52 protein-coding genes and 1 pseudogene are annotated in these 55,655 nt (G+C 60.6%); 12 read left to right on the top strand and 41 right to left on the bottom strand.

Features of this window, described 5'->3' with window-relative positions; genetic code table 11:
• The 3 genes and pseudogenes from P7F28_RS20880 to P7F28_RS20870 all read left to right on the top strand — a co-directional run.
• A pseudogene (locus P7F28_RS20880) lies at positions 1 to 380 on the top strand (hypothetical protein); the annotation flags it as partial.
• Between the two features lie 111 nt (positions 381 to 491).
• On the top strand, positions 492 to 833 hold the full coding sequence (locus tag P7F28_RS20875) for an FKBP-type peptidyl-prolyl cis-trans isomerase (protein WP_277186490.1): 342 nt from the start codon (positions 492 to 494) through the stop codon (positions 831 to 833).
• 23 nt (positions 834 to 856) lie between these two features.
• On the top strand, positions 857 to 1,654 hold the full coding sequence (locus tag P7F28_RS20870) for an AraC family transcriptional regulator (protein WP_277186489.1): 798 nt from the start codon (positions 857 to 859) through the stop codon (positions 1,652 to 1,654).
• 26 nt (positions 1,655 to 1,680) lie between these two features.
• Here P7F28_RS20870 and purF read toward each other — a convergent pair whose 3' ends face one another.
• The 23 genes from purF to P7F28_RS20755 form a co-directional block, all read right to left on the bottom strand.
• On the bottom strand, positions 1,681 to 3,228 hold the full coding sequence (gene purF / locus P7F28_RS20865; RefSeq protein WP_277186488.1) for an amidophosphoribosyltransferase: 1,548 nt from the start codon (positions 3,226 to 3,228) through the stop codon (positions 1,681 to 1,683).
• A 147-nt stretch (positions 3,229 to 3,375) separates the two neighbouring features.
• On the bottom strand, positions 3,376 to 3,912 hold the full coding sequence (locus tag P7F28_RS20860) for a CvpA family protein (protein ID WP_277186487.1): 537 nt from the start codon (positions 3,910 to 3,912) through the stop codon (positions 3,376 to 3,378).
• An 18-nt stretch (positions 3,913 to 3,930) separates the two neighbouring features.
• The gene (locus tag P7F28_RS20855; RefSeq protein ID WP_277186486.1) at positions 3,931 to 4,737 is read right to left on the bottom strand and encodes an SPOR domain-containing protein; all 807 of its coding nucleotides are present in this window, start codon (positions 4,735 to 4,737) and stop codon (positions 3,931 to 3,933) included.
• Between the two features lie 43 nt (positions 4,738 to 4,780).
• Positions 4,781 to 6,091 (bottom strand): bifunctional tetrahydrofolate synthase/dihydrofolate synthase, encoded by a 1,311-nt coding sequence (folC, locus tag P7F28_RS20850; RefSeq protein WP_277186485.1) that lies wholly within the window; start codon positions 6,089 to 6,091, stop codon positions 4,781 to 4,783.
• A gap of 78 nt (positions 6,092 to 6,169) precedes the next feature.
• On the bottom strand, positions 6,170 to 7,042 hold the full coding sequence (gene accD, locus P7F28_RS20845; RefSeq protein WP_277186484.1) for an acetyl-CoA carboxylase, carboxyltransferase subunit beta: 873 nt from the start codon (positions 7,040 to 7,042) through the stop codon (positions 6,170 to 6,172).
• An 80-nt stretch (positions 7,043 to 7,122) separates the two neighbouring features.
• Positions 7,123 to 7,926, bottom strand: a complete 804-nt coding sequence (gene trpA / locus P7F28_RS20840; protein WP_277186483.1) for a tryptophan synthase subunit alpha — start codon at positions 7,924 to 7,926, stop codon at positions 7,123 to 7,125.
• Between the two features lie 61 nt (positions 7,927 to 7,987).
• Positions 7,988 to 8,815: a site-specific DNA-methyltransferase gene (locus P7F28_RS20835; protein WP_277186482.1), complete on the bottom strand. Its 828-nt coding sequence runs from the start codon at positions 8,813 to 8,815 to the stop codon at positions 7,988 to 7,990.
• Between the two features lie 10 nt (positions 8,816 to 8,825).
• Positions 8,826 to 10,019, bottom strand: coding sequence for a tryptophan synthase subunit beta (gene trpB / locus P7F28_RS20830; protein WP_277186481.1), 1,194 nt, complete (start codon positions 10,017 to 10,019; stop codon positions 8,826 to 8,828).
• A 49-nt stretch (positions 10,020 to 10,068) separates the two neighbouring features.
• On the bottom strand, positions 10,069 to 10,737 hold the full coding sequence (locus P7F28_RS20825) for a phosphoribosylanthranilate isomerase (protein WP_277186480.1): 669 nt from the start codon (positions 10,735 to 10,737) through the stop codon (positions 10,069 to 10,071).
• Positions 10,734 to 11,543: a tRNA pseudouridine(38-40) synthase TruA gene (truA, locus tag P7F28_RS20820; protein WP_277186479.1), complete on the bottom strand. Its 810-nt coding sequence runs from the start codon at positions 11,541 to 11,543 to the stop codon at positions 10,734 to 10,736. Before truA ends, P7F28_RS20825 begins: the two co-directional genes overlap by 4 nt.
• A 1-nt stretch (position 11,544) precedes the next feature.
• A complete protein-coding gene (locus P7F28_RS20815) occupies positions 11,545 to 13,437 on the bottom strand; it encodes a FimV/HubP family polar landmark protein (RefSeq protein ID WP_277186478.1) in 1,893 nt (630 codons plus the stop codon).
• Between the two features lie 146 nt (positions 13,438 to 13,583).
• A complete protein-coding gene (gene asd / locus P7F28_RS20810; RefSeq protein ID WP_277186477.1) occupies positions 13,584 to 14,705 on the bottom strand; it encodes an aspartate-semialdehyde dehydrogenase in 1,122 nt (373 codons plus the stop codon).
• Between the two features lie 81 nt (positions 14,706 to 14,786).
• On the bottom strand, positions 14,787 to 14,939 hold the full coding sequence (locus P7F28_RS20805; RefSeq protein WP_277186476.1) for a hypothetical protein: 153 nt from the start codon (positions 14,937 to 14,939) through the stop codon (positions 14,787 to 14,789).
• 146 nt (positions 14,940 to 15,085) lie between these two features.
• Positions 15,086 to 16,153: a 3-isopropylmalate dehydrogenase gene (gene leuB, locus P7F28_RS20800; RefSeq protein WP_277186475.1), complete on the bottom strand. Its 1,068-nt coding sequence runs from the start codon at positions 16,151 to 16,153 to the stop codon at positions 15,086 to 15,088.
• 15 nt (positions 16,154 to 16,168) lie between these two features.
• Complete coding sequence (gene leuD, locus P7F28_RS20795; protein WP_277186474.1) at positions 16,169 to 16,819, bottom strand: 3-isopropylmalate dehydratase small subunit; 651 nt, start codon at positions 16,817 to 16,819, stop codon at positions 16,169 to 16,171.
• A gap of 34 nt (positions 16,820 to 16,853) precedes the next feature.
• The gene (gene leuC, locus P7F28_RS20790; RefSeq protein ID WP_277186473.1) at positions 16,854 to 18,263 is read right to left on the bottom strand and encodes a 3-isopropylmalate dehydratase large subunit; all 1,410 of its coding nucleotides are present in this window, start codon (positions 18,261 to 18,263) and stop codon (positions 16,854 to 16,856) included.
• A 358-nt stretch (positions 18,264 to 18,621) separates the two neighbouring features.
• Positions 18,622 to 19,923 carry a citrate synthase gene (gene gltA / locus P7F28_RS20785; RefSeq protein ID WP_277186472.1) on the bottom strand — a complete coding sequence of 434 codons (1,302 nt, stop codon included), beginning with the start codon at positions 19,921 to 19,923 and terminating at the stop codon, positions 18,622 to 18,624.
• A 183-nt stretch (positions 19,924 to 20,106) separates the two neighbouring features.
• Complete coding sequence (locus P7F28_RS20780; protein ID WP_277186471.1) at positions 20,107 to 20,388, bottom strand: succinate dehydrogenase assembly factor 2; 282 nt, start codon at positions 20,386 to 20,388, stop codon at positions 20,107 to 20,109.
• 13 nt (positions 20,389 to 20,401) lie between these two features.
• Positions 20,402 to 21,103 (bottom strand): succinate dehydrogenase iron-sulfur subunit, encoded by a 702-nt coding sequence (locus P7F28_RS20775; protein ID WP_008348693.1) that lies wholly within the window; start codon positions 21,101 to 21,103, stop codon positions 20,402 to 20,404.
• Between the two features lie 18 nt (positions 21,104 to 21,121).
• Entirely contained in the window at positions 21,122 to 22,897 is a 1,776-nt protein-coding gene (gene sdhA, locus P7F28_RS20770) for a succinate dehydrogenase flavoprotein subunit (RefSeq protein ID WP_277186470.1), read from the bottom strand.
• Positions 22,898 to 22,902: 5 nt separating this feature from the next.
• Positions 22,903 to 23,271 carry a succinate dehydrogenase, hydrophobic membrane anchor protein gene (gene sdhD, locus P7F28_RS20765; protein WP_277186469.1) on the bottom strand — a complete coding sequence of 123 codons (369 nt, stop codon included), beginning with the start codon at positions 23,269 to 23,271 and terminating at the stop codon, positions 22,903 to 22,905.
• 4 nt (positions 23,272 to 23,275) lie between these two features.
• Positions 23,276 to 23,686: a succinate dehydrogenase, cytochrome b556 subunit gene (gene sdhC / locus P7F28_RS20760; protein ID WP_277186468.1), complete on the bottom strand. Its 411-nt coding sequence runs from the start codon at positions 23,684 to 23,686 to the stop codon at positions 23,276 to 23,278.
• Positions 23,687 to 23,851: 165 nt separating this feature from the next.
• Positions 23,852 to 24,640, bottom strand: coding sequence for a GntR family transcriptional regulator (locus P7F28_RS20755; protein WP_277186467.1), 789 nt, complete (start codon positions 24,638 to 24,640; stop codon positions 23,852 to 23,854).
• 540 nt (positions 24,641 to 25,180) lie between these two features.
• On the opposite strand from P7F28_RS20755, the gene P7F28_RS20750 reads away from it, so the two are divergent.
• The 6 genes from P7F28_RS20750 (at position 25,181) to acnA (ending at position 33,359) form a co-directional block, all read left to right on the top strand.
• The gene (locus P7F28_RS20750) at positions 25,181 to 26,167 is read left to right on the top strand and encodes a malate dehydrogenase (protein WP_277186466.1); all 987 of its coding nucleotides are present in this window, start codon (positions 25,181 to 25,183) and stop codon (positions 26,165 to 26,167) included.
• Positions 26,168 to 26,310: 143 nt separating this feature from the next.
• The gene (locus P7F28_RS20745; RefSeq protein ID WP_277186465.1) at positions 26,311 to 27,303 is read left to right on the top strand and encodes an aldolase/citrate lyase family protein; all 993 of its coding nucleotides are present in this window, start codon (positions 26,311 to 26,313) and stop codon (positions 27,301 to 27,303) included.
• A gap of 47 nt (positions 27,304 to 27,350) precedes the next feature.
• A complete protein-coding gene (gene prpC, locus P7F28_RS20740; protein WP_277186464.1) occupies positions 27,351 to 28,523 on the top strand; it encodes a 2-methylcitrate synthase in 1,173 nt (390 codons plus the stop codon).
• A gap of 90 nt (positions 28,524 to 28,613) precedes the next feature.
• Positions 28,614 to 29,144, top strand: coding sequence for a hypothetical protein (locus P7F28_RS20735; protein WP_277186463.1), 531 nt, complete (start codon positions 28,614 to 28,616; stop codon positions 29,142 to 29,144).
• Between the two features lie 32 nt (positions 29,145 to 29,176).
• Entirely contained in the window at positions 29,177 to 30,613 is a 1,437-nt protein-coding gene (locus P7F28_RS20730) for a bifunctional 2-methylcitrate dehydratase/aconitate hydratase (RefSeq protein ID WP_277186462.1), read from the top strand.
• A 40-nt stretch (positions 30,614 to 30,653) separates the two neighbouring features.
• The gene (gene acnA, locus P7F28_RS20725) at positions 30,654 to 33,359 is read left to right on the top strand and encodes an aconitate hydratase AcnA (RefSeq protein ID WP_277186461.1); all 2,706 of its coding nucleotides are present in this window, start codon (positions 30,654 to 30,656) and stop codon (positions 33,357 to 33,359) included.
• A 78-nt stretch (positions 33,360 to 33,437) separates the two neighbouring features.
• Here the strand turns inward: acnA and P7F28_RS20720 are convergent, their stop codons facing one another.
• Positions 33,438 to 33,758 (bottom strand): DUF2917 domain-containing protein, encoded by a 321-nt coding sequence (locus tag P7F28_RS20720; protein ID WP_277186460.1) that lies wholly within the window; start codon positions 33,756 to 33,758, stop codon positions 33,438 to 33,440.
• A gap of 300 nt (positions 33,759 to 34,058) precedes the next feature.
• On the opposite strand from P7F28_RS20720, the gene P7F28_RS20715 reads away from it, so the two are divergent.
• The gene (locus tag P7F28_RS20715) at positions 34,059 to 35,486 is read left to right on the top strand and encodes a PLP-dependent aminotransferase family protein (RefSeq protein WP_277186459.1); all 1,428 of its coding nucleotides are present in this window, start codon (positions 34,059 to 34,061) and stop codon (positions 35,484 to 35,486) included.
• Here P7F28_RS20715 and P7F28_RS33885 read toward each other — a convergent pair.
• The 13 genes from P7F28_RS33885 to P7F28_RS20650 form a co-directional block, all read right to left on the bottom strand.
• Positions 35,470 to 36,291, bottom strand: coding sequence for a DUF1932 domain-containing protein (locus P7F28_RS33885; RefSeq protein ID WP_277186458.1), 822 nt, complete (start codon positions 36,289 to 36,291; stop codon positions 35,470 to 35,472). The genes P7F28_RS20715 and P7F28_RS33885 overlap by 17 nt on opposite strands.
• Positions 36,292 to 36,332: 41 nt before the next feature.
• Positions 36,333 to 36,563 carry a hypothetical protein gene (locus tag P7F28_RS20705; RefSeq protein WP_277186457.1) on the bottom strand — a complete coding sequence of 77 codons (231 nt, stop codon included), beginning with the start codon at positions 36,561 to 36,563 and terminating at the stop codon, positions 36,333 to 36,335.
• Between the two features lie 189 nt (positions 36,564 to 36,752).
• Positions 36,753 to 38,333: an FAD-dependent monooxygenase gene (locus P7F28_RS20700; RefSeq protein ID WP_277186456.1), complete on the bottom strand. Its 1,581-nt coding sequence runs from the start codon at positions 38,331 to 38,333 to the stop codon at positions 36,753 to 36,755.
• Positions 38,334 to 38,471: 138 nt separating this feature from the next.
• Positions 38,472 to 39,380 (bottom strand): LysR substrate-binding domain-containing protein, encoded by a 909-nt coding sequence (locus P7F28_RS20695; RefSeq protein ID WP_277186455.1) that lies wholly within the window; start codon positions 39,378 to 39,380, stop codon positions 38,472 to 38,474.
• 78 nt (positions 39,381 to 39,458) lie between these two features.
• Positions 39,459 to 40,712, bottom strand: a complete 1,254-nt coding sequence (locus P7F28_RS20690) for a cytosine permease (RefSeq protein WP_277186454.1) — start codon at positions 40,710 to 40,712, stop codon at positions 39,459 to 39,461.
• A 28-nt stretch (positions 40,713 to 40,740) separates the two neighbouring features.
• On the bottom strand, positions 40,741 to 41,133 hold the full coding sequence (locus P7F28_RS20685; RefSeq protein WP_277186453.1) for a glutamyl-tRNA amidotransferase: 393 nt from the start codon (positions 41,131 to 41,133) through the stop codon (positions 40,741 to 40,743).
• 14 nt (positions 41,134 to 41,147) lie between these two features.
• On the bottom strand, positions 41,148 to 42,113 hold the full coding sequence (gene arcC, locus P7F28_RS20680) for a carbamate kinase (protein ID WP_277186452.1): 966 nt from the start codon (positions 42,111 to 42,113) through the stop codon (positions 41,148 to 41,150).
• The gene (locus P7F28_RS20675; protein ID WP_277186451.1) at positions 42,110 to 43,537 is read right to left on the bottom strand and encodes a DUF1116 domain-containing protein; all 1,428 of its coding nucleotides are present in this window, start codon (positions 43,535 to 43,537) and stop codon (positions 42,110 to 42,112) included. The genes arcC and P7F28_RS20675 overlap by 4 nt, the downstream gene beginning before the upstream one ends.
• Before the next feature lie 12 nt (positions 43,538 to 43,549).
• Positions 43,550 to 45,100, bottom strand: coding sequence for an acyl-CoA synthetase FdrA (gene fdrA / locus P7F28_RS20670; protein WP_277186450.1), 1,551 nt, complete (start codon positions 45,098 to 45,100; stop codon positions 43,550 to 43,552).
• 146 nt (positions 45,101 to 45,246) lie between these two features.
• Positions 45,247 to 45,912 carry a cysteine hydrolase family protein gene (locus P7F28_RS20665; RefSeq protein ID WP_277186449.1) on the bottom strand — a complete coding sequence of 222 codons (666 nt, stop codon included), beginning with the start codon at positions 45,910 to 45,912 and terminating at the stop codon, positions 45,247 to 45,249.
• Between the two features lie 332 nt (positions 45,913 to 46,244).
• A complete protein-coding gene (locus tag P7F28_RS20660) occupies positions 46,245 to 46,853 on the bottom strand; it encodes a hypothetical protein (protein WP_277186448.1) in 609 nt (202 codons plus the stop codon).
• A 32-nt stretch (positions 46,854 to 46,885) separates the two neighbouring features.
• Entirely contained in the window at positions 46,886 to 47,638 is a 753-nt protein-coding gene (locus P7F28_RS20655; RefSeq protein WP_277186447.1) for a molybdopterin-dependent oxidoreductase, read from the bottom strand.
• Position 47,639: 1 nt separating this feature from the next.
• Positions 47,640 to 48,224 carry a cytochrome b/b6 domain-containing protein gene (locus P7F28_RS20650; RefSeq protein WP_277186446.1) on the bottom strand — a complete coding sequence of 195 codons (585 nt, stop codon included), beginning with the start codon at positions 48,222 to 48,224 and terminating at the stop codon, positions 47,640 to 47,642.
• 122 nt (positions 48,225 to 48,346) lie between these two features.
• On the opposite strand from P7F28_RS20650, the gene P7F28_RS20645 reads away from it, so the two are divergent.
• Complete coding sequence (locus P7F28_RS20645; RefSeq protein ID WP_277186445.1) at positions 48,347 to 49,018, top strand: heavy metal response regulator transcription factor; 672 nt, start codon at positions 48,347 to 48,349, stop codon at positions 49,016 to 49,018.
• On the top strand, positions 49,015 to 50,475 hold the full coding sequence (locus P7F28_RS20640) for a heavy metal sensor histidine kinase (protein ID WP_277186444.1): 1,461 nt from the start codon (positions 49,015 to 49,017) through the stop codon (positions 50,473 to 50,475). Before P7F28_RS20645 ends, P7F28_RS20640 begins: the two co-directional genes overlap by 4 nt.
• Here the strand turns inward: P7F28_RS20640 and P7F28_RS20635 are convergent.
• From P7F28_RS20635 to otnI, 4 genes are all read right to left on the bottom strand, one after another.
• The gene (locus tag P7F28_RS20635) at positions 50,441 to 52,234 is read right to left on the bottom strand and encodes an FAD-dependent oxidoreductase (protein ID WP_277186443.1); all 1,794 of its coding nucleotides are present in this window, start codon (positions 52,232 to 52,234) and stop codon (positions 50,441 to 50,443) included. The genes P7F28_RS20640 and P7F28_RS20635 overlap by 35 nt on opposite strands.
• On the bottom strand, positions 52,231 to 53,310 hold the full coding sequence (locus tag P7F28_RS20630; protein WP_370467369.1) for a DedA family protein/thiosulfate sulfurtransferase GlpE: 1,080 nt from the start codon (positions 53,308 to 53,310) through the stop codon (positions 52,231 to 52,233). The genes P7F28_RS20635 and P7F28_RS20630 overlap by 4 nt, the downstream gene beginning before the upstream one ends.
• 317 nt (positions 53,311 to 53,627) lie before the next feature.
• Positions 53,628 to 54,593 carry a D-erythronate dehydrogenase gene (gene denD / locus P7F28_RS20625; protein ID WP_277186441.1) on the bottom strand — a complete coding sequence of 322 codons (966 nt, stop codon included), beginning with the start codon at positions 54,591 to 54,593 and terminating at the stop codon, positions 53,628 to 53,630.
• Positions 54,594 to 54,616: 23 nt separating this feature from the next.
• Positions 54,617 to 55,405 (bottom strand): 2-oxo-tetronate isomerase, encoded by a 789-nt coding sequence (gene otnI, locus P7F28_RS20620; protein ID WP_277186491.1) that lies wholly within the window; start codon positions 55,403 to 55,405, stop codon positions 54,617 to 54,619.
• Between the last annotated feature and the right edge of the window lie 250 nt (positions 55,406 to 55,655).

The raw sequence follows: 55,655 nt of genomic DNA, 5'->3' as shown, positions 1-55,655 counted from the left end.
TGGTGAATACGGGCGTGGTCGGGCTGGTTTTCATCAGCGGCGTGATGCTCTATCCCGCCTTCAAACTCGACTGGGATGCGCGCGGCATGGCCTTGCGCCAATGCTGCTTCGCCGTCTGGGCGATGATGATGATTTCCGTGCCCGAGTTCGGCTATCTCGCGCCGTGGACCTATGTGGTGATTGCCTACGTGCGGGTGCGGGCGCTGAAGGAAGCGCGATATACCGCACCCGAGCGCGTTTCCGACGAGCGCATCGAACCGAACTATATCGGCACTGAATTCGGATCGAGCGCGCCCTCGCTCAATACGCGCAAACGCCCTGCCATCGGTGCGCCATTCACGGGTAATCGCATTCAGGGCCCGGGCGGGCGTCATCTCTGAGCACGCACGGCATCGCCTCCTATCAAGCTCCGTTCTACAATGATGGTTTCGACCACCGGCCTGTGAAGCACGGTTTGCTTGCTTCGCGAGCCGGACAAACAAGGAGCAACCATGGCGATTGTCACGACCGATTCCGGCCTCAAGTACGAAGACATCACCGAAGGCAGCGGCGCTGAAGCCGTCGCCGGCAAGACGGTCAGCGTGCACTACACGGGCTGGCTCACCGACGGCCAGAAATTCGATTCGAGCAAGGACCGCAACGATCCGTTCGCCTTCGTGCTGGGCGGCGGCATGGTCATCAAGGGCTGGGACGAAGGCGTGCAAGGCATGAAGGTCGGCGGCGTACGCAAGCTGACCATTCCGCCGCAACTCGGCTACGGCGCGCGCGGCGCAGGCGGCGTGATTCCGCCGAACGCCACGCTCGTGTTCGAAGTGGAACTGCTGGACGTTTAAGCGCGTTCATTGCGTTTCAGTCGATGAGCGGTTTGATCCATCGCCCTTCCGTCTCGCTGCGCCGCTACCAGGCGGTGCAGGCGACGGACCTGCACGACTTCCATCAGATCGTGCTCGGCTTCGACGGCGCGATGGGCATGGCGGTGGACGGCCGCGAATCGAGTATCGACCGGCATCGCGCGTGGATCATTCCGGCGGGTGCAAGTCACGAGTATTGGGCTGAAGGTGAGAACCGGCAGCTCGTGCTCGATCTTCCGGCTTCATCGGTAGCGGTGCCGAAGCGGTTCTTCGAGCAGGCGCGCACGGTAGAACTTGATACGCAGATGACGCAACTCGTTGCGGATATCGCGATGCGTGCTCACATCGAAGACACCGCGTTGCCGGGGCGTTTCTCGTGGCAATCGGCCACGCGTCTGTGCAGCATTCTGATGGCCGATGCCGACCACGATCACGCGCTCGATCTTATGCGCGGGCTGGACTTCGCGCGTATCGACCGATGGCTGCGCGCGCATCTTTCCGAGCCGCTGCGTATCGCCGATCTCGCCGTGCATTGCGGCTTCGGCATGCGGCGGTTTCATCAGCTATTCAACGAGGCGTTCGGTGAGACGCCGCATCGCTATTTGCATCGCTTGCGGCTGGATATGTCGCTTGCGCTGCTTGCCGATCCGCGTGCGTCGTTATCGGATATCGCGCTGGATGTGGGCTTCGCGGATCAAAGCGCGTTCACGCATGCGTTCTCGAAGCGGTTCGGGGTATCGCCGGGACAGTGGCGCAATGGCATTGGCGTGGGCATGAAAAAGCCCGCTGAGCTTCGAGGCTGAGCGGGCTTTCTTGAAGCGATAAGGCGTTATTCGACCGACAGTTGCAAATGCAATTGCGAACGCGTCATGCCGCCTTCCAGCGCTTCACTCGCCGCATCGCGATCCGACTGCGATTGCGGCGCAAGACGCGCGGTCTCGATGCGATCGAGATAATCCGTCGTCACATCGCCGGTGATGTAGTTGCCGTCGAAGCACGATGCTTCGAACTCCTTCAGTTCCGGATTGATATCGCGAATGGCGTTTTTCAGGTCTTCGACATCCTGATAGACCAGATAATCCGCGCCGATCATGCGCGCGACTTCCTCGTCGCTGCGGCCATGCGCCACCAGTTCGCCACGCGTCGGCATATCGATGCCGTACACGTTCGGGAACTTCACCGGCGGCGCAGCGGAGGCGAAGATCACCTTGTTCGCGCCTGCATCGCGTGCCATCTGCACGATTTCATGCGATGTCGTGCCGCGCACGATGGAGTCATCGACGATCAGCACGTTTTTGCCCTTGAATTCGATCGCCATGGCGTTGAGCTTCTGGCGCACCGACTTCTTGCGCACCGCCTGGCCCGGCATGATAAACGTACGGCCTACGTAACGATTCTTGAAGAAGCCTTCGCGATATTCCACGCCCAGCTTTGCGGCTACTTGCATGGCGGCAGGACGCGAGGAATCGGGAATCGGCATCACCACGTCGATCTTCACGTCGGGCAACACGCGCTTGATCTTCTCGGCGAGATAGTCGCCCATGCGCAGACGCGCGTTGTAAACCGGCACGCCATCCAGACACGAATCCGGACGCGCGAGATACACGAGTTCGAAAATGCACGGATTCAGCGCGGGCTTTTCAGCGCACTGATGGCTGTGCAGATTGCCGTCGTTATCGATGAAGATAGCTTCGCCCGGCTCCACGTCACGCACGAATTCAAAGCCAATCCCTTCGATCGCCACCGACTCCGACGCCACGATCCATTCCACGCCCGTCGATGTTTCCAGCTTGCCGAGCACGAGCGGGCGAATGCCGAACGGATCGCGGAACGCGACCAGGCCGTGGCCCGAGATCAGCGAGACGATCGCATACGAACCCTTCACCCGGCGATGCACGCCCGACACTGCCTTCCACAGCGCGGCGTTATCGAGTTCGAGGCCGGAGCTGGCGAGCTGCAGTTCATGCGCGAAAACGTTGAGCAGGACTTCGGTATCGGACGCCGTATTCACATGACGACGATCGATGCGAAACATCTCGTCCTTCAACTGCATCCAGTTCGTCAGATTGCCGTTGTGCGCAAGGATGATGCCGAACGGCGCGTTCACGTAGAACGGCTGCGCTTCCTCTTCGCTCGATGCGGAACCTGCCGTCGGATAACGCACCTGACCGATGCCCACGTTGCCCGGCAGGCTGCGCATGTTGCGCGTGCGGAACACGTCGCGCACCATGCCGTTAGCTTTGTGCATGTGGAAGTTATTGCCATTCGCCGTAGCGATGCCCGCCGCATCCTGTCCGCGATGTTGCAGCAGAAGCAGGCTGTCATAGATCAGCTGATTGACGGGACTTTGGGAAACTACACCTACGATGCCGCACATGGCATGGTCCTTCAAAGAGTCGAAACGGGGGGCAAGGCGTTGCCGGCTTCGATGCGCCTTTCTCAAAATTCGGCCGCAAGCGGGCCGCCATTCCGTAGCGCCTAGCCGTGGCGCGTTCCTCGCGCTCCTCTCGTCGCCCGCTTATCGTTATTGTGCGGCGTTTCGCGGCGGGTCGCTCGGGACCTCGGGCGCAACATGCACATACGCGGCGAGCGCATCGGGGAGCAGGGGTTTCAAATCGCGAACGCCCTGCTCGACGGTTGGCCGTAGCAGTGCATCACGCCAAAATTCCTTTTGCGGCAATTCCGTCAGACCAGCCAAAGCGACGAGAATCACTACCAATATAGCGCCTCTCACGAGGCCAAACAGCAGACCGAGCGAGCGATCCAGACCGCGCAGACCGGTCACTTCGGTGACCCGCGTCAGCAGCGCCGACAGCACGCTCGACAGCAGCAACACCGCGCCGACCACCAGCATGAACGCCACCAGCCATTGCGTCAGCGCGCCGCCCGGCCACGTGGACGGGATATACGGTGCGACAAAGCCGACGAAACGCCCGCCGATCAGAATCGCCACCACCCAGCCGACCAGGCCGAACGCTTCGGCGACCAGCCCACGCCACATGCCGCGCAAGGCAGACAGGCCGATGACCGCCATCACGGCATAGTCGAACGCGGTGAACATCTATTACGCTCGTTCCGCTTAGTTCGTCGATCGCGTGCCGCCGCCGAGACCGGCCTGCCGCACTTTCACCAGCGCCGCCTGCGCCGCCGCGCGATCCGCAAACGGACCCGCGCGCAACAGCGACTTGGTCGATCCGTCCGCCAGCTTGCGATGTTCGAGATATGCGGGCACACCCGCGCCTTTCAACTTGTTCACCCAGTTCTGAGCGGCGGTTTCGTCGTCGAATTGACCGATTTGCAGGACGAAGCGGCTGCCAGCGGGGGCTGAGGCAGACGCGTTGGCTTGTGCTTGTTCAGTTGGCTGTGGCTTGGCGGCGGGTTTTGCCGGGGCTTCCGGTTTCGGTTCCGGTTTCGCGGCTTCCGGCTTGGCTTGCGCAACGGGCGCTTGAGCCTGTGCCTGCGGCTGAGCCTGAGTCACGCTGCCCGACGCAGCCGGAGCAGCCGATGCCGCCGGCGCGTCATGCGCCACGCCCGCTTGTGTATCGGCGTCGTTTGGCTCGCGCGCTTGCTTGGCAGCAGGCGCGGGGCGATTCGGGATATCGATGGAAATGTCATCGGTGACGGGCTTCGGACGCGAATCCAGCACCATCGGCAAGACGATGACGGCGGCCAGCACCAGCGCGATGGCGCCAACCAGTCTGCGGCGCGCACGCTGCTTTTCGGGCAGCGTGGGATCGAGCATCATCGCGTCGGCGTCGGTGCGCTCGCGGCTCTCCGTCCTGCGGGTGCGGCGTTCCGTGCGGACGGTATGGCGCGACCCGCGCGAGGAATCGGAGTAAGCGTCGCGACCGGAGTCGTCTTTCTTGCCGAACGAGAAAAGTCCCATGTATGGCTTGGTGCGTGAAACGCGGAGAGTTGAGCGCCGCGTCTCAGTGATGCTGCGATTTCCGGTAAGCCATGACACCAGCTACCGTATAGAAACTGCCAAAGACCAAAATTCTATCATTTTCAGAGGCGCGACTTAACGCATCTCGAAATGCTTCGGCGGGTGTGGCAAATTGTGAAACGCTGCTGTCGGCGGTGTCGTTGACACCGGCCTCGCGTAAAACCGCCTCCAGTTGCGCAGCCGATGCGGCGCGCGGCGTGGGCAGCGCAGTCACGTTCCAGTGATCCACCTCGCTTTTCAACTGCCGCACGACGCCGTCGATATCCTTATCGCTCATCGCGCCGAACACCGCGTAAGTGTACGGAAAATAGCCCATGTTGCCGAGATTTTGCGTCAAAACGGCGGCAGCGTGCGGGTTATGCGCAACATCAAGAATGATTTGCGGCTTGCCCGGCAGCACCTGGAAGCGCCCGGCCAGTTCGACATTCGCTAAACCAAGCCGGATATCCTGCGCCGACACCGGCAGCCGATCGCGCACCGATTCCAGCGCAGCCAGCGCCGCTGACGTATTGATAAGCTGATTCGCCCCGCGCAAGGCCGGATACGCCAGCGCCGAACGACGCTGCTCGCGCCCGATATAGCTCCATTGCTGGCGCTCGTTGCCCGGCTGCGCTTCGTAACGGAAATCGCGGCCGACCAGCCACAAATCCGCGCCAATCGCTTCCGCGTGGTCGATCAGCGTCTGCGGCGGCGAGGGATCGCCACAGATGGCGGGCTTCCCCGCGCGGAAAATGCCGGCTTTCTCGAAACCGATCTTCTCGCGCGTATCGCCCAGATAATCCGTATGGTCGATGTCGATGCTGGTGATCACCGCGCAGTCCGTATCGACGATATTGACGGCGTCCAGCCGCCCGCCGAGGCCGACTTCGAGCACCACCGCATCCAGCTTCCGCGATGCAAACAGGTGCAGGATCGCGAGCGTCGTGAACTCGAAATACGTCAGCGAGACCGGTTCGGGCAGACTAACGCGCGCTTTCTCCACCGCTTCGAAATGTTCGAGCAGATCGGCATCCGTCGCGTCCGCGCCATCGATCCGCGCGCGCTCGTTGAAATCGAGCAAATGCGGCGACGTGTGGCAGCCAACGCGATAACCCGCTTTCAGCAAAATGGTTTCGAGAATCGCGCAGGTCGAGCCTTTGCCGTTCGTGCCGCCGACTGTGATCACCGGGCAATCGAAATGCAGGCCGAGCGCATCCTTTACTTTGCCGATGCGCGTCAGACCCATATCGATACCGACCGGATGCGCCGCTTCCAGATGAGCGAGCCACGCGTCGAGTGTGGGGAAAGTGTTCATTTTCGAGATGCTCAAAACGAAAGCGCCGCGCGGAACCTCGCGGGGTTCACGCGCGGCGCGGCACTGCATAGAGGCCGATCAGGCGACGGCGTCAGCCGGTTGCCGTGTCATCAGCGCCATCAGCTGGGCGATTTCTGCGCGCAGGTTGCGTCGGTCGGTGATCATATCGACCGCGCCTTTCGTCAGCAGGAATTCCGCGCGCTGGAAACCTTCCGGCAGCTTTTCACGCACCGTCTGCTCGATCACACGCGGACCCGCGAAGCCGATCAGCGCCTTCGGTTCGGCGATCACGACATCGCCCAGAAACGCAAAGGAAGCCGACACGCCGCCCATGGTCGGATCGGTCAATACGGAAATGAACGGGAGCTTGGCGTCGGCCAACTTGGTCAGAAGCGCGGTGGTTTTTGCCATTTGCATCAGCGAAAGCAGGCTTTCCTGCATACGCGCGCCGCCCGATGCCGTGAAGCAGATAAACGGCACGTTCTGCTCGAGCGCGTTGCGTGCGCCGCGCGCAAAACGCTCACCAACGACCGAGCCCATCGAACCGCCCATGAACGAGAACTCGAAGCACGCGACCACGCACGGAATGGTGTGGATCGCGCCGCCCATCACGACCATGGCGTCGGTTTCGCCGGTATCGTCCATCGCTTCCTTGATGCGGTCCGGGTACTTGCGGCTGTCCTTGAATTTCAGCGCATCGACCGGAACGACTTCCTGGCCGATTTCATAGCGGCCTTCCGGATCGAGCAGACGATCCAGACGCTCGCGCGCGCCGATCCGCATGTGATGGCTGCACTTCGGGCAAACGTGCAGATTCGCCTCGACGTCGTTGCGATAGAGCACGGCTTCGCACGACGGACACTTCACCCACAGCCCCTCGGGAATGCCCTTGCGGCTTTTGGGATCGGTTTGTTTGATCTTGGGCGGCAACAATTTGTCGAGCCAGCTCATCGAATTTCCTTCAGTGATCGGGTTGCCGCGCGCTTTTATTTCGATATTTCTTCGATAAGCACGCGGCGACGAGTTGTACTTTACTTGCCGGCGTCCAGCGCCTGACGGATCTCGGCGATGAAGCTCGTCAGCGACGCAGCGGCGGTGGCCGGCGGCGCATCTTCCAGCAATTGCACGAGCCGGCTGCCGATAACGACGGCGTCCGCGACATCGGCCACGGCACGGGCGGTTTGCGCGTCCCGAATGCCGAAACCGACGCCGACCGGCAGCGGTACATGCGACTTGATGGCCGGGATTTTACTCGCGATGCTAGAAACGTCCAGATTTGCCGCGCCGGTCACGCCTTTAAGCGAGACGTAGTAGACATATCCGCTGGCGATTTTGCCGACTGCCGCGATGCGATCGGCGGTGGACGTGGGCGCGAGCAGGAAGATCGGATCGATATCGGCGGCGCGCATGGCCTGACCGAAGCTTTCGGCTTCTTCGGGCGGGTAATCGACCACCAGCACGCCATCCACGCCCGCTTCCTTCGCGGCTTTCGCGAAGGCGTCCGCGCCCATGCGTTCGATCGGATTGGCGTAGCCCATCAGCACGACGGGGGTTTTATCGTCGGTTTCGCGGAATTTGGCGACATCGGCGAGCACGCTTTTCAGCGATACACCGCGAGCCAGCGCGCGTTCCGATGAGCGTTGGATCACGGGACCGTCGGCCATCGGATCGGAAAACGGCACGCCGAGTTCGATCACATCTGCACCGCCTTTGGCCAGCGCGTGCATGAATTCGACGGTTTGCTCCGGATTCGGGTCGCCTGCCGTGATAAACGGAATCAGCCCTTTTTTGCCCTGCGCGGACAGCGCTTCAAATACGTTCTTGATACGGGACATGAGAATTCTCTTCGTTAGCGCCGACGCGATCGTGTACGCATCTGACGCGATCAGCGACGATTCAGACGGCTTCTACAATCCAAGGCGCGTGCATGGGGCGAACTTCCGCGATCCGCCGATGCGCGATTTCGCAATATTCGGCGTTGATCTCGTGGCCGGTGAATTCGCGCCCATGACGCGCACATGCCACCGCCGTCGTGCCGCTGCCCATGAAAGGATCGAGCACACGACCGCCAGGCGGGCAACTCGCCAGCACCATGCGCTCGACAATTTCCAAAGGCTTTTGCGTCGGATGATCGACCCGTTCCGCGTGCTGCCGATGCAACCGCGACACCGACCACACATCTTTCGGGTTGTAGCCCATCTCCAGCCACTTGCTGCCTTCGAAAATCTTGCGCGAGCGCGCCTTCTTCGTCACTGCGTCATAGGGAATGCGCACCGGATCGAGATCGAAGTAGTAATCCTTCGATACTGCGAAATAGCCGATGTTGTCGTGCACTGACGAATATTTCCGCGTCGTTCCGCCCATGCTCGGCACGCGCCGGTCCCAGACGATCTCATTGATCATCATCATCCGGCGCTTCAGGAACACGAACAGCTCGGGCGAGTATTGCCACGTGCAGAAGATATACAGCGAGCCGCTTTTCTTGAGCTTCGGGATCGCCAGATCCAGCCAGCGGTACGTCCACTCCAGAAACGCGTCGCCCGACAGCATGTCCGAGTCGTTCCCGTAGTTTTTGCCCAATCCATAAGGCGGATCGGCGACGATCAGATCGATCGACGCATCGGGAATGTTCGCGGCATCGGTCAGGAAATCGCGGTTGCGGATATCGCTGCCAGCGCTCTGGAGAGCGCCGACAGACAACGGCTCGTCGATGACGGTGCGCATCTTTTATTGTTTAGAACTGGATGCCGGAGCGTTCAGCGACAGTGTGCATATCCTTGTCGCCTCGGCCCGAAAGATTGACGAGCAGCACCTTGTCACGCGGCAGCGTCTTGGCGAGCTTCGCGCCATACGCCAGTGCGTGACTCGATTCGAGCGCCGGAATAATGCCTTCGATACGGCAGCAGTCGTGGAACGCCTTAAGCGCTTCCTCATCCGTGATGCCGACGTACTCCGCGCGACCCGCGTCCTTCAACCACGCGTGCTCCGGACCGACACCCGGATAGTCCAGCCCCGCCGAAACCGAATGCGTCTCGATGATCTGCCCGTTATCGTCCTGAAGCAGATACGTGCGGTTGCCGTGGAGCACGCCCGGACTACCGCCCATCAACGATGCCGCGTGACGGCCGGTTTCGATACCATCGCCCGCTGCTTCCACGCCGATCAGCCGAATACCTTTATCCTCTATATACGGATAAAAGATGCCCATCGCATTCGATCCACCGCCAACACACGCGATCACCGCATCCGGCTGACGACCGGTCATTTCAGGCATTTGCACGCGGCATTCGTCGCCAATCACGCGCTGGAAGTCGCGCACCATCATCGGATAAGGATGCGGGCCGGCCACCGTACCGATGATGTAGAACGTGTTTTCCACGTTCGTGACCCAGTCGCGCATGGCTTCGTTGAGCGCGTCCTTCAGCGTCTTCGAGCCGGATTCGACCGGCACGACCGTCGCGCCAAGCAGCTTCATGCGATAAACGTTCGCCGCCTGCCGCTTCACGTCCTCCGAACCCATATAGACGACGCATTCCATGCCGAAACGCGCCGCGATCGTCGCCGTTGCCACGCCGTGCTGGCCCGCGCCGGTTTCCGCGATCACGCGCGGCTTACCCATCTTGCGTGCGAGCAGCGCCTGGCCGATCACATTGTTGACCTTGTGCGCGCCGGTGTGATTCAGGTCTTCACGCTTCAGATAAAGCTGCGCGCCGCCGAGCATTTCGCTCCAGCGCTTGGCGTGATAAATAGGCGACGGACGGCCGACGTAATGCTTCAGCTCGTAGTCGTATTCGGCTTGAAACTCGGGGTCCTGGCGAGCCGTATCGTAGGCAATACGGAGTTCGTCAAGTGCATGGATCAGCGTTTCGGAGACGAACACGCCGCCATATTGGCCGAAATGGCCTCTTTCGTCGGGTAAATTGTACATTGCGTCACTCTCTCGGTCTGCGCGGACAGACAAGGCGTCCGCGCCAGATTCATTCCGCGTCCGCGGCGCGCACTGCGCGCACGAACGCCGCCATTCGGGCGTGATCCTTCACGCCCTTGACGCCCGGCACTTCGATGCCGCTGGAGACATCGACCGCGTACGGGCGCACGCGCCGGATGGCTTCACTGACGTTTTGCGTGTTTAACCCACCACTCAAAACGGCCCGATGCCCGAGATCTGTTGGGATAAGTGACCAATCGAATACCTTTCCACCGCCGCCGAAGCCCTCGACGAGTGCATCAAGCAAAATGCCGTGCGCGGCTGCATAGTTAAGTGATGATTCTAGCAAATCACTTGCTGTTGCATCAGGCCCAACACGCACCGCGCGCCAATAGGGCAAACCCGAAATACGGCTGAGTTCGGCGCATTGTTCGGGCGTTTCGTCGCCGTGGAACTGCAAAAGCGAAAGCGGCACGTTCGATGTGACTTCCTCGATCCACTCAGGCGTCGCGTTCACGAACAGCCCGACCGCCGTGACCAGCGGCGGCACGTGACGCGCCAATTCGACCGCCTGCGACACGCTCACCGAGCGCGGACTCGGCGGATAGAACACGAAACCGACGGCATCCGCACCGAGCGCGACGGCGTGCTGCACGTCCTCCGCGCGCGACAGGCCACACAGCTTGATTCGGGTGCGATGGAGATCTTGATCGTTCATGAGGTTGAGGAATCGGCCCAGACGGCGCTCCACGGCATGCTGGCGACATGCGCGGGCGGCACCGCGAAGTGTTCAGGGTAGCCCACTTCCGCCAGATACAGACCGTCGGGCATAAAGGTCGGCGCGGCGGCGCGACGGTCGCGGGCGGCGAGCACATCGGCCATCCACGATGCCGGGTGACGGCCTCGCCCGATGGCGACGAAGCATCCCATCAGATTGCGCACCATATGATGCAGAAACGCGTTGGCGCGGAAACGGAAGTGGACGAAGTCGCCCTGCTGGCGGACATCGACCTGATAGACGTGTTTGACGGGCGTTTTCGACTGGCAATCGGCGGCGCGGAACGAGGAAAAGTCGTGTTCACCGAGCAAACACGCTGCCGAATCGCGCATGGCGGCGACGTCCAACGGCGTGTGCACCCAGCCCGCGCGTTTCGACAACATGGGTGAACGCACCGGATTGACGTACAGCACGTAATAGTAAGTGCGCTCGAAGGCGGCGAAACGCGCGTGGAAGTCGTCGGGCATCGGCTTGGCCCACTGCACGGCGACCGTTTCGGGCAAGAACGCGTTGGTGCCGCGTACCCAGGAGAAGTCGGTGCGGTCGAGGTCGGTATCGAAATGGACGACTTGGCCCAGGCCATGCACGCCCGTGTCCGTGCGCCCCGCGACCACCGTTTGCAAGCGCGTCTGCGCGAATTCCGCAAGCGCGCGTTCCAGCTCGTCCTGCACCGTCTTGCCGTGCGGCTGGGATTGCCAGCCGCAAAACGCCGAACCGTCGTACTGAATGCCTAACGCGATGCGCATATCAGGAATGCGGGGCCAGCGTCGAAAGCAGCGTGGCGGCGCGCTGGCGCGTAGCCGGATCGTTCGATGCAATCACTTCCTGAAGCAGCGTGCGCGCGCCCGGAAGATCGCCCAGTTCGATGTATTCGCCCGCCAGTTCCAGCTTGTTGCGCGCGATGGCGGCCAGTTGCGAGTGGGTCATCGGCGGAAGCGGTTCGGTGTGGCTGCGCGGCAGACGGGAATCGAAGTCGAGGCTCAGCGGCGCGAATTGCGTAGCGCCAAGTCCGGCGACGGCACCCGCGCCCGCCGTGCCTGCTTCGATCTGCGGCGCCACCGATTCATTGCCGACATACGGTGAACGCGGCGCTTCATCGTCGATGGATGGCGCGCGTTCCAGCGGGGCCTTCGCCACCGGTTGCGCATCGGCAAGCGTCGGCGCAGCCGATTCCGCGCCGTGGTTCGATGTCACCTGACCGTTCGGCAGATTCAGCGTCAACTCCATGCGCGGCGGCAGGCCGAATTCGAGCGAATCGAGCGCCTGAATGGCTTCCTGCGGAAACTTGGGCATCGGGAAACGATGCGCGGGCGACGCTTCATCCTCGGCATCCGGCTCACGCGAAGCCTGCTGCTCAGCCGCCTGCGCCTGACGCAGTTCCGCCTCACGCGCGATGATCTCGCGCGCCGCCGCTTCACGTGCTTCTTCAGCGTGTTTTTCCTCTTCGACTGCTTGCTTGGCTTCGGCATCGAGCAATTGCCGTTCGCGCGCGTGCAGATCGCGGGCAAGGGCTTCGCGCGCGGCACGCTCGCGTTCGCGGTTTTCGCGCTCCTCGGCTTCCTGCGCGGCGGCCTGGCGAGCGGCGGCTTCGCGCTCTTCGGTTTCCCACTTGCGTGCTTCGCGTTCGGCGGAATCGTCCCTGGTTGGCGCTTCGTGCGGCGGCGGCACGAAGGCCGCGTGCGGCGCAGCAGGCGTCGCCGGTACGAACGGCGTGGCTTCGGGCGCTTTCGGCGTGTCTTCTTCCGTCGGCGTCGCGAAGCTTTGGGCGGCATCGTAGCTTTCCATGCTTCCGGCGACGGCGTTCAACTCGGAATCATCATTGCGCGGGACGGACTTGGTTTCGAGGATCGCGGCTTCGTCTGACTGCGACTCGCGTTGCTTCTGCTGACGCACCGCTTCGTTGCGGGCGGCGGCGGCGGCTTGAGCTTCTTCGAGGGTGGCGAAGGTTCGCGGGGCGTGCGCATCGTCGTCTGCAGTGGCGGCCCGACGCGCTTTTGCCCGCGCTTTCTTGCCGCTGCTTCGCTTCCACAGAAACGCCAGCACGATCAACACGAGCGCAACGACGCCGATCAATGCGGGATTCATCCCGCCAGCGGCGCGAGGTTCGGGCACAGGAGTCGGCGCAGCGGGCGCTTCGACGGCAGTCGAAGCAGGTTCAACCGTGGGCGCGGACGCCGGTTCAGGCTGCACACTCGACGCTGCCGTTTCGCCCGTCGATGCCGGTAACGCCGCCTGCGCAGGTTCGGAAGCAAGCGTGGGTGCAGTGTCCGGTGTAGAAGCAGCAGCAGGAGCAGCCGCCTCGACCGCCGACGCGCCGCCCGCATCCATCGACGGTACGTTCAATACCGCACCTAATTTGAGCTTGTTGATATCGTGGCCACCGAACGCATTCGGATTGGCATCGAATAATGCGCGGGCCATCTTCGCGCGCACGTCCTTGTCTTTCGAACCGGTCAATTCACCGGCGACGTCGTTGAGCGACTGTCCCGGTTTCACCGCATAGGTCTGCGCCGTAGCAGCGCTGGCCTGGGCAAATACATCGCCCGGGATCGCCCAACACATCGCGCATAACGCAACACTCGACGCGACCAGCACCGCGCGCGATGACGAGAGGAAGGACCGGACGGGTCGTTGAATCATTGAAGCTCCAAAGGCGCAACGAAAATTGATACGAAGGCGGCGACCGATTCTATCGATTCAGCCGGAAACGTGGCCGCAAACAAAAAAGCGCCGCAGGAAGCGCGGCGCTTTCGCTCTGGCACCCGCTTCCAGGCGCGTAGTTTACTTTACTTGTCGAGCAGAATGCGAAGCATACGGCGCAACGGCTCAGCCGCGCCCCACAACAATTGGTCACCGACCGTAAAGGCCGACAGATATTCACCGCCCATTGCCAGCTTGCGCAGACGGCCGACCGGCACCGACAGCGTGCCCGTGACCTTGGCAGGCGAAAGATCGCGCATGGACGCTTCGCGCTCGTTCGGCACGACTTTCACCCAATCGTTGCCCGAAGCGAGGATGCTGTTCACTTCGTCCAGCGGCACATCGCGGGTCAGCTTGATGGTCAGCGCCTGCGAGTGGCAGCGCATTGCGCCAATGCGTACGCACAGACCGTCCACCGGCACCGAACCCGGCTGGCCCATCGCGGGCTTACCGAGAATCTTGTTGGTTTCCGCGCCGCCCTTCCACTCTTCCTTCGACATCCCGTTGCCGAGATCCTTGTCGATCCACGGAATCAGCGAGCCGGCCAGCGGCACGCCGAAATGTTCGGTCGGCATGGCGTCGCTGTTCATGGTGGAGAGCACCTTGCGGTCGATGTCCAGGATGGCCGACGACGGGTTCGCCAGATCGCTCTCCACGGCTGCGTTCAGCGCGCCCATCTGCGACAGCAGTTCACGCATGTTCTGCGCGCCCGCGCCCGATGCGGCCTGATACGTCATGGCCGTGATCCAATCGACGAGACCTTCGCGGAACAGGCCGCCCAGCGCCATCAGCATCAGACTGACCGTGCAGTTGCCGCCGATGAAATCGCGCCCGCCCTTGACCAGCGAATCCTTGATGACGTTCAGATTGACCGGATCGAGAATGATGACCGCGTCGTCCTTCATGCGCAGCGCCGAGGCCGCGTCGATCCAGTAGCCCTTCCAACCCGCCGCGCGCAGCTTCGGATACACCTCGTTGGTGTAATCGCCGCCCTGACACGTGATGATGGCGTCGCACTTTTTCAGGTCGTCAATGCTTGTCGCATCTTTGAGCTTTGTCTCGTTTTTGGCGAACGACGGCGCGTTGCCGCCCGCATTGCTGGTGCTGAAAAACATCGGTTCGATCAGATCGAAATCGCCTTCCTGCTGCATGCGCTGCATCAGGACGCTGCCGACCATGCCGCGCCAACCAACGAGACCTACGTTCATGACTCACCCTTCAAATGGACGCTTCCCCGCATCTTTACCCGGCGTGGCCGCGCGGGGAAGACGCTCGGACACGAGGGACGATCAGCGAATCGTGATCGCTTTGATGGAGATTTTCGTAATGCGCGTCGTAATCGTGGCGATTGCCACGATTTGCGTGCCGATGGCGAGTTCCGACGAGCGGGCTTTTGAGCCGCCGCTGATGGAATCCAAAGAGAATTGAGAGTTCTTCGCCATGATTTTTGCAGTCTACACGAAACTTCGGGATTTTCGTCAGCCCGATAAGGCGAACGTATGAATTTCGTGCAGATCTTGCGGGAACATCGGTAAAAACGGTTGATCGGCCGCGAATTGTTGCGTGCGGCCGATCATCTTTCGCGCGATTACAGCGCCTTCAGCACCGCGTCGCCCATTTCCTTCGTGCCGACGATCTTGCCGTCCGGCGTCGCGATATCGCCCGTGCGATAACCCTGCTCCAGCACCTTCTTCACCGCGCTTTCAATGCGATCCGCCTGCTCGGTCTTGCCGAGCGAGTAACGCAGCATCATCGCGGCGGAGAGGATGGTCGCAAGCGGATTGGCCACGCCCTTGCCGGCGATATCCGGCGCGGAGCCGTGCGACGGCTCATACAAACCCTTGTTGGCTTTATCGAGCGAAGCCGAAGGCAACATGCCGATGGAACCGGTCAGCATCGCGGCTTCGTCCGAGAGAATGTCGCCGAACATGTTGCCGGTCACGACCACGTCGAACGCCTTGGGCGCTTTGACGAGCTGCATCGCCGCGTTATCCACGTACATATGCGATAGTTCGACGTCCGCATATTCCTTCGATACGTCGATCATCACATCGCGCCAGAACTGCGACGTTTCCAGCACGTTCGCTTTGTCCACGCTGGTCAGCTTTTTCTGACGCTTCTGCGCCGCCTGAAACGCCACATGCGCGATACGGCGCACTTCGGGCTCCGAATAACGCATGGTGTCGAAGCCTTCCTGCGCGCCCTCGAACAGACCGTCGGGCGAAGGACGCACGCCGCGCGGCTGGCCGAAGTAGATATCGCCATTCAATTCGCGCACGATCAGGATATCCAGCCCCGACACGATCTCCGCCTTGAGCGACGATGCGCCCGTCAGTTGCGGATAGCAGATCGCGGGACGGAAGTTGGCGAACAATTGCAAATGCTTGCGCAAACCCAAAATGGCCTGCTCGGGACGCAGCGCGCGTTCGAGCTTGTCGTACTTCCAGTCGCCTACTGCGCCGAACAGAATGGCATCGGCTTCCTTCGCCAGCTTGAGCGTCGATTCCGGCAGCGGATGGCCTTGCGCTTCGTAACCGGCGCCGCCGACCGGCGCTTCTTCCAGCTCGAACTTTTCGCCGAGCGCGTTCAGCACCTTGACCGCTTCGGCCGTGATTTCCGGACCGATCCCGTCGCCGGGGAGGACTGCAATTTTCATCTGGATTCCTTTCTTTTATCCGATCACGCGATTGTTCAACCACGGCTGCTTCGTCAGACGTTCCGCTTCGAACTGCTTGATTTTGTCGGCGTGACGCAGCGTGAGGCCGATATCGTCGAAACCGTTAAGCAGACAGTACTTGCGGAAACCGGGCACATCGAACGGATATTCGGTGCCGTCGCCGGTGCGCACGACTTGCGCTTCGAGATCGATCGTCAGCTTGAAGCCGACGAACGCGTTGGTCTCGTTGATGAGCTTATCGACTTGCTGTTCCGTCAGCACGACCGGCAGCAGACCGTTCTTGAAGCAGTTGTTATAGAAAATGTCCGCGAAACTCGGCGCGATGATCGCGCGAAAGCCGTATTGATCCAGCGCCCACGGCGCATGCTCACGCGAACTGCCGCAACCGAAATTCTTGCGCGTCAACAGAATCGATGCGCCCTGATAACGCGGCTGATTCAGCACGAAATCCGGATTCAGCGGGCGCTTGCTGTTGTCCTGACCGGGCTGGCCGACATCGAGATAACGCCATTCGTCGAACGCGTTGGGGCCGAAACCGGTGCGTTTGATTGACTTCAGAAACTGCTTCGGGATGATCGCGTCCGTATCCACATTTTCGCGATCGAGCGGCACGACGAGGCCGCTATGTACAGTGAACTTTTCCATGATATTCCTCAGTATTCCGAACGCTCAGTGTCGATCAGGCGAGCTTGCGCACATCGACGAAATGGCCTTCGATGGCCGCAGCCGCAGCCATCGCCGGACTGACGAGGTGCGTGCGGCCGCCCGCGCCCTGACGCCCTTCGAAATTGCGATTCGACGTCGAAGCGCAGCGCTCGCCCGGATCGAGACGATCGGCGTTCATCGCGAGGCACATGGAGCAGCCCGGCTCGCGCCACTCGAAACCGGCATCGGTAAAGACCTTGTCGAGGCCTTCGCGTTCGGCCTGCGCCTTCACCAGACCCGAACCCGGCACGACCATCGCCAGCTTGATATTCGATGCCACGCGCTTGCCCAGCGACTTCACCACATACGCCGCCGCCCGCAAGTCTTCGATACGCGCATTCGTACACGAGCCGATAAAAATCTTGTCCGGCTTGATGGACTCGATCGGCGCGTTCGGTTGCAGCGCCATGTACTTGAGCGCGCGCTCGATCGCATCGCGCTTGACTGGGTCCTTCTCTTTATCGGGATCGGGCACGCGGCCATCGATCGACGTGACCATTTCCGGCGACGTGCCCCACGTGACTTGCGGCACGATTTCAGCCGCATTCAGTTCGACCACGCGATCGAACTGCGCGCCATCGTCCGATTTGAACTGACGCCAGTACTCGACCGCCTGATTCCACTCGACGCCCTGCGGCGAATACGGGCGATCCTTCAGGTAATTGATGGTGGTGTCATCGACCGCGACCATGCCGGCGCGCGCACCCGCTTCGATCGCCATATTGCAGACGGTCATGCGGCCTTCCATGGTCAGAGCGCGGATGGTCGAGCCGCCGAATTCCATCGCGTAACCCGTGCCGCCCGCCGTCCCGATCTTGCCGATGATCGCCAGCACGATGTCCTTCGCCGTGCAGCCACGCGGCAACTGCCCTTCGACCTTGATGAGCATGTTCTTGCTCTTCTTCTGCAAGAGCGTTTGCGTGGCGAGCACGTGCTCCACTTCCGACGTACCGATGCCATGCGCCAGCGCGCCGAACGCACCATGCGTGGACGTATGCGAGTCGCCGCAGACGATGGTCATACCCGGCAGCGTTGCGCCCTGCTCCGGCCCGATGATATGCACGATGCCCTGACGCAGATCGTTCATCTTGAACTGCGTGATGCCGAAGCTATCGCAATTGGCGTCGAGCGTATCGACTTGCAGCTTCGAGACAGGGTCCGCGATGCCATGCGAGCGGTCGGTCGTTGGCACGTTATGGTCCGACACAGCCAGATTCGCGCTGATGCGCCACACCGGGCGATCCGCCATCTTCAGGCCTTCGAACGCCTGCGGGCTGGTCACTTCATGCAGCAGGTGACGGTCGATATAGAGGATCGAGGTGCCGTCCTCTTCGGTGTGGATGACATGTGTGTTCCACAGCTTGTCGTAGAGAGTCTGGGACATGATGAGCGCTTTCGTAGTGACTGCGGGGGAATGTTCGTTTTACGGCTTGTGGGTTGATTATGCCACCTTAAGTTTGCGCGCGGGTACTAGGATGATGGAAAAACCTAGTAAAAACATGGGGTTATGGTGGTGGTTGCAGTACCTGAATGAGGAGTACCAGCTTCGACAGCATTTTGCAATCTACCGCCTGAGCTTTTTTATTAGACGCACTCGAAGGCTGTTTGGCAAATCCGGACAGGACCGGAACCCTGAATCGATCGGCTTATTGGTCTTGGTTGCTTGATTCAGAGGCCAACAACGAAAAAAGCCCCGGCAATCAACCCGCCGGGGCTTTCCACACCTAACCTGCTAAAAAACCTTACCGCTTAGCCACCGGCTTCGCCTCACGCGGCGACTGACCGATGAACAACTGACGCGGACGGCCAATCTTCTGTTCAGGATCGGCAATCATCTCGTTCCACTGAGCGATCCAGCCCACCGTACGCGCCATCGCGAAGATACACGTGAACATCGACGTCGGGATGCCCAGCGCGCGCTGCACGATGCCCGAGTAGAAATCGACGTTCGGGTACAGCTTGCGCGACACGAAGTATTCGTCTTCCAGCGCGATCTTTTCCAGTTCCATCGCGAGCTTGAAGAGCGGGTCGTCGTGCAGGCCGAGTTCGTTCAGCACTTCGTAGCACGTTTCGCGCATCAGCTTGGCGCGCGGGTCGTAGTTCTTGTAGACGCGGTGACCGAAGCCCATCAGCTTCACGCCCGAGTTCTTGTCCTTAACTTGCTTGATGAACTCAGGAATATTGTCGACCGAGCCGATTTCTTCCAGCATGTTCAGCGCGGCTTCGTTCGCGCCGCCGTGCGCCGGGCCCCACAGACACGCGATACCAGCCGCGATACAGGCAAACGGATTCGCACCCGACGAACCCGCCAGACGTACCGTGGACGTCGAAGCGTTCTGCTCGTGGTCCGCGTGCAAAATCAGAATACGGTCGAGCGCGCGCACCAGCACGTCGTTGACCTTGTACTCTTCGCACGGGTTCGAGAACATCATGTACATGAAGTTCGCGCTGTACGACAGTTCATTCTTCGGATAAACGAACGGCTGACCGATGCTGAACTTGTACGCCATGGCCACCAGCGTCGGCAGCTTGGCGATCATGCGGATGGCCGACACTTCGCGGTGACGCGGGTCGTTGATATTCAGCGAGTCGTGATAGAACGCCGACAGCGCGCCGACTGCTGCCGTCAGCACGGCCATCGGGTGCGCGTCGCGACGGAAGCCGCGGAAGAAGAAGTGCATCTGTTCGTGCACCATCGTGTGACGCGTGACCGTATCGACGAATTCCTTGGTCTGCGCTTCGTTCGGCAGTTCGCCTTTCAGCAGCAGATAGCAGGTTTCGAGGAAGTCGGCGTTCACAGCCAACTGCTCGATCGGGTAACCGCGATACAGCAGTTCGCCCTTGTCACCGTCGATATAGGTGATCGCGGAGTTACACGAGGCCGTCGACATGAAGCCCGGGTCATACGTGAACTTGCCGGTCTGACCGTACAACTTGCGGATGTCGATCACGTCCGGGCCCATCGTGCCCTTGTAGATCGGCATTTCGACGCTCGGCGAATTGTCGCTGAACGATAGCGTGGCTTTAACATCTGACGGGGTCATAGCACATCCTCAATCGAAGTATGGATACAGGTTTTCGATAATTTGCTCGACGGCAAGCTGCGCGGCAAAAACGTGTCCTGTCGGCCGGCGGTCTCGATCCGGCCTTGTTGTAGCGGCCGGTCCGTCGTGGAAAACCCGGGCGGATCGGCCTATTTTGCAAAACTCCGCGTGATCCTGCAGAACTCACACGTTGCGCAGCATTTGCAGCAGGCGATGCACGTCCGGCGTGGCGAGATCGCCTTCCGGCTCGGTGCGCGCGAGCAGCAGGTCCATCAGTTCGTTGTCGCTCAGTTCCAGCAGACGGGTCAGGGCTGCCACGTCCGCGTCACTGAGGTCTTGCTCGTATCGGCTGAAAAAACGCTCGAAAATCAGATCGTTTTCCAGCAGGCCGCGCCGTGCGCGCCAGCGAAGGCGCGCGCGGCGAAGCGGGTCGGACTGATGCGAGTCGTGATTGGTGTCGCCCATTGCAGCGTCCATCTCAGACAGCGCGGCGAACCATCAATTCCTTGATCTTGCCGATCGCCTTGGTCGGGTTGAGGCCCTTCGGGCACACGTCGACGCAATTCATGATCGTATGGCAACGGAACAGACGATACGGGTCTTCCAGATTGTCCAGACGCTCGCCGGTCGCCTCATCGCGGCTGTCCGCGATAAAACGATAGGCTTGCAGCAGGCCCGCCGGACCGACGAACTTGTCCGGATTCCACCAGAAGCTCGGGCACGACGTCGAGCAGCTCGCGCACAGAATGCACTCGTACAAGCCGTCGAGTTCGTCACGTTCCACCGGCGACTGAAGACGTTCCTTCTCCGGCGGCGGCGTTTCGTTGATCAGGTACGGCTTGATCGAGTGATACTGGTTGAAGAACTGCGTCATATCGACGATCAGATCGCGCACGACCGGCAGACCCGGCAGCGGACGCAGCACAATCTTGTTCGGCAGCTCGTTCAGGTTCGTCAGGCACGCGAGGCCGTTCTTGCCATTGATGTTCATCGCGTCCGAACCGCATACGCCTTCGCGGCACGAGCGACGGAACGACAGCGTTTCATCGACTTCCTTCAGCTTGACGAGCGCGTCGAGCAGCATGCGTTCATGCGTCAGGTCGAGTTCGTACGACTGCATGCGGGGCGCTGCGTCCTTGTCCGGGTCGTAGCGATAGACTTCGAAGATTCTCTTTGCCATTTCGATATTCCTTGTGCCTTAGAAGGTACGCGCCTTCGGCGGCACCGATTCAACCGTCAGCGGCTTCATTTGCACCGGCTTGTAGTCGAGGCGATCGCCTTCGCTGAACCACAGCGTATGGCGCATCCATTCCGCGTCGTTGCGGTCCGGGAAGTCGCTCTGCGCATGCGCGCCGCGGCTTTCCTTGCGCGCTTCGGCCGACACCATGGTCGCGCGGGCGACTTCGGTAAGGTTGGCCAGTTCCAGCGCTTCCACCTTGGCGGTGTTGAACACCTTCGACTTGTCCTTCAGATGCACGTGCTTGGCGCGCTCAGCCAGTTCCGCGATCTTGCCGACGCCCTCTTCCAGCAGCTTCGACGTACGGAACACGCCGGCGTGTGCCTGCATGGCCGCGCGGATGTCATTGGCGACGTTCTGCGTGTATTCGCCCGACGTGGATTTCTCCAGCACCGCGAGACGTTCCAGCGCGAAGTCGGCGGCATCGGCCGGCAGCGGCTTGTGCTCTTTCAGTTCCTTCGCATGCTTGATGATGTGGTTGCCGGCCGCACGGCCGAACACCACGAGGTCGAGCAGCGAGTTCGTGCCGAGACGGTTTGCACCGTGCACCGACACGCACGAGCATTCGCCTACGGCATAGAAACCGTTGACCGGATCGTTGTAACCCTTCGCCGTGCCGACCACCTGGCCGTGCATGTTCGTCGGGATACCGCCCATCTGATAGTGGATGGTCGGCACGACCGGAATCGGCTCTTTAATACAGTCCACATTGGCGAACTTCAGCGCGATTTCGCGGATCGACGGCAGACGCTTCATGATCGTCTCCGCGCCGATGTGCGACAGGTCCAGCAAAACGTGATCCTTGTTCGGACCCACGCCGCGGCCTTCCTTGATTTCCTGGTCCATCGAACGCGAAACGAAGTCGCGCGGCGCAAGGTCCTTCAGCGTCGGCGCATAGCGCTCCATGAAGCGGTCGCCGTTGGAGTTACGCAGAATGCCGCCTTCGCCGCGCACGCCTTCGGTAATCAGCACGCCCGCGCCGGCCACGCCGGTCGGGTGGAACTGCCAGAACTCCATGTCCTGCAGCGCAATGCCCGAGCGCGCCGCCATGCCCAGACCATCGCCCGTGTTGATGAACGCATTCGTCGATGCCGCGAAGATCCGGCCCGCGCCGCCCGTGGCGAACAGCGTGGTCTTGCCTTCGAGGATATAGACGTCGCCGGTTTCCATTTCCAGCGCGGTCACGCCGAGCACATCGCCGTCGGCGTCGCGGATCAGATCCAGCGCCATCCATTCGACGAAGAAGTGCGTCTTGGCGGCGACGTTCTGCTGATACAGCGTGTGCAAGAGCGCGTGGCCGGTACGGTCGGCGGCAGCGCAGGCGCGCTGAACCGGCTTCTCACCGTAGTTGGCCGTGTGGCCGCCGAACGGACGCTGATAAATGGTGCCGTCAGGATTACGGTCGAACGGCATGCCCATGTGTTCGAGTTCGTAGACGGCGTTCGGCGCTTCACGGCACATGAATTCGATCGCGTCCTGGTCGCCGAGCCAGTCGGAACCCTTGATCGTGTCGTAGAAGTGATAGTGCCAGTTGTCTTCACTCATATTGCCGAGCGATGCGCCGATACCGCCTTGCGCCGCGACCGTGTGCGAACGCGTCGGGAACACCTTCGACAGCACCGCGACGGACAGGCCCGCACGCGCGAGCTGCAGCGATGCGCGCATGCCCGATCCGCCAGCGCCGACGATAACCACGTCGAAACGGCGACGCGGCAGGGAAGTCTTGATTGCAGCCATGTTCTTTAAACTCTCCAGAGAATCTGTGCAGCGTAGCCGGCGCATCCGACGAGCCAGAGGATGGTCAATACCTGAAGCAGCAGGCGAACGCCCATCGGCTTCACGTAGTCCATCCAGATGTCGCGAATGCCGACCCACGCGTGATAGAAGAGCGAGAGCAGGGCGACAAAGGTGGCGAGCTTCATCCACTGGGTCGCGAAGATGCCCGCCCAGCCTTCGTAGGAGAAGTTGTGCGCGGCGAAGAACCAGAACAGAAGCACGAGCGTGTACACGGCCATCACGACAGCGGTGATGCGCTGGCCGAGCCAGTCTTTCAGGCCGTAGTGCGCGCCGACAACATGACGCTTCGGGCCGACTTTATTGTGGGTTGCCATGTTTTTAGAACACTCCGAAAAGCTTGAGGGCCATCGCGAGCGTCAGCAACAGCGAGACGACCAGCACGATGAGAGCGGTCTGCTTGCCGCCTTCCTTGTTCACTGCGACGTGCGTATCGAGCAAAAGGAAACGGATGCCCGCGCAGAAGTGATGCAGATACGCCCACGACAGCACGAGCGTAATGATCTTGACGATGGGGTTGGCCAGGAAGCCTTTGAATGCGTCGAAACTAATTTCCGACGTGAGACTCTGATCGAGCAGATACAGAATGAACGGCAGCGAGACGAACAGCAGCAAGCCGCTGATGCGATGCAGGATGGAGACCTTCCCTGCTAGCGGCAAGCGATACTTCGCGAGTTGACCGATCCCGATGTTCCGGTACTCGGGCCTTGGTTTTTTTACGGCTTCAGCCATGCTAGACCCCAACTTGTTATTACACTAATCCGCGATTTTAGCGCCTTTTTATTTCGCGCTGCAGCGAAAAGCCGCAGAACACTCTATTGTTTCTTTCGCGAAAATGGCGTACGTGCGTGCGAAGTGGCTCATCCAGCCTTTGTTCGCGCCGCGATCATGATTCGTTCAACTCAAGTCATTCTGATAGTAGTAGCCGGTGGTCACATACCAGCCCCGCCGCACTTCCACCGGACGATCGCCGTACGTGTACGACACACGCTCCACCGAAAGCAATGGAAAGCCTTGCGCGACATCAAGCGATTGCGCAACGCTTTCGTCCGCTGCGACCGCGCGAATCTTTTCTGTCGCGCGGATCATGCGTGTGCCGAACTCGGTTTCGAACATCGCGTAGAGCGGGCCTTTGTAATCGCCCAATCTTTCTGCCGTGAGTCCGCGAAATACCGCGCCGGGCAACCAGATTTCGTCGAGCACCGTGGTCACGCCATCAAACTGCAATAAACGCTTGATAAGAACGACGGGGTCGGCAGGTTTGAGATCGAGTTGCCGCGCGATTTCGGCGGGCGCGCGCAGCCGCTTGCATTCGAGCAGCTTGCTGATGTGCGGATGGGCGTCGCCGTCGTCGGGCAACAGGCGCAGGAAACGGAACTGCACGCGGTCTTCGCTGTGCGTGGCGACGAAGGTGCCTTTGCCCTGACGGCGCACGAGCAGATTGTCGGCCGCGAGTTCGTCGATGGCCTTGCGCACCGTGCCCTGACTCACCTTGTAGCGCGCGGCCAGTTCGACCTCGCTCGGAATGATTTCGCCGGGCTTCCATTCGCCGGATTCGAGGCCCTGCGTGATGAGCGCCTTGATCTGCTGATACAGCGGGCTGAACGTCGGCGACGGCGCGCCCGCGGACTCAGCCGCAGGGGCGCTGCCGTTGGGTGTCGTCGTGCTCGCCGGGTTGGAATTCATGCCGCGCATTTCAACACAAAGGCCTGTCGTGGTCCAGAGTTTTCCCGAAGATTCCTATGTCTTATATAAGACATAAGATAGTATTGACTTTGACTCGGAGCGCTCCTACACTCGCTGTCGAGCAAGGGTTTGCGGGTCATCGCACGACCGGCCGGAGCGTTCCGCACAGCGGTTTTTTGCGCGTGAACGTGGTTATCGGCGGGAAGCGCGGTCAGCCGCCAGGCACGCCCTTTCGCTCTCGCCTTACGCCGATCGGCCATTCGATTCGCGCGCCGCTGCCTGCAAACCGTCTCGCAACGTCAAGCGTAGTCTCGATCTCGAATGAGCGCTTGCCGTCAGACCCGAGCGAATCACGCGTTCCTCTGGCGTTCTCGTTAAACTCCCCGCTCAAAGAAAAAATCCCTGGCATGACGGCGAATGCGCCTGTCACGAGTGCTCGCGCAGGCGGCATCACCGGCATGTCATCAACAACGCTTTGGCGTATCGCGCATAAAATGGCGTTTTCCCTAGCGTTCCACGCACCGTCCAGGAGAGTTATCAATGGCTAAGTCCGCAAAGCGCGTTGCCGTCACCGGCGCCGCAGGTCAAATCGGCTACTCGCTGCTGTTCCGTATCGCCAACGGCGATCTGCTCGGCAAAGACCAGCCCGTGATTCTTCAACTGCTCGACCTGCCGCAAGCGCAAGGCGCCGTGAAGGGCGTCGTGATGGAACTGGAAGACTGCGCGTTCCCGCTGCTGGCCGGCGTGGTCGTCACCGACGATCCCAAGGTCGCGTTCAAAGATGCCGACGTCGCGCTGCTGGTCGGTGCCCGTCCGCGTTCGAAGGGCATGGAGCGCAAGGATCTGCTGTCGGCCAACGCCGAAATCTTCACGGTGCAAGGCAAGGCACTGAACGATGTCGCCAGCCGCGACGTCAAGGTGCTGGTGGTCGGCAACCCGGCCAACACCAACGCGTATATCGCGATGAAGCCGGCGCCGGATCTGCCGAAGAAGAACTTCACCGCCATGCTGCGTCTGGACCACAACCGCGCGCTGTCGCAACTGGCAGCCAAGTCGGGCAAGCCGGTCGCATCGATCGAAAAGCTGGCGGTGTGGGGCAACCACTCGCCGACCATGTACCCGGACTTCCGTTTCGCGACCGCCGAAGGTCAGGACCTGACCAAGCTGATCAGCGACGACGAATGGAACCGCAACACGTTCATCCCGACCGTCGGCAAGCGCGGCGCGGCGATCATCGAAGCGCGTGGCTTGTCGTCGGCGGCATCGGCTGCTAACGCGGCGATCGATCACGTGCGTGACTGGGTGCTCGGCACCAACGGCAAGTGGGTCACCATGGGCATTCCGTCGGACGGCTCGTATGGCATTCCGGAAGACATCATCTACGGCGTGCCGGTCACGTGCGAAAACGGCGAGTACAAGCGCGTCGAAGGCCTGGAAATCGACGCGTTCTCGCGTGAAAAGATGGATGGCACGCTGAACGAACTGCTCGAAGAACGCGACGGCGTTTCGCATCTGCTGGGCAAGTAAGTATCGGTATCGAGGAAGGCCTGCGGGCTTTCCTTCGGCGCGATTGCCTTGATCGCGCCTGATTCGAACGCGCTTGAAAGAATCGAGCGCGTTCGAATCATCGAGCAAGATTCCATTCCCCAAAATCGGACCCGACGCCGACGATGCGCGCTCTCACTCCCGCCGAAGTGCTGTTTGACGGCGAACCGCAGCCTGCCGTGCTTCCGCCCTGCGATCACTACGCCGGCAGCGAGAAGCTGATCCGCAAATCGCTCGCGCTACAGGCGCAACTCGGCCCTGTGTTCGATATCACGCTGGATTGCGAAGACGGCGCGCAAGTGGGCCGCGAAGTCGAGCATGCGGAGATGGTGGCATCGTTCGTGGGGGGTGAAGAGGACCGCTTCGGGCGCGTGGGCGTGCGTATTCACGACTTTCATCATCGCGCGTGGCGTGACGACGTGCGCATCATCTTTCGTGCAGCGAAGAAAGCGCCTGCTTTTGTGATGCTGCCGAAAATCCGCAGCGTGTTCGAAGCGGCCGAAATGGTCGAGTTCATCGAGGCATCGCGCGCTGAATTCGGTATCGCGCAACCGGTTCCCTGCCATGTGCTGATCGAAACGCACGGCGCACTGGCCGAAGCGTTCGAACTTGCGGCGCTGCCCGGCGTCGAATCGTTGAGCTTCGGTTTGATGGACTTCGTGTCCGCGCATAACGGCGCGATTCCCGATTCCGCCATGCGCTCGCCCGGCCAGTTCGATCACCCGCTGGTGTGTCGCGCGAAGCTGGAGATCGCGGCAGCGTGTCACGCGCACGGCAAGGTTCCATCGCATAACGTATCGACGGAAGTGCGCGACATGAGCGTCGTCTCGAACGATGCCGCGCGTGCCCGCAACGAGTTCGGCTTCACGCGTATGTGGAGCATTCACCCCGAGCAAGTGAAGCCGATCGTCGAAGCCTTTTCGCCGCGCGACGATGAAATCGTTCTCGCGGCAGAGATCTTGCTGGCCGCACAACACGCGCAATGGGGACCCACGCGCCATGGCGATACATTGCACGACCGCGCAAGCTATCGCTATTACTGGTCGGTGCTGCGCCGTGCGCAGGCCACGGGCCACGCGATGCCGGAGGACTGCGCGCCGCTGTTCGCTTCACACTAGGTTAAGTAACGCCGCATCAACGAGCACTGTTCAGGAGACTCGAAAGAATGAGCGATACCGCATCGAAGGAAGCACCCGCCGCCGGCGGATTCAAGCCGAAGAAATCCGTCGCGCTGTCGGGCGTCACGGCGGGCAATACCGCGTTGTGCACGGTCGGCAAAACGGGCAACGACCTGCACTACCGCGGCTACGACATTCTCGATGTCGCGACCTCCTCCGAGTTCGAGGAAATCGCTTATCTGCTGGTGCACGGGAAGCTACCGAATGCGGCCGAACTGAAGGCTTATAAAGCGAAGCTGAAGGCGCTGCGCGGTCTGCCCGCAAACCTGAAAGCGGCATTGGAATGGATTCCCGCCTCCGCGCATCCGATGGACGTCATGCGCACCGGCGTCTCCGTGCTCGGCACGCTGCTGCCCGAGAAGGACGATCACAACGTCGCGGGCGCGAAGGACATTGCCGACCGCCTCATGGCATCGCTCGGTTCGATGCTGCTCTACTGGTTCCACTACTCGCATAACGGCAAGCGTATCGAAGTGGAAACGGATGACGATTCCATCGGTGGACACTTTCTGCATCTGCTGCACGGCGTCGAGCCATCCAAAGCATGGGTCGATGCGATGCACGTATCGCTCAATCTGTATGCCGAGCACGAATTCAACGCTTCGACCTTTACGGCACGCGTGATCGCGGGCACGGGTTCGGACATGTATTCGTCGATTACCGGCGCAATCGGCGCATTGCGGGGTCCGAAGCATGGCGGTGCCAACGAAGTCGCATTCGATATTCAATCGCGCTATCTCAACGCCGATGAAGCCGAAGCGGATATCAAGCGCCGCGTCGAGAACAAGGAAGTGGTGATCGGCTTCGGTCACCCCGTCTACACCATCTCCGATCCGCGCAACAAGGTCATCAAGGAAGTCGCCAGGAAGCTCTCGAAGGAAGCCGGCAACACACAGCTCTTCGATATCGCCGAACGTCTCGAATCGGTAATGTGGGATGCGAAGAAAATGTTCCCGAACCTCGACTGGTTCAGCGCCGTTTCGTATCACATGATGGGCGTGCCCACGGCCATGTTCACGCCGCTGTTCGTGATCTCGCGCACGTCGGGCTGGAGCGCGCACATCATCGAACAACGGATCGACAACAAGATCATTCGACCGAGTGCGAACTACACCGGACCGGAAAATCTGAAGTTCCTTCCGATAAATAAGCGAAAATAGTGAGCTGCGCGATCGGATGCTCCCTTTCGGAGTATTCCATTCCGCGCGGTAATCGCCATTCAACCCCAAGTTTTCGAAAAGGTTTCATCGATGAACAAACTTCTGATCGCAGCAATCGTCGGTACGCTGGCCACCACCAGCGTGTTTGTCAGCGCCGACGCATCCGCCGCGACAACCGCAGCATCCGGCACGGCGGCGACGGCCAAGGCCAAGCGTCCCGCACCCGCGCGCCGTATCGTCAAGCGCTCGTCCAAGGCGGAAGCCGCCGCGGCAGCGAAGACCGATCCGATTCCGGAAGGCGCAGTCAAGTGGAGTTGCAAGGACGGCACGGCTTTCTATCTGAAAGGTGACATGAAGCGTGACGCCATCGTGACGGTGAACTGGGCCAAGAAGGACTACAAGCTGCCGCGTCAGGACACGACGACCGGCGCGGATCGTTTCCACGACTCCGCATCGGGCATGGATCTGGTCGTGATCCCGAGCAAGGCCATGCTGTTCTCCGACAAGGACGAATCGCGTCTCGCCGACGAGTGCATGACGGCGGAAATGGCGGCCGGTGCGAATGCGCCGACGCAAGCCGAAGCACTCAAGCAGAACCCGTTGATCAAGACTGCCCCGTAAGTCAAACAAGCGGCGTTCCACAGGAATCCTCGATGTCCGCACCGATCTCGACTGTCCGGCCTGACCCGGACACGGTACTCGCCAACATAGTTGACTATGTTCGCGAGTACCACGTTGACAGCACGCTTGCGCTGGAGACCGCGCGCAACTGCCTGATCGACACGCTCGGTTGCGGACTCGAAGCGCTCTCTTATCCCGCCTGCACCAAGCTTTTGGGACCAATCGTGCTCGGCACGATCGTCCCCAATGGCGCGAAAGTGCCGGGCACCCAATTTCAACTCGACCCGGTTCAGGCCGCCTTCAATATCGGCGCGATGATCCGCTGGCTCGACTTCAACGACACGTGGCTCGCGGCCGAATGGGGTCATCCGTCGGATAACCTCGGCGGCATTCTCGCCACCGCTGATTGGCTTTCGCGCAACGGCAAGCCGCTCAGCATGAAAGACGTTTTGATCGCGATGATCAAGGCGCACGAAATTCAGGGCTGCATTGCGCTGGAGAATTCGTTCAACAAGGTCGGACTCGATCACGTTCTGCTCGTCAAGCTCGCATCGACTGCGGTTGTCGGGGAGATGATCGGTTTATCGCGCGATGAACTCATCAATGCCGTTTCGCTTGCAATGGTCGATGGCCACGCGCTGCGCACCTATCGGCATGCGCCGAATACCGGTTCGCGCAAATCGTGGGCCGCTGGCGATGCCACCTCGCGCGCCGTGCGTCTCGCGCTGATCGCGAAGACTGGCGAGATGGGTTATCCATCTGTTCTGACCGCTAAAACATGGGGTTTTTACGACGTGCTCTTCAAAGGCAAGCCGTTCGAGTTTCAGCGTCCGTACGGCTCGTATGTGATGGAGAACGTGCTCTTCAAGATATCGTTCCCCGCCGAGTTTCATGCGCAGACCGCTGCCGAAGCGGCCATGATTCTGCATGCGCAATTGCAGCAGTCTGGCAAGCGTATTGAAGATATCGGCAGGATCACCGTTCGTACGCACGAAGCGGCGATTCGCATCATCGATAAGAGCGGGCCGTTGAGCAATCCGGCTGACCGCGATCACTGCATTCAGTACATGATCGCCGTGCCGCTGATCTTCGGCCGTCTCACCGCCGCGGATTACGAAGATGCCATCGCGCAGGATCCGCGCATCGACGCATTGCGCGCGAAAATGACATGCGTGGAAGACCCGCAATTCACCAAGGATTATCACGACCCGGACAAGCGTTCGATCGCCAACGCGCTCACCATCGAATTCACCGATGGCACGCAGCTCGATGAAGTCGCGGTCGAATATCCGATCGGTCACAAACGCCGCCGCGCGGACGGCATTCCGCTGCTCGTCGAGAAGTTCAGAATCAATCTCGCGCGCAGATTCCCGCAGAAGCAACAACAGGCGATCCTCACGGTGTCGCTGGATCAGGCAAAGCTCGAAGCAATGCCGGTCAATGAATACGTTGATTTGTATGTGATTTAGTCTCAGTCGATCATGTCCGTCTAGCGCAAGGAAAATAACCATGACCCACAATCTTCACAACACGCTCAAGGAATTCGACGCCGGCTCCGGTAAAGGCAAGTACTACTCGCTGCCGCAACTGGGTGACGCGCTCAAGGTCAAGATTCAACGTCTGCCGGTCTCGATTCGTCTGGTGCTCGAATCGGTGCTGCGCAACTACGACGGCAAGAAGATTTCGGAGGAGCACATCGAGCAACTGGCGAACTGGAAGCCGAACGCCGCCCGTGTCGATGAAATTCCGTTCGTGGTCGCGCGCGTCGTGTTGCAGGATTTCACCGGCGTGCCGCTGCTCGCCGATATCGCCGCAATGCGTGGCGTCGCGCAGCGTTCGGGCAAGGATCCGAAGGCCATCGAGCCGCTGGTGCCGGTGGACCTCGTGGTCGATCACTCGGTGCAGATCGATCATTTCCGCGAGCCGAACGCGCTCGATCTGAACATGAAGCTGGAATTCCAGCGCAATAACGAGCGCTACCAGTTCATGAAGTGGGGCATGCAGGCCTTCGATACGTTCAAGGTCGTGCCGCCGGGCATCGGGATCGTGCATCAGGTGAATCTGGAATATCTCGCGCGCGGCGTGCACAAGAAGGACGGCGTCTACTATCCGGACACGCTCGTCGGCACCGACTCGCATACCACGATGATCAACGGTATCGGCGTGGTGGGCTGGGGCGTGGGCGGGATCGAAGCGGAAGCGGGCATGCTCGGCCAGCCGGTGTATTTCCTGACGCCGGATGTCGTGGGCGTCGAACTGAAGGGCAAGCTGCGCGAAGGCTGCACGGCCACCGATCTGGTCCTGACCATCACCGAAATGCTGCGTAAAGAGAAGGTCGTCGGCAAGTTCGTCGAGTTCTTCGGCGAAGGCACCGCGTCGATCGGCGTGCCGGACCGCGCGACCATCGGCAATATGGCGCCGGAGTATGGCGCGACCATGGGCTTCTTCCCGGTCGATGAAAAGACCATCGAATATTTCGAAGGCACGGGCCGCACCAAGGCCGAAATCGCCGCGTTCGAAAAGTATTTCAAAGCGCAGAAGCTGTGGGGCGTGCCGAAGGCCGGCGATATCGATTACTCGAAGACGCTGACGCTCGATCTTTCGACGGTTGCGCCGTCGCTGGCGGGCCCGAAGCGTCCGCAGGATCGGATTGAAATCGGCAATGTGAAGAGCACGTTCGTCGATCTGTTCTCGAAGCCGGTCGGCGAAAACGGCTTCAACAAGAAGGCCGCCGATCTGGACGCCGACTACAAAACCGCCGATGGCGTCGATGTAAAGAACGGCGATGTGCTGATCGCAGCGATTACGTCGTGCACGAACACGTCGAATCCGAGCGTGCTGCTGGCGGCGGGTCTGCTGGCGAAGAAGGCCGTCGAAGCGGGGCTGACGGTCGCGCCGCATATCAAGACGTCGCTGGCGCCGGGATCGCGCATCGTCACGGAGTATCTGACGAAGACCGACTTGCTCAAGTATCTCGACAAGCTCGGCTTCACGCTCGCCGCGTACGGCTGCACGACGTGTATCGGCAATGCAGGCGATCTGACGCCTGAGTTGAACGACGCCATCGTGAAAAACGATATCGTCGCGGCGGCGGTGCTCTCAGGCAACCGTAACTTCGAAGCGCGTATTCACCCGAATATCCGCGCGAACTTCCTGGCTTCGCCGCCGCTGGTCGTGGCGTACGCCATCGCTGGCAATATCACGCGCGATCTGATGACCGAGCCGGTCGGCAAGGGCACGGGCGGTCGCGATATCTATCTCGGCGACATCTGGCCGACCAGCGACGAAGTCCACGCGCTGCTCAAGTACGCGCTCGACGCCAAGGCGTTCCAGTCGAACTACTCGCAGCTCACCAAGGACGGCGATCTGTGGAGCAAGATTGCGGGCGAAAGCGGTCAAGTCTACGACTGGCCGAAATCGACCTACATCGCCGAACCGCCGTTCTTCGGCCATGATTTTTCGATGCAACCGGCCGACTCGATTCCTGCCGTCAAGGGCGCGCGCGCGCTCGGCATTTTCGGCGACTCGGTGACTACCGACCACATCAGCCCGGCGGGTTCGATCAAGGAAACATCGCCGGCGGGCGTGTGGCTGAAGGCGAACGGCGTGCAGAAGGCCGACTTCAACAGCTACGGCTCGCGTCGCGGAAACCATGACGTGATGATGCGCGGCACCTTCGCCAACGTGCGGATCAAGAACCTGATGATCCCGGCCAAGGAAGACGGCACGCGCGTGGAAGGCGGTTTGACGATTCATCAGCCGAGCGGCGAACAACTCTCCATCTACGATGCCGCGATGAAGTACATCGACGCCGGCACGCAGACGGTGATTTTCGCGGGCGAAGAGTACGGCACGGGTTCGTCGCGCGACTGGGCGGCGAAGGGCACGCAATTGCTCGGCGTGAAGGCGGTCGTGGCGCGCAGCTTCGAGCGGATTCACCGTTCGAATCTGGTCGGCATGGGCGTGCTGCCGCTGCAGTTCAAGGGCACGGACAGCGTTCAGACGCTGAATATCACGGGCGAAGAAACGTACGACATCGAAGGTCTCGGCGACGACTTCAAGCCGCAGCAGGAAGTCACGCTGGTGATCCACCGCAAGGACGGCAAGGAAGATCGCGTGCAAGTGCTGCTGCGTATCGATACGCCGATTGAAGTCGATTACTACAAGCACGGCGGGATTTTGCCGTTCGTGCTGCGTTCGCTGCTCGCGGCTTAAACTATACTTTTGCAGGTGACCGCGCTCGAAAGAGCGCGGGAACATTGGACCCGGCGCTTGCCGGGTTTTTTTTCGCCTTTAGGTTCTATATGTCGCGACGTGTGTGTTCGTCGTGCGGCGCGCGAACCAGCCGCGCAGCATATCGCTGAAAGTGCGCGCGTACGTCGTCGATGTAGACGCCAGCGAGAATCGGATCGCGTCCTGCGCGCCGCTGACCCAGATCGTCGTGAACGGCTGCAGTTCGACGGACGCGCCCGCGTCCAGCCAATGATCGTCGGCTTCGCCTTCGATGGTCAGCCAGATTTGCCCGCGCAAAACGTGCAGCGTTTGCGGACGGTCGATCACCCAGCGCGTGGCTGCGTCTTGCCGGTCGAGTTCGAAAGTACGGATTTCACGCATGATGCCGCTCCTTTGGGTTCGGAAGGCTGCGCACATGAAAATCGGGGAAATCGGGAAAGACGCAGCCGTTGAGTCTATTATTCGGCCATTTCCGAACAGCTTGAATGAACAGTTCTGCACAGTTGCATCGGAACTGTTCAGTGAAAAAGTGTGAACAGTTCGGTTGTGTGAGCACGACCCAAAACACCTAAACTAGCCATTCGGCCTAGCTTGACGGCACTTTTCGGATGCGTTCGAATACGCTTATGAACAGCAGTTCGCAACTGTTCACCGCAAACGACTGAACACTTTCGCCCCAAAATGAACGCCCTTCCCCTCACGATCGATGGCGCCACCGGCGTGCCGCTGACCGAGCAACTCGTCGATCAGATCGAAACAATGATCCGCTCGCGCCGCGTGCTCGCGGGCGCGAAGCTGCCGTCCATCCGCCAGTTGGCGGCCGAGCAGCGTATCAGCCGATTCCCGGTGATCGAGGCGTACGACCGGCTTGCATCGCGCGGACTGATTCAGCCGAAGCACGGTTCCGGGTTTTACGTGGCAAATCACGTCGAAGAACGCGAAGGCGGTTCGGGCAATTGCAATCCGCGTCTGGCCGAAGAGGAATCGAACCAGATTCTTCAGCAATTCAACTATCCCGGCGAGACGCTGAAGTTGTCGAGCGGATTCGTGCCCGAATTCTGGCGCGATGTGGACGGCCTGACGCAAGCGATCCGCCAGGCATCGCGCATGGATGTGTCGAGCGTGATCGATTACGCGATTCCGCACGGCGATACCAACCTGCGCCAGCAAGTGCTGATGCGTCTGAACGCGCTCGGTATCGGCGCGGATTTGCCGAACGTGATGCTGACCACCGGCGCGAGTCAGGCGCTCGACCTTGTGGTGCGCTACATGCTCAAACCGGGCGATACCGTTTTCGTCGAAGATCCTGGCTACTACAATTTATTCGGATTGCTGAAGTTACAGGGCGTGCGGCTGGTCGGCGTGCCGCGTCTGGCAAACGGACCGGATATCGATGTGGCCGAAGAACTGCTGAAGCAGCACAAGCCGAAGCTGTTCTTCATCAACACCGTGTTCCAGAACCCGACCGCGACGACCGTTGCGCCGCAGATCGCGTTCAAGCTGCTGCAACTGGCGACGCAACACGGCTTCACCTTGGTCGAAGACGACATCTACGCCGACTTTCAAGCCGTGCCGACGCAACGTCTCGCATCGCTCGATCAACTCGATCGCGTGATCTATGTCGGTGGTTTGTCGAAGACGCTGTCGTCGTCGCTGCGGATCGGTTATCTCGCGGCAAATCGCGAATTAGTGAAGCATCTCGTCGATGTGAAAGTGCTCACGAGTCTTGGCGGCACGCGTTTCGCCGAAGCGGTCGCGGCGAGTCTGCTGGAGCGCGGGACGTATCGAAAGTATCTGGAACGGCTGCGCAAGCGCGTGCGCGATTCATTGTCGAGCGCGGTGCAAACGCTGGAAGAACACGGCTGGGACGTGTTCGATGAACCCAGCGGCGGCAACTTTGTTTGGGCGAAAGTGCCGGGCATCGACGATTCGAACGTGCTGGTCGATGAAGCGCTGAAGCTCGGCGTAACGCTTGCGCCCGGCAGTTACTATCGGCCGAATGGCGAGACGTCTCCGTGGGTGCGTATCAATTCGGCTTATGCAGGCGACAAGCGCGCCAAGCGTTTCTTTGAGCATATGAGCGAAAAATCGCTTAGTCTTCCTTCTTAAAAAATTTTTCAAGCACGCCGGTCGCATCCTTATCCTTCGATAGCCGATCATAAAGGCCCGCCGCGCCTTCATAAATGCGATGCTCCACGAAATCCGCGCCGATGAAAGCCGCGATCTCTTCCATCTCCGCGACCCATCGATACGCCTTCGGCGGCATGCGCGGCACATTGCCCGATAGCCATTTCAGCAACTCGGGCTGACTCTCCGACAACTCATCGAACAGCGCCTTGCCTGCGCCGTTGCGCATCGCGGCGAGCGACATGGCGGAGCCGAGCGCGGTCAGTCCTTTGGTGATACCCGCATACGACATCTTCAGCGCCGATGCCGCGCCGAGCGGACCATCGAGCACGCGCACGACGAGACCGGCATAGTTGAGTTGCGCGGTTTGCGCGGCGTGCGGTCCCGACATGTAGAACTTCGGCGATGTCGGTGCGCCGATGATCGCGCCATCGACGAACGGTGCGCCGGTTGATGCGAGCACGTTGGCAATCACGGCAACGGTGTCGGGGCTGATCGCGTTGCAATCGATATAGACGGGCTTTTTAGCGGACTGGCTCAGCACATCGACAAGACGTTCAGCAGATTCGACAGCCACGCCAGGCGGTACGATCGACAGCAGGAAATCACACGCGACGAGTCGATCGATACTCGCATCCTCCATCCCCGCTTCCCGCGCACGCGATGCACTCGCGGCGCTGCGTCCTTCGAGCGTCGTCAGCACGCGCGCGCCCGATTGCGTAAGATAACGCCCGATCGCCGATCCCATTGCGCCCGCGCCCAAAATTGCAATCGTTGGCTTCGTCACCTGCGGCTCCCTTGAATGAACGAATGAAGCCTCAGAATAGGCTATTCGGTCTCGTCGTGTTCGACCACGCGCGGACTACGCAGCGCGTCGAGCCGGCGCAACATGTCTTGTCCTTTTGGCGTCAGCAAGGGCATCGGATGGCCGGTCGGCAAGCGGCCGATTTCGACAAGTTCTTCCTGTTGCAAGCGCGCGGCAAGCTGCCCGAAGGCTTCGACCTGATGCGGCGAACGTTGGACCAGCAACAGCGTGGCGATTTCATGAGGACTCAGCATGCGATGCTCCCGGCGTGAAGGTCTGAGAGCATCGTAGAGAGCGAAGCTGGCAAACAGGCTACAAGCGGCTACGAGATTTTTTCCAAGCGTTACGGTGTTACATCCGTTATACGCGATCAAGCCCGACAGCACGCGGTTGCACGAAGTCCGACACGCCCGCCATGTAACAACGCGATGTCAACCGATCGCTTACATCGCGCCGGGCGCGATCACCATCGCAAGATAACGCTCCAGCGCGGTGATATCCGCGTCGGTGCCGCGAAGCGCGATCACCTGATCGGGGCGGATCAGCACCCATCCTGCATCGTCGAAACCATAGCGATGGCGCGCGGCGTGATCCATATCGAGCGATGACCCCAGCGTCACCGTCGCGACGGCGTCTTCGTAAGGCGCGACGCATTCGACCGCGCGCGACACGACGCCATCGCCGAAAGCGAGCAGCGTATGACGCTCGCTCAGCAACGGCCACAAGCTGTGTTCCTCGCCCGAGCGATCGGTCCAGCGGATATCGAGCGCACGCGTGCCCGTATGGCCGCGCGACGGATGACGCGACGTCTCGCCCAATGCGACCAGCGGACCATCGTGATACGTGATGTCGGTTTCCGACATTTCCGTGCGCAAACGCGCCTGCAAGGCAGGCATATGATCGATCAGGCGCACGGCGGCATCGCGTACTACGCGTGCGACGGGATGAGGCGCCATGCCAACATGCAGCATGCGCGTCGCATTGGCGATGACATCGCGCGCCACCGGCCGGCGCTCCGCTTCATAGCTGTCGAGCAGCGTCGCCTGATGGCCGCGCCCTTGCAGCACATACGCGAGCTTCCAGCCGAGATTGGCGGCATCCTGAATGCCGGTGTTCATGCCTTGGCCGCCTGCGGGACTGTGGATATGCGCGGCATCGCCCGCAAGAAACACGCGCGCAGAGCCACGAAAACGGGCCGCCAGCCGTTCGTTGATGCGAAAGGTAGACAACCATCCCGGCTCCGACAAACGGCCTCCAGGCGGGCCGTGACGCGTCATTTGCTCCTGAAGTTGATCGAGCGTCGGCGGATCGTCGTTCTGCTCGTGTGCTTTATCGACATGACGGCGGCTAATCACGCGCCACACGCCGTCTTCGAACGGAAACAGCGCGACCGTGCCGCCGTCGTGCCACCAGATATGGATGCTGTGCGCATCGAGTTCCGCGCCGTCGATATGCACGTCGCCGAGCCAGTAGCCTTCGTGCTCGGTATCGCCTTCGAATTCGATGCCGAGCGCATGACGCACCGCGCTTTTCGCACCGTCCGCGCCGATCACCCACGCCGCGTTCGTGGTCTCGATACGGCCATCGGCGTGACGTAGCGTGACATCGACCGTATCCGCTTGTTCGACGAGACCGGTGAGTTCCACGCCGCGCTGCACGACGCCGCCCATCTGCGTGTAACGCGCCGCGAGAATGCCTTCCGTTTGCGATTGCGGCAGCAAAATAGGCTGCGGATGCGCGCTGTCGATGCCGTCTTCCATCGAAATGCGTGCGAGGCGTTCGGTTCCATCGCCAAAGACCACGGCCTTCAGCGGCACGCTCGCATTCGCGAATTCCGCGCCGACACCGAGTCCGCTCAGCACTTCGAGACTCGCGGGCCACACGGCCAGCGCCTTCGACAGATTCGCAGTTTCCGGCAACTTGTCGATCACACGCGCTGCAATGCCATGACGCCGCAAGGTGAGCGCGAGCGTGAGACCTGTCGGTCCCGCACCAACAATCAGAACGGAAAGTGAACGATCCATGATGCTTTCCTTTTCGCACGATGTCGGCGGGAAAACGGATCGAATTGCGTGCAGCCGACTTAACTAGTCTGCGGGTCGCGCGTCATGCCTGCAAGCGAAACTTTCGGCGGCGGCGCATGTAATCGGTTGAACAAAGCATCAGGGCGCGTCGCCACACAGCGCCGCGCGCATCTCGGGCCTCGACAAATATTCGATGCACCACGCGCGCACCTTTCCCGTACCCTCCGCGCGATGCGCGATGAATAGCGGCGTGGCGTGCTTGCGCTCCTGAATCTGCTTGCTGACGAGTGGCAAATGCGCGTACGTGGCGCGCACATGCGACGGCACGCAGCCGATCGTCACATTGCGCACGATCAAGCCGACCGCCATCGGAAAATCGGGAACGAAGACCGGCTTCTGACCTTCGAGCAGCCACGCGTGACGAGCATCGAATTCGACCGAGGTATCGCGAATGCAGACGGCAGGATATTTCCGCAATTCCGCGCTTTGCAGAGTATGTCTTACCGATGCCAACGGATGGCTCGCGCCCACCAAAAAATCCCACGGCATCGAACCGATCGGCACACTGACGATGCCTTCGTTTCGCGGCACGAAATGCGGCGCGCCAATGACGATATCCGCCTTGTCGGCATAGAGCGCATCCCAGCAGCCGTTATAGACCTCTTCGCGAATGGTGACGCGCGTAGTGGGAAATACGGCTTCGAGATCGGCGACGAATTGCACGAGCGGTTCGCGCGGCACGATGTTGTTCACCGCGATCGTCAATTCAAGCTCGATCCCGCCCTGAACGATCCCCAGATTATGTTTGAGCGCCTGAAGATCATCGAGAATCGCCTTGCTGTGCGCGATGAAATATTCGCCCGCTTCGGTGAGCCGGATATAGCAGCCCTTGCGTTCGAACAGCTTCGCGCCGAACGATTCCTCGAGCTTCTTCACCGTATAACTGATCGCAGACGGCACTTTGTTCAGGCGTTCCGCCGCCGCCGTGATGCTTTGATACTGCGCGACCATTCGGACAATCCGAATGCTTTCATCCGAGGTGAACATCAAACAAAAATCCTGCATGCGTGAACGCGCAGCATGCAGGATCAAAGCGATACAGCCAAGCGACGCAATGTCACTGCGTCATTGGGTCACTGAACCGCGCGCCATCGTCAAACGGCTCAAAATCATGTAGCCGATGCAGGCGACGAGAATCGAATCGAGCGAAGGAATGGACGTCAGCGTGAACATGCCGCGCACGGTGGCAAAGCCCGTGAGCGAACCGGCGATCCATGCGACGAACGTCATCAGCTTGATTTGCGGTTCACGCATCAGCACAGCGGCGTCATATCCGTGACGGCGATACATCGCGAAATCTGCGATATAGATGCCCGCGACCGGCGGCGTCGCAATGCCCAGAAACAGCAGGAACGGAATGAACCACGACATGATGTCCATGCTGCCGACGATCGTTGCAAGCACGCCGAGCGCAATCGTGATCTGCCACTTCGGAAAGCGCGTAAAGAGCGTCGATACCACGAGCGTGCCCTGAAACATGTTGCCCGCGTTGCCGGTGACGGTCGCAAAGATCAGCAGAATGGCGGCAGGCAGCGTCGCGCCGAACACGGCCATCGCGGCGAGCAGCGAGCCTTTGCCAGTGATCACGCTCGGCGTCGCGCCAGCCCAGTACAGCAGCGGATACGCGATCAGAAACGCCAGCAGCGCGCCGCCCACGGCATGCATGCGGTTATGCGTGAAACTGCCGAAATCGGGCAGCGTTGCGACCAGCACGATGATCGTGCCGACCACCGTGGATACTGCGACGCCCATCGGCATATTGCTCACGCTATCGATGGCGGGCGCGTTGCCGGTCATCGCCACATGCACGTTGTAGCCGAGAATCAGCACGATCACCGGCACCGCGAACTGCGCCACCTTGCCAAGCACTTCAAACCCGAACGCCGTCGATGCCACGAACACCACGCAGCCGATGGCAATCAGCACCGGCACGGGCACATTCATGCCGCGTTGCGCGAGCAGATCATGCACGGAATGGCCGAACATGCTGGCCGTCACCGCGATCCATCCGAACAGACTCACCGCCAGCAACACGTTGATGGCAATCGCGCCCTTCTCGCCGAACGGATATTTCACGATGCCGTACGTCGGCAGCCGCGCTTTCTCGCCCACGGAAATCGTGATCGACGCGATGACCGCAAGAATCAGACTGCCGAGCGCGACCACTTTGACGAGCACATCGTTGCTCAACTGATTGCCCAGACTCGACGACGACAACAGCACCGGCGTCACCGCAATGCCCAGCAGAATCATCGCGATCCGATAAGCCGGCGCGGTGTTGAGCTTTTCGTCCGCGCGGCTTTGATTGGTATTACTCATGACATGTCCTTCTATTTCGAGCCTTGAATCACGGCGTAAAGTGATGACCGGTGTATTCGCGCCAGCCGCCCTTGTCGGTGATTTCCGTTTGTCCTTCGAGCAGCCACGGCTCCGCAAGCACGCCGAGCACTTCGCTGCCATCCGCGAGCACGACCTTGCCGATGGAAAGTCCCGCAGGTTCCGAGAGCAGCAGGCCGCCGAGCCCCGCCATCGGCAGACGCCACACTTCCAGCGAAACGCTCACGCCGCCGCTCTTCACGCGGATCATTCCCGGATGCCGGTCGCCGATGCTCCAGATTCGATAGCACGCATCCGTGCGGTCTTCGCGCACAAACGTGCCGCCCGCCGCGAGCATGTTGTGATTGAGTCCAAGCCCGCGCATCAGCGTGCCGTTCACGGCGAGCAAAGTGGTGTCGTTCATGTTTTCTCCTGGATTCATGGCGTAATCCATGTGCCGGTTTTACGTTCGAGTGCGCGACGGATCGCAGCGGGACTGGTGATAAGACCTTCGCCTGCGCGTCCGTTCGGTCCTGTGTGCGTGACGAAACGCAGAATGGCTTCGACCTTCGGCTGCATGCTGCCCGCCCCGAATTGCCCTTGTTCAATGAGCTTTTTCGCTTCGGCCACGCTCAGCGTGTCGAGCCAGCGTTGCTCAGGTGTGCCGAAGTTGACCGCGACTTGTTCGACGCCCGTAGGAATCAGCAGCAGATCCGCTTCGAGTTGCTGCGCAAGCAGCGCGGAAGCCAGGTCTTTATCGATCACCGCCTCGACGCCGGCGAGTCCGCGCTCGCTGCGAATCACCGGAATGCCGCCGCCACCGCACGCGATCACCACACAGCCTTGGTCGAGCAAGGACGCAATCACATCGCGCTCGACGATTTCGAGCGGTTCCGGCGACGGCACCGTGCGACGCCAGCCGCGCCCCGCATCTTCCATCAGCGTCCAGCCGAGTTCCTTCTGACGCTTCTTTGCCGTGGCTTCATCGAAGAACGCGCCGACGGGTTTGGTAGGATGACTGAATGCCTGATCGTCTGCGCTTACGAGCGTTTGCGTAACGATCGCCACCACGCGTCGATCGATACCTCGCTTGTGCAACTCATTGCTCAGCGCTTTCTGGAACATATAGCCGATTGCGCCCTGCGTATCGCCAACGGCGTAATCGAGCGGAACGGGCGCGACTTCCTGCGCGGCGATTTCCGAGCGTCGCAGAATAAAGCCGACTTGTGGCCCGTTGCCGTGCGTAAGCACGACATTCCAGCCCGCCTCGATCATCTCCGCGATGTTGTGCGCGCTCTCGATCACCGCTTCGTATTGATGCGGAATACTAAGGTGTTGTTCATCGCGGATCAGCGCATTGCCGCCAACCGCCACCACCGCCAAAGGTTTCTTGTGCGTCGTCATGATGTTTGTCCCGTATGCTGTCTCACCGTCGATGCCAGCGCGCGAATGGCATCGACAAAGCATTCCATCGGTGCCGTGGTGATGCCCGCGCCGATCTGTCCGACGCCGGCGCGTTTATGCGCGATACCCGTGTTGATCACCGGCAGAATTCGCCGGTCCGCGACCATGCGCGCATCGATGCCCGCTGCCGTGGGCGCGAAGTCGAGCGCGGGCAGCGTGAAAGCGGGATTGCCGCCAAGCGTGATTGCCTGCATGCGGCGGCTGTTGGCGCTCGCATCGGCAGGCGTGCCGCCGACGAACTTGACGATTGCGGGCGATGAAGCCATCGCAAAACCGCCCACGCCGGCCGTTTCGGTGATCGCGCTGTCGCCAAGATCGGCGGCGGCATCGTCCACGCCGTAGCCGGGGAAAAACAGCCCTTCGACAGGATTCGCGCGCGCCTGGAACCACTGATCGCCGGTGCCCGAAAGACGGATGCCGAAGTTCACGCCGTTGCGCGCCATCACGCTGACCATCGAGCTGAAGGGCACATTGGCGGCGGCGTCCATCATGGCCTTGCACGCGGCCATCGAAATATTGAGGAAAAAGTGATCGTTGCCGATAATCGCCGCGCTCACGTCGCGAATCTGCGCGAGCGGCAAATCGACTTCGAGCAGGGCGGGCATGATGCGCTTGATAAACAAGCCCGTCGCCGCGCTGTTGCGGTTATGGACTTCATCGCCCATATGCAGCGCTTGCGCCATCAGCGGCTTCAGATCGATCTCGCCCGATACGCGCAACGCCGCCTTCAGCGCAGGCGCGAGCGTGGGCTTCATCCAGCGCAGACGCGTCAGCACTTCTTCGCTGTTCGCGCCGAAGCGCAGCACCTTGCCCAGCCCTTCGTTGAAGTTGCAATACGTGCGATGTCCGTTGCTCTTATTCTGGATGACGAACAAAGGCATCGACGGACTGATGATGCCGGCCATCGGACCGACGGCGTTGTAGTGATGGCACGGTTCGAGATCGATCTTGCCATCGAGCACGAGGCGCTCCGCTGACGCATGATCCGCAGCCCAGCCTTCGAGCATCACCGCGCCGATGATCGCGCCCTGCACCGGTCCGCACATATTCGCCCAAGCGATCGGCGGGCCGGAGTGAAGGATCAGCTTGCGCTCGTTCATCGCGCTGATGGCGTCGGATGCAGTGACGATATCGCACAGTACGGGTTGTGCTTCGAGATAGCGCGCGAAGGCCGTTTCGTTGGCCTGCTCGACCAGCGGATGACGCATCAGATACGCGAGATCGAGTCCTGCTTCGAGATCGCCGAGTGCGGGCGGCTGCCAGCTTACGTGTTCGACTTCACCGCCCGCGCGACGCAGGTTATCGGCGAAACTGACCAGTCCGCAGTTCACCACCTTGAGTGGCTGACCAAACAATGTGTTCATTCTGTCGCTCCGTTATTTTTTCGCCTGCATCTGCGCGATACGGCTCGCCCACAGCGCCGCCTGCGCATTGCAGCCCGCGATCAGGACGCCTGACTTTTTAAGCGTGTCGATCTGGCGACTGCGTGTTTGCGGATCGGCTTCGGTGCCGCAGACATGTGCGATCAACACCGGCAGCTCGGACGTCGCTTTTCGCGCTTCGTCGATAACCGCGATCAGCCCTTGCGCGGGTTCATCGGCGGCGCCGTAGCCGAGCACGAGATCGAACAGCACGACCGCCGTCGATGGATCGAGCATCTCGGCGCGGATGCGTTCATCGCGCAAGGTCGGATCGATCATCGGATGCGGACGACCGCGTGTGAAATCGTCATCGCCCAAATCGACGATGGTGTGTTGCGTGCTCTTCCAGATATCATCGAGCTTGCTGTTGCCCTTGACCGGCGTGTTCGAGCTCGCGGTCAGACCTTCGCGCTGGCAAAGCAACTGGCTCTCGTAGCAGAACGTGCCGCCCGCAAACACGCCGCGAATGAACTTGCGGCGCGCATTGAGCTTTTGCGCGTGCTGCGCGAGCGTGGCTTCGTCCTGCGCTTCGACGCGCGCGACGGTATCCGGCAACTCGGTCTTGTTCAGCAAGGCGACGGCGAATTGCGCGGCATCCGCGAGCGTGTGCGCGGGCGTGACGCCGGGCACGCGCATCTCTTCTTCCGGTGCGCCGAGGAAATTCACGACAACCGGCTTGCCCGCCTTCTGCGCGCGTTCGAGCACGCGTTCGGCCACCGAGCGCGCGGGCGGCTTGGAGATCAGCACGATCACATGCGTGTCGGGGTCTTCGGCGAGCGCATCGAGTGCGAACAGCATCGAAATGCCGCCGATGTCTTCGTGCAAGTCATGTCCGCCCGTGCCGAGCGCCTGCGAAATCCCCGCGCCCAATTGGTCGATACGGCACGTCACTTCCTGCAAGCCCGTCCCCGACGCACCGACCACGCCGATTCCACCGCGCTTCACCACGTTCGCGAAACCAAGCGGCATGCCGTTGACGATCGCCGTGCCGCAATCCGGGCCCATCACGATCAATCGCTTCTCGCGCGCGAGCGTCTTGATGGCCTTTTCGTGCGCCATGCTGACGTTGTCGGAGAACAGCATCACGTTCATGCCGAGTTGCAGCGCCTTGATGGCTTCGGCGGCGGCGTAATCGCCCGGTACGGAGATCAGCGCGAGATTGGAATCCTGCACGTCGTCGCAGGCCATGGCGAGGCTGTTGACGGGCGGCGCTTCAGCCGTTTGTCCCGACGACTTTTCCGGACGCGCGCTCAGCCGTTCGCGCGCGACGCGCAGCGCTTCTTCGCACGCTTCATCCGATCCGCGCACGGCGATCAGCAAATCGTTCGGGCCGGCGTCGGCGCATTCGCCCAAACCCGCATCCACGAGTTGGGCGAGATTATTCGGCGTGCCCATCACAACCGACGCCTGTTCGACGCCCGGCAATTTGCTGATATGCGCGGATATCTGCATCAGGGAAACCGAATCCTGATACATGTTTTTGAAATTTTCGATTTTGGTGGCCATTGCGCCTCTCCATTTCCCTGCACGATAAAATCGATGCAGGGATTAATTACAATCGCGGGATAATCGCGCCGAGCGGCAAACTCATTCGATTTTTCTGAATATGCGCTAATGCCATACGGAATGAAAAACCCGCGATCTCATCGAATTCAGACGCGCAAGCCTTCGATGACCGAAGCCGAATTGCTGACCCAGCCGAAAATCGCGCCTTGCGCCTTGATCATTTCAAGCGCCGCCTTCTGGAACGCCGGGAAATACGAGCCGACGCAATCTTCCGGCACGATGCACTCGAAGCCGCGATCATTCGCCTCGCGCACGGTGGTGGTCACACAAACTTCCGTCGTCACGCCGCACACGATCAGCGTCTTGATGCCCGCGTTCTTGAGGATCAGATGCAGGTCGGTTTCATAGAACGCGCCCTTACCCGGCTTGTCGATCACCGGCTCGCCGGCCACCGGATACAACTCGGGAATCAGATCGTGGCCCTTCTCGCCGCGCACCAGAATGCGGCCCATCGGCCCGTTTTCGCCGATGAACGTCTTGCCGCCGCGTGTGAGCTTGGCGGGCGGGCAATCGGTCAGATCGGCGCGATGGCCTTCGCGCGTGTGAATGACCAACATGTGCGCGCGGCGTGCGGCATCCAGCAAGCGCTTGCACGGTTCGATCGCCGTGCGCACGAACGACACATCGTTGCCGAGCGCTTCGCCGAATCCGCCCGGTTCGACGAAATCGCGCTGCATGTCGATCATCACGAGCGCCGTGGTGCGGGGATCGAACGGCAGGTCGAAGGGTTCGGCACGAAATTGGTGTTGCATCACGGTACTCCCTGAATCGTTGAAAAAAATCCGAGCGAAAATAATCGATCGACACGCGCAATGTTTTAAAAACGGTAATGGCGTGAAAATCGTTTTTCGATCGCTGAAAATCTCAATCGATTATAGGTTTCGGCTTTTGAAAGACAATGAAATGATTTATCGCGGAGAATCGAATTTCTCGATGCTCAATGATCCCGCGCCGCGCGCATCAATTGCGGCGCGGTTTGAATCACATTTTTGCAACTGGGGCGGATTGTCGCGAAAGCGTAGGCCAAATGAAAAACGCCCGCCGGAAATATTTCGCGGCGGGCGTTTTTCTTGAGCGATGCAACTTACATCGGCGGCTTCACGCCATCCTTTTCCACCACCACGCGTTGCGCCGCGTAGTCCGAGCCGTTCGGCGTCGCGACCACGAACACTTGCTTGCCGGCCTTCAGATCGTCGCGCGTGGCGGGCGCGAAGGTCACCACGGGCACGTTTTCCGGCACCGTCACCGAATTGTTGCCGCCCTTGTACGAGAGCTTCAGATCGCGGCCGCTGGTGCCTTGCACGACCTGATCGACATTGGCGTTGGTCATGGAACTCTTCGGGCCGAGATCCCACGCGTAGTGGCCTTCGCCGGTGCCGCGCGCGGCCTCGGGGAACACCAGCACTTCGGTCGCGGTGAGCTTGCCGTCGGTGCCGGTCGTCGCGGCCGTGCCGACGAACGAACCCGGCTTGATGTCCTGCAACTTGATGTTCTTGAGCGCGGCCACCGGCGTGTCCGCCTTGAGCGTGACCTTCACGGTATCGCCGCTCTTGCGATGCACGGTCAGCGTATCGCCGGTGAGCGAAACGATATCGCCGCGAATGCGCGCGGGCTTGGGTGCATCGGCGGCAAAGGCAGTGGAGGCGAGCGAGAGCGCCACGAGGCTAAGACCGAGTTTGGTACGGATAGACATGTAATCTCCTGCGAGTGAATGAATCAAAGGCTTCAGGAACCGCCGAACCAGTTGTAGCCCTGGTTCTCCCAATAGCCGCCGGGATAATCGTTCGTCACGGTGATCGCGACGATGTGCTTCGGGTTCTTGTAGCCGAGCTTGGTCGGCATGCGCAGCTTCATCGGGAAGCCGTACTTGGGCGGCAAAATTTGGCCGTCGTAAGTAAGCGTGAGCAGCGTCTGCGCGTGCAGCGCGGTCGGCATGTCGATGCTGGTCGAGTAGTTGTCGGCGCAGTGGAACGCCACGTATTTCGCGGTGGTATCGGCGCCGGCGAGCGCGAGGAAACGCGCGAATCGCACGCCGCCCCATTTGCCGATCGCACTCCATCCTTCGATACAGATATGCCGCGTAACCTGGCTTTCCTGCGGCATGGCGTGGAGTTCGTCGAGCGTCCAGACGCGTTTGCCTTTGACAAGGCCGCCCACTTCCAGCTTGTAGGCCGATGCATCGACTTCGGGCACGTCGTCGATGTCGTAGAACGCGTTGAACGGGAACGGGCGCGTGATCATCGACTCGGGATACGTCGGCGCGAGCTTGTTCGGATCGAACAGCAAGGCTTGCGCGTCGTCGTTGAAGGACGAGATCTTGCGCAGCATCGCGTTGACGGATTTGTCGTCGGTGATGTTGCAGCCGGAGAGCATGGCGAGACCGCCGAGCGTGAGAATGCGCTGTCCGAACAAGCGTCGCGCGGGCGACTTCAGTTCCTTTGCGGCGTCCTTGATGATGAGGTCTGCATCGAGTTTCATGTTAGCGGCCCCGGATCATCAGGACGAGCGAACGCGGCACGAGCGCGACCATCGCGACATGCACGACGAAGAACGCCACCAGAAAACTCATGCCGAAGAAATGGACCACGCGTGCGTTGTCGTAACCGCCCATCAGCGTGCGCAGCAGCGGAAACTGCACCGACTTCCATACGACCAGACCCGACAGAATCAACACGACGATATCCACGATCACCGCGAGATACGCAAATTTCTGCACCGCGTTGTAATGCGTGAGATCGGCATGACCGAGCTTGCCGCGCAATGCGGCGAAGGCATCGTGGAAAATGCTTTTTATGCTGAGCGGGAACATGCGTTTTTGCAGGCGTCCGGTCGCGACATTCATCACCAGATAGACGATGAAATTGGCGACCAGCAGCCACATGGCTGCGAAGTGCCATTGCAGCGCGCCGCCGAGCCATCCGCCGAGTGCGATCGACGTAGGAATGGTGAACGACTTGAACACCGGCGATGCGTCGTAAATCTGCCAGCCGCTCGTCACCATGATGACGATAGCCAGCGCATTCAGCCAATGCGTGATGCGTAGCCATAAAGGTTGCACTTGCATGACATGCCTCGTGAAGAATTGAGAGGCATGGTAGCGACGCCGCTCTGATCGATCGATGACCTCTCCATGACTTTTTTGTCATGATCGGCGAGACACGTGCGCACTCTGATTAGAATGACGCCATGACAATTCTCGTTATCGAAGACGATCGCAAGACCGGCGACTACCTGAAAAAAGGGCTCACGGAGTCCGGTTATCAGGTGGAACTCGTACGCAATGGCACGGACGGTCTGCATCAGGCGCTCGCGAACCATTACGAACTGATCGTGCTCGATGTGATGCTGCCTGGCATCGACGGATGGCAGGTGATGGCCGCGTTGCGCGCGAAACGTGACTTGCCTGTCATTTTTCTCACTGCGCGCGATCATGTGACGGACCGCATCCACGGGCTGGAACTCGGCGCGGATGACTATCTCGTCAAGCCGTTTTCGTTCACCGAACTTGTGCTGCGAATTCGTACGTTGCTCCGACGCGGCGTGATGCGCGAATCGGATACGTTTCAGGTCGCCGATCTGCATGTCGATGTACTTCGCCGCAAGGTGACGCGGCAAGGTATCGATATCGTGCTGACCAACAAGGAATTCGCGCTTTTGCACCTGTTTTGCAGGCGTCAGGGTGAAGCGCTGTCACGCACGATGATCGCGTCCGAAGTGTGGGACATGAACTTCGACAGCGACACCAATGTGGTCGATGTCGCCATCAAACGGCTGCGCGCGAAGATCGACAATCCGTTCGAACTGAAGCTGATTCATACGGTGCGCAGCATCGGCTATTCGTTTGGGGAAGACGCATGAGCCGTCACTTGCACCGGCCCGCGCGTTCGTTGGCGGTGCGGATTGCGCTTTCGTTTGCGGTGATCGTGTTCGTGGTCGTCGGCATGGTCGGCGCGGCGCTGTATCACGCAACGACGATTGCGCTGTCCACGCGTGCGGATTATCAGTTGATCGGGCGTGTCGAACATTTTCGTTCGCTGTTGCACGATCTTTATACGATCAAGGAAATCGAAGCGCGGCCGCGTTTGTTCGAAACCATGCTCGGCGATAGTCAGGATGTCATACTATTTCGCCGCGCAGGCACCGCACCGTTTATCGATGTGAATCCGGAGAATATGCCGCTGCCTGCGCTGAAGATCGTGCCGGTCGATCAGCACGTCACGCTCGATGCACTCGACGAAGGCACGCGCAGCGACGGCGTGCGCACGCGTTGGGTCGGTGCGCAGGCGCGGATCGGTGACAGTGGCGAAGTCGTCGAAATTATCGCGGCGCATGTGATGACACAGGAAGCGCGCGTGCTGGCGGCGTATCGGCTGCGGGTTTATATCAACGTGATCGTGGCGGCTTTGGCGGCTTTGGCGCTGGCGTATTGGGTGACGAGTCGCGGGCTGCTGCCGCTGAAGCTGATGGCGGAAAAAGCCGCGGAAATCGCGCCGAATCGTATGTCCGCGCGTCTGGATGTGGCCCATGCGCCTGCGGAATTGCAGAGTCTCGCTGCATCGTTCAATGCGATGCTGGATCGGCTGGAAAATGGCTATGAACGCTTGCTTCAGTTTTCCGCCGATCTCGCGCATGAGTTGCGTACGCCCATCGGCGTGTTGATCGGTGAGACGCAGGTGACGCTGGCGCATGAACGGAGTATTGCGGAGTATCGCAATGTGCTCGAATCGAATCTGGAAGAACTGGAGCGGCTGGCGCGGATCGCGCAGAACATTTTGTTTCTGGCGCAGGCGGATCATGGGCCGCAGCAGATCGATCGGGAACGTATCGATCTTCGCGAGGAACTCGTCGGGATTGCTGAGTATTTCGAAGGAATCGCGGATGAACGAAGTCTTTCGTTTTCCATTGATGCCGAAGGCGATATGTTCGCCAACGCGATCATGTGCCGCCGCGCGATTGGCAATGTCGTCGTGAATGCGGTGCGTTATGCGGATGCGGGCACGGTCGTGAAGTTATCCGGGCATGCGGATGATGATGGCAACGCGCGCATCGTTGTGGGGAATCGCGGGCCTTGCATCGAGCAAGAAGAGCTTGCGCGCCTGTTCGACCGCTTCTATCGCGGCGATACGGCGCGCAGTGAATTCACCGAATCGAGCGGATTGGGCTTGTCGATTGTGCAGGCGATCATGCGGCTGCACGGCGGAAGCGCATCGGCGGAATGCACGGCGGAAGGGTGGATCGAATTTACGCTGTGCTTTCCGCGCGATTTTGCCAATAGCCCGGTTAGCGTACCGGCGCAGGCATCGACTCTTGCTTAGCCAGCAAGCCGTGAATCTGCGCGACGACCGCCGCGCCTTCGCCTACTGCCGCTGCCACGCGCTTGGTCGAACTCGACCGTACATCGCCGATGGCGAATACGCCCGGAACGCTGGTTTCCAGCGCCATCACGCCCAGCGTGCGGCCTTCGTGCGCTTCGGGTCCGGTCAGCACGAAACCCTTGCCATCGACATTCACATTGCAGTTGCGCAGCCAGTCCGTATTCGGGTCCGCGCCCGTGAACAGGAACAGATGACGCGAATCGATTTTCAGCGGTCCATCCGGCGTTTTACAGTTGATCGCGGTGAACGCGCGCTCGTCGCCATCGAGTGAAGTGATTTCGGTGTGCGAGCGCAGCGTCACGTTCGGCAAAGACGCAATCCGCTCGACCAGATAATGCGACATGCTCGCGGCCAGTCCCGACCCGCGCACCAGCAAATGCACATGCCGCGCGTGCGATGCTAGATACACCACCGCCTGTCCCGCCGAATTGCCGCCGCCGACCAGCACCACGTCCGAGTTCTTGCACAGCTTCGCCTCCACCGGCGATGCCCAGTAATACGTGCCGTGCCCTTCATACCGCTCCAGCCCGTCGATGGACGGCCGCCGATACGCCGCACCCGACGCAATCACCACGGTTTTCGTCGATACCAGCGTGCCGTTTTCCAGCTCGATCTGAATCGGCGTGCGATCGCAACGCAGCGCCTTGATCTTGGTCGGAATCGCGATATGCGCGCCGAATTTCTGCGCCTGCACGAACGCGCGGCCCGCCAGCGCCTGGCCCGAAATTCCGGTTGGGAACCCTAAGTAATTTTCGATACGCGAACTCGCGCCCGCCTGTCCGCCCGGCGCGCGGCAATCGAACACGGCAACCGATAATCCTTCGGATGCCGCATAAACCGCCGTAGCCAAACCCGCCGGTCCCGCGCCGACGACCGCGACATCGTACGTATGCTCCGGATCGAACTCCGGCAGCCAGCCAAGTTGCGTGGCGACCTGATTTTCATCGGGCGCGCGCAGCACCGTGCCGTCCGGACAAATCACGATCGGAAAATCCGATGTCGAAGCGGAAATGCGTTCGAGCAATGCAATCGCATCGGGATCGGTACAGGCATCGATCACGGTATGCGGATAGCCGTTGCGCCGCAAAAAGCCTTGCAGCGACACCAGCCGCGCATCGTCCGATTGACCCAGCAGCACCGGCCCGCTGCCCTTTTCGATCAGACCGACGCGCCGCAGAATCAGCGCCCGCATGATGCGCTCGCCCAGTTCCGCTTCCGCGACCAGCAGCGCGCGCAGACGCTCGGGCGGAATCACGATGCCATCGACTTCATCGACCGCGAGGCCATCGACGAGACAAGGTTTGCCCGACAGTTGCGCCACTTCCGCCAGAAAATTGCCCGGCCCGTGATCGCGCACGATATGTTCGATACCCAGCGCGTCGCGCCGGATCACACGCACCATGCCCTTCAGCACGATCACCATGCCGCGCCCGGTCTCGCCGACGCGGAACATCCACTCGCCGGCCTTGTAATGCTGCGCGAACCCGAAGCGGCTCATGCGCTCGATCTCGTTGTCAGTCAGCGTCGGAAACATCTGGTGCATGCGCGACTGCAAGGGCGAGAACGGCGCGTTGGCGTCGGATGCGCCCGCGGCGGGCGCGCCCGAAGGCACCACGTTCGGATCGTCCGATGTCGGCTCGTGCGTGCTCCAAATCGCCTGCGGCAACTCCGGATCAAGTCCGCTCGGGCTTGTACTCATGCGCGATCTCCGTGTGGATGGGGAAAGCCGGCTTCATGCAGCGTGCCGTTTTGCGACAGCGGCAGCGAACAGGTCGCCGCCATCTGTTCGACTTCTTCGGGCGTGGTCGCCATCAGCTCGCCGAACTCGGTCAGATTCGCCACGCGGAAACCCGCGAGACGCCACGCATCGAGTCCGCCGGTAAGCGGCAGCACGTCGCGGAAACCGGCGTTGCGCATGGTCTTCGCCATCCACGCCGCCGACACCTCGTTCGGACACGAACAATAGATGATGACCTTGCGCGACTTGTCGTAACTTTCGATGATCTTCGCCAGATCGCGCTCGTCCGCGAACATGGAGCCGGGAATCGCGAACGGGTCGAGCATGCGCTTTTCGGGCGAGCGGATATCGAAGATCACAGGCAGCGGTTCATCGTTCATCAGCGAATAAAGCTGATCGACGCTGATGCGCGCCTTCTCCAGCGTCGCCATCAGCGCACGGCGACGCCACCAGCGATACGCCACGTAAATCGCCAGCAACACCGCGAGAACCATGATCGCCTGGCGTCCGAGTTGCGACATCATCGCGAAGAACATTTCCAGTTGCGCGGCGAATAACACGCCCAGCGACAGCCCGACCGCGCTCCATAACGCGATGCCCGCGCCATCGTGCGCGATGAAACTGCGCAGCTTCACGCCCATCGCGCCCGCGAGCGGCACCGACACCAGCGACAGGCCCGGAATAAATTTCGCCACCAGCAGCACGCGCACGCCCCACTTGCCGAAGAAGCGTTCGGTCTTTTTCACGCAAGTGTCGCGTGACAGCGAGAGCTTGCAGATGGTCTTGAGCGTCTTGTCGCCGTATTTGCGGCCGCCCTGAAACCAGACGAGATCGCCGAGCACGCCGCCCGCCACCGCGACGCACAACACGCCCACGAGCGGCGGCCAGAACGCCGCGCCGTTCACCGCCATCAAGGCGATGGACGCACCGACGATGATCATCGTCGGCATGGCGGGCACGGGCAAACCGAGCGCCGAGCCCATGACGTTGACAAAGACGATCGCCGGGCCGAATTTATCGACTAGCTGATGGAGCAACATGGGAATCTCCCGCACGCAACGGCGCGCGTTGTGCCTTGCTGACTATTTGGACGATGGAGCATCGCGCGAGAGAACCTCGTGCGCGGAACGAATGAGAGACGAGCGGCACGCGCTCGCGGTTCATCACGGCGCGTTTTCCCGCGCCGGTCCGACGTTCGTCCTATTTTAGAGATGAGTGTAACGCGGAAATGCGAACGTAAGCGCGCTGGCTGCATAAGACGCGGACGCCGCACGGCGGCGGCGTTCGGGTTTGAAGCGGAGACTGAGGAACATCAGGCAAGCTTCCGGGCAAAAGCCTGCATTACGGCGATGATTCAGGCGCGTTGGTCGGAGATATAGGCACGGATGACATCGGCGAAGGTTTGATCGCCGCTGAGTCCCAATTGTTGAGCGCGATCTGTATTCCACGCACCCGGCCAGCTTCCGACAATCTTCTCGATACGCTCGTCGCGCTGCCAGTCGATGCGCGCGACCGCTTCCTCGCCTGCCACTTCGCGCAGCGCCGCGACCATCTCGTTCACGCTCACCGACAAGCCCGGCAAGTTGATGACCGGCCGCAACCCGAGCTTCGCGCGATCGATCTCGCAACCGGCGATCAGCGCTTCGATCGCGCTTTTCGGCGACAGCAGCCAGACGCGCGTTTCGCCATCGACGGGACACGTGGAGCGCTCGCCATTCAGCGGCTCGCGAATGATCCCGCTCGCAAACGACGACGCCGCCGCGTTCGGCTTGCCCGGCCGCACGCTGATGGTCGGCAGACGCAGCACGCGGCCATCGACGAAACCGCGTCGTGCGTAATCGGAGAGCAGCAATTCGGCGATAGCCTTCTGCGTTCCGTACGACGATTGCGGATTGAGCGCGGTGTCGTCCTGCACCACGGCGGGCAGCACGCCGCCGTAGACCGCGACCGAACTCGTGAACACCACGCGCGGCACGTGGCCCTTTGCGCGGCAGACTTCGAGCAGCGCGCGCGAGGCATCGAGATTGATCTTCATGCCGAGATCGAAGTCCGCTTCGGCCTGACCGCTGACAATCGCGGCGAGGTGGAAAATCGCTTCGGTCTTGGTATCGATATGGCGTTCGAGCACGGCGCGGTCGGAGATATCGCCGGTTTCGGCGCGCACGCGTTTGTCGCTCAGCAGCGCTTCGTCTTGCGGACGTGCGACGTCGAGCAGGATGAGTTCATCGACCGGTTTGCCGTCGAGTTGGCCGCGCTCGAGCAGACGTTTGGCGAGCTTTTGGCCCAGAAATCCCGCGCCGCCCGTGATCAGAATTTTCATGCTGTGGGTCCTTGTTTCCTTGTTTAGAGGTACGGTTTGAGCCAGCCGAGCCCATCGGACGTGCCCGCTTTCGGCCGATATTCGCAGCCGATCCAGCCGTCGTAGCCGAGCGAATCGATCAGATCGAACAGGTACGGATAGTTCAGTTCGCCGAGGTCCGGTTCATGGCGCTCCGGCACGCCCGCAATCTGAATATGGCCGATGCCCGCGTTCGGGCGCTTCATATCGCGTTTGAGCTTCATCGCGATATCGCCTTCGACGATCTGGCAGTGGTAGATGTCGAATTGCACTTGCAGGTTCGGTGCGCCGATTTCATCGCAGATGGATTGGGCTTCGTCTTGCCGGTTTAGGAAGAAGCCGGGGATATCGCGTGTGTTGATCGGTTCGATCACGATGGTGATATTTGCTTTTTCTGCTTCTTTTGCGGCGTATTCGAGGTTTTTTAGATACGTTGCGCCGTGTTGTTGGCGGGATTGATCTGGGCTTATCAAGCCGGCCATTACGTGGAGTTTGTTATTGCCTAACTCGGCGGCGTATTCGAGCGCTGTTTTTACGCTTTGCTTGAACTTGTCCTCTCGGCCCGGTAAGGATGCTATGCCGCGTTCGCCGTTTGCCCAGTCGCCTGGGGGGGCGTTGAATAATGCTTGCTTTAGGCCGTTGTCTTTTAAGCGTGCTTTGATTTCTTCTGCTTTGAAGTCGTAGGGGAATAGGAATTCCACTGCCTTGAAGCCGTCTTTCGCTGCTGCTGCGAATCGGTCCAGGAAGGGGTGCTCCGTGTACATCATCGTTAGGTTTGCGGCGAATTTTGGCATTTTGCTTTTTGCTCCGGTTTTGGGTTTGCTTGCTGCTGCTTTTGTCTTGCGTTTTGGTTCAGTAGCCGCCTCCCCGGCGGGGGGTAACTTTCTTTGCTGCTGCAAAGAAAGTCACCAAAGAAAGCAGCTTTTTCAAGCAGACACTGCCCCTTGAGGCGGCAAGTGGATTAATGGGCTCTCTAGGTAACAATAGCTCGCCACCACGGAGGCCTGCCCGGCCTGTCAAGTGCTCGGTACGCGCCATGCAAGC

This window comes from Caballeronia sp. BR00000012568055, from assembly GCF_029439455.1.
In the GTDB taxonomy this organism is placed as follows: domain Bacteria; phylum Pseudomonadota; class Gammaproteobacteria; order Burkholderiales; family Burkholderiaceae; genus Caballeronia.
This window is presented reverse-complemented; position numbering and strand designations above follow the sequence as displayed.

What these genes read in the sequence shown, in the direction of transcription:
- P7F28_RS20875 (WP_277186490.1), top strand. Translation starts at nt 492, where the DNA reads ATGGCGATTGTCACGACCGATTCCGGCCTCAAGTACGAAGACATCACC.
- P7F28_RS20870 (WP_277186489.1), top strand. Translation starts at nt 857, where the DNA reads ATGAGCGGTTTGATCCATCGCCCTTCCGTCTCGCTGCGCCGCTACCAG.
- purF (WP_277186488.1), bottom strand. Translation starts at nt 3,228, where the DNA reads ATGTGCGGCATCGTAGGTGTAGTTTCCCAAAGTCCCGTCAATCAGCTG.
- P7F28_RS20860 (WP_277186487.1), bottom strand. Translation starts at nt 3,912, where the DNA reads ATGTTCACCGCGTTCGACTATGCCGTGATGGCGGTCATCGGCCTGTCT.
- P7F28_RS20855 (WP_277186486.1), bottom strand. Translation starts at nt 4,737, where the DNA reads ATGGGACTTTTCTCGTTCGGCAAGAAAGACGACTCCGGTCGCGACGCT.
- folC (WP_277186485.1), bottom strand. Translation starts at nt 6,091, where the DNA reads ATGAACACTTTCCCCACACTCGACGCGTGGCTCGCTCATCTGGAAGCG.
- accD (WP_277186484.1), bottom strand. Translation starts at nt 7,042, where the DNA reads ATGAGCTGGCTCGACAAATTGTTGCCGCCCAAGATCAAACAAACCGAT.
- trpA (WP_277186483.1), bottom strand. Translation starts at nt 7,926, where the DNA reads ATGTCCCGTATCAAGAACGTATTTGAAGCGCTGTCCGCGCAGGGCAAA.
- P7F28_RS20835 (WP_277186482.1), bottom strand. Translation starts at nt 8,815, where the DNA reads ATGCGCACCGTCATCGACGAGCCGTTGTCTGTCGGCGCTCTCCAGAGC.
- trpB (WP_277186481.1), bottom strand. Translation starts at nt 10,019, where the DNA reads ATGTACAATTTACCCGACGAAAGAGGCCATTTCGGCCAATATGGCGGC.
- P7F28_RS20825 (WP_277186480.1), bottom strand. Translation starts at nt 10,737, where the DNA reads ATGAACGATCAAGATCTCCATCGCACCCGAATCAAGCTGTGTGGCCTG.
- truA (WP_277186479.1), bottom strand. Translation starts at nt 11,543, where the DNA reads ATGCGCATCGCGTTAGGCATTCAGTACGACGGTTCGGCGTTTTGCGGC.
- P7F28_RS20815 (WP_277186478.1), bottom strand. Translation starts at nt 13,437, where the DNA reads ATGATTCAACGACCCGTCCGGTCCTTCCTCTCGTCATCGCGCGCGGTG.
- asd (WP_277186477.1), bottom strand. Translation starts at nt 14,705, where the DNA reads ATGAACGTAGGTCTCGTTGGTTGGCGCGGCATGGTCGGCAGCGTCCTG.
- P7F28_RS20805 (WP_277186476.1), bottom strand. Translation starts at nt 14,939, where the DNA reads ATGGCGAAGAACTCTCAATTCTCTTTGGATTCCATCAGCGGCGGCTCA.
- leuB (WP_277186475.1), bottom strand. Translation starts at nt 16,153, where the DNA reads ATGAAAATTGCAGTCCTCCCCGGCGACGGGATCGGTCCGGAAATCACG.
- leuD (WP_277186474.1), bottom strand. Translation starts at nt 16,819, where the DNA reads ATGGAAAAGTTCACTGTACATAGCGGCCTCGTCGTGCCGCTCGATCGC.
- leuC (WP_277186473.1), bottom strand. Translation starts at nt 18,263, where the DNA reads ATGTCCCAGACTCTCTACGACAAGCTGTGGAACACACATGTCATCCAC.
- gltA (WP_277186472.1), bottom strand. Translation starts at nt 19,923, where the DNA reads ATGACCCCGTCAGATGTTAAAGCCACGCTATCGTTCAGCGACAATTCG.
- P7F28_RS20780 (WP_277186471.1), bottom strand. Translation starts at nt 20,388, where the DNA reads ATGGGCGACACCAATCACGACTCGCATCAGTCCGACCCGCTTCGCCGC.
- P7F28_RS20775 (WP_008348693.1), bottom strand. Translation starts at nt 21,103, where the DNA reads ATGGCAAAGAGAATCTTCGAAGTCTATCGCTACGACCCGGACAAGGAC.
- sdhA (WP_277186470.1), bottom strand. Translation starts at nt 22,897, where the DNA reads ATGGCTGCAATCAAGACTTCCCTGCCGCGTCGCCGTTTCGACGTGGTT.
- sdhD (WP_277186469.1), bottom strand. Translation starts at nt 23,271, where the DNA reads ATGGCAACCCACAATAAAGTCGGCCCGAAGCGTCATGTTGTCGGCGCG.
- sdhC (WP_277186468.1), bottom strand. Translation starts at nt 23,686, where the DNA reads ATGGCTGAAGCCGTAAAAAAACCAAGGCCCGAGTACCGGAACATCGGG.
- P7F28_RS20755 (WP_277186467.1), bottom strand. Translation starts at nt 24,640, where the DNA reads ATGAATTCCAACCCGGCGAGCACGACGACACCCAACGGCAGCGCCCCT.
- P7F28_RS20750 (WP_277186466.1), top strand. Translation starts at nt 25,181, where the DNA reads ATGGCTAAGTCCGCAAAGCGCGTTGCCGTCACCGGCGCCGCAGGTCAA.
- P7F28_RS20745 (WP_277186465.1), top strand. Translation starts at nt 26,311, where the DNA reads ATGCGCGCTCTCACTCCCGCCGAAGTGCTGTTTGACGGCGAACCGCAG.
- prpC (WP_277186464.1), top strand. Translation starts at nt 27,351, where the DNA reads ATGAGCGATACCGCATCGAAGGAAGCACCCGCCGCCGGCGGATTCAAG.
- P7F28_RS20735 (WP_277186463.1), top strand. Translation starts at nt 28,614, where the DNA reads ATGAACAAACTTCTGATCGCAGCAATCGTCGGTACGCTGGCCACCACC.
- P7F28_RS20730 (WP_277186462.1), top strand. Translation starts at nt 29,177, where the DNA reads ATGTCCGCACCGATCTCGACTGTCCGGCCTGACCCGGACACGGTACTC.
- acnA (WP_277186461.1), top strand. Translation starts at nt 30,654, where the DNA reads ATGACCCACAATCTTCACAACACGCTCAAGGAATTCGACGCCGGCTCC.
- P7F28_RS20720 (WP_277186460.1), bottom strand. Translation starts at nt 33,758, where the DNA reads ATGCGTGAAATCCGTACTTTCGAACTCGACCGGCAAGACGCAGCCACG.
- P7F28_RS20715 (WP_277186459.1), top strand. Translation starts at nt 34,059, where the DNA reads ATGAACGCCCTTCCCCTCACGATCGATGGCGCCACCGGCGTGCCGCTG.
- P7F28_RS20705 (WP_277186457.1), bottom strand. Translation starts at nt 36,563, where the DNA reads ATGCTGAGTCCTCATGAAATCGCCACGCTGTTGCTGGTCCAACGTTCG.
- P7F28_RS20700 (WP_277186456.1), bottom strand. Translation starts at nt 38,333, where the DNA reads ATGGATCGTTCACTTTCCGTTCTGATTGTTGGTGCGGGACCGACAGGT.
- P7F28_RS20695 (WP_277186455.1), bottom strand. Translation starts at nt 39,380, where the DNA reads ATGTTCACCTCGGATGAAAGCATTCGGATTGTCCGAATGGTCGCGCAG.
- P7F28_RS20690 (WP_277186454.1), bottom strand. Translation starts at nt 40,712, where the DNA reads ATGAGTAATACCAATCAAAGCCGCGCGGACGAAAAGCTCAACACCGCG.
- P7F28_RS20685 (WP_277186453.1), bottom strand. Translation starts at nt 41,133, where the DNA reads ATGAACGACACCACTTTGCTCGCCGTGAACGGCACGCTGATGCGCGGG.
- arcC (WP_277186452.1), bottom strand. Translation starts at nt 42,113, where the DNA reads ATGACGACGCACAAGAAACCTTTGGCGGTGGTGGCGGTTGGCGGCAAT.
- P7F28_RS20675 (WP_277186451.1), bottom strand. Translation starts at nt 43,537, where the DNA reads ATGAACACATTGTTTGGTCAGCCACTCAAGGTGGTGAACTGCGGACTG.
- fdrA (WP_277186450.1), bottom strand. Translation starts at nt 45,100, where the DNA reads ATGGCCACCAAAATCGAAAATTTCAAAAACATGTATCAGGATTCGGTT.
- P7F28_RS20665 (WP_277186449.1), bottom strand. Translation starts at nt 45,912, where the DNA reads ATGCAACACCAATTTCGTGCCGAACCCTTCGACCTGCCGTTCGATCCC.
- P7F28_RS20660 (WP_277186448.1), bottom strand. Translation starts at nt 46,853, where the DNA reads ATGTCTATCCGTACCAAACTCGGTCTTAGCCTCGTGGCGCTCTCGCTC.
- P7F28_RS20655 (WP_277186447.1), bottom strand. Translation starts at nt 47,638, where the DNA reads ATGAAACTCGATGCAGACCTCATCATCAAGGACGCCGCAAAGGAACTG.
- P7F28_RS20650 (WP_277186446.1), bottom strand. Translation starts at nt 48,224, where the DNA reads ATGCAAGTGCAACCTTTATGGCTACGCATCACGCATTGGCTGAATGCG.
- P7F28_RS20645 (WP_277186445.1), top strand. Translation starts at nt 48,347, where the DNA reads ATGACAATTCTCGTTATCGAAGACGATCGCAAGACCGGCGACTACCTG.
- P7F28_RS20640 (WP_277186444.1), top strand. Translation starts at nt 49,015, where the DNA reads ATGAGCCGTCACTTGCACCGGCCCGCGCGTTCGTTGGCGGTGCGGATT.
- P7F28_RS20635 (WP_277186443.1), bottom strand. Translation starts at nt 52,234, where the DNA reads ATGAGTACAAGCCCGAGCGGACTTGATCCGGAGTTGCCGCAGGCGATT.
- denD (WP_277186441.1), bottom strand. Translation starts at nt 54,593, where the DNA reads ATGAAAATTCTGATCACGGGCGGCGCGGGATTTCTGGGCCAAAAGCTC.
- otnI (WP_277186491.1), bottom strand. Translation starts at nt 55,405, where the DNA reads ATGCCAAAATTCGCCGCAAACCTAACGATGATGTACACGGAGCACCCC.